Source organism: Maribacter aurantiacus (genome assembly GCF_005780245.1).
Classification (GTDB): Bacteria; Bacteroidota; Bacteroidia; order Flavobacteriales; family Flavobacteriaceae; genus Maribacter; species Maribacter flavus.
Genome location: NZ_VBUK01000015.1, coordinates 1 through 57,671, shown reverse-complemented (window position 1 = coordinate 57,671; position 57,671 = coordinate 1). Strand labels below are relative to the sequence as shown.

The following is a 57,671-nucleotide window of genomic DNA, read 5'->3' as shown; positions in this document are numbered from 1 at the left end:
GAAAAAGCAGCGAAAGCAGATTTTAAAGTGGTTCAAGGAAACCCCAAATGCCATATTGACTTCGGTAAGTATTCTGACCACCGGTTTTGATGAACCTACCATTGAGAGTATCATCCTGAACCGTGCCACAAAGTCCTTGACCTTGTACTACCAAATGATCGGTAGGGGTTCACGGGTACTGAACAACAAATCTAAATTCACGGTCATCGATTTGGGTAATAATTTATACCGATTTGGACCGTGGGGCGCCGATTTGGATTGGGAGGCTATTTTCAAGTCGCCCAATTATTACATGGACAGGATCCGTGATGATGAGGATATCGAGGCCGGTTTCAAGCACGACCTATCCGAGGACATAAAGGAGGAGTTCAAAAACTCCAATGAAACCTATTTCGATATCCGCGAAACCTATGAACAAGCTACATTGGCTGGCGAGTCCTCCAAGGTGGTTCTGGAGCGTTCCATAGAGCAGCATGCCTATATCTGTATAGAAAACAGCGAGGATGTCTATGATGCCCTGGCCTTAGCCAAATTGTTGAAGGAGGATATTGACAATCGTATCCATGTCTACGCCAAGTGTATCAGTAAAAGTACCCATAATTTCCTGAGTTGGTTGAAGGATGACTATCAAAAGAAATTGAATGCATATCTGCGGGAAAATTTTGATTCGGTCTACGAGAATATTAACGGGCATCCGCCGGAGGAGTAGTATTTAGGTTTATCTTATTATCTCCTTACTAAATCGCCCATTACTTTTCCTATTTTTACCATATGGAAAAGAAATCGACTAAAATCGCCATTATTGGCGCAGGGGTCAGTGGTTTGATTGCTGCCATTACCTTGGAAAAGGAAGGGTATTCCCCCACTATTTATGAATCCACGGAGCGTATTGGCGGACGTGTAAAAACGGACATCGTTGATGGATATCAATTGGACCATGGTTTTCAGGTTTTGTTGGATGCCTATCCCATGGCCCAGAAATACCTGGACTACGAAGCATTGGAACTCCAAAAATTCCTGCCGGGAGCCCAAGTGTTCCATAAAGGGAAAAGTGCCATCATAGGTGATCCACTTCGCAACCTTAGTCTATTGTTCCCTACACTGACTTCCGGTATCGGTACTTTTGGGGATAAATTCAAAGTGTTGAAATTAAATGCAATGTTGAAGGAAAAATCCCTGGAGGGAATTTTTGAGGAACCGGAAACTTCTACACTTGAGTATCTAAAATCGCTTCATTTTTCTGAAGAAATAATTGACCAATTTTTCAGGCCTTTTTTTTCCGGCATCTTTTTGGAACCTAATTTGGCTACTTCCTCAAGGATGTTTCAGTTCGTTTATAAAATGTTCGGTGCAGGGCTTGCCATATTGCCCAAGGCAGGTATCGGCGCCATACCTAATCAATTACAACAAAATTTGAAGGCAACTCAATTCATATTTAATTGTCCTGTAGAAAGTTGTACCGATGAAAAAATCACTTTATCCGATGGTAAAGCGGCATTTTTCGATTATAAGATTATCGCTACCGATGCGTCGCCGCTGGTGCCAAATTTGCGCAAGCAGCATTTGGATTGGCATACATCGGATACTTTGTATTTTACATCCAAAGAGCGCACTATAGATAAACCCCTGATCGGTCTGATCGCGGATGAAGAGGCATTGATCAATAATATTTTCTACCATACTTCCCTGGAAATGGCTCAAAAAGGGGCATCGGAATTGCTTTCGGTTACCGTTGTGAAAAATCATGATTTATCCGAATATCAACTCGTCCAAAAAGTGAAAGAGGATCTAAAGAAATTTTGTGGAATTACCACCGACCAATACCTGAAGCACTATCCGATAAAAAGGGCACTGCCACAATTGAAAGACATTAGGTACACCTTGATGCCTTCTGAAACCCGACTAACGGAAAACGTGTTTTTGGCCGGTGACTATTTGCTCAATGGATCTCTGAACGCCGCTATGCTTTCCGGAGAAATGGCTGCTAAAGGGGTATTGGAAGTTCTGGAAAAGAGAAACTGATCAATTGTTCAGCCAATAGGTAAACTTCAATGTCAAGCCCCAATTACGGGTTTCAAAAGGTGTAACGAAATAGTTGTTGGTATACACTAGGAACAAATCTGAAGCTGGACTATAACGCCACTGAAACCTGGAATTTAGGTTCATATTGCCCGTTTGCTCGTTGTATTGGACCAAATTGGCAAAAAATATTTTATTGGTAAAGGTAATATCCGCCTCCGCACCGATCAACCAAAATTCGTTGGTGTTCCACGGTGCTGGTAAATCGATGTGGTTGTAGTTTAAATTCGCGCTCAAGCTTACGTAGGGCTGAAATCGGTATCCCAGCTCCGTCGTCAGGCTTGTGCGGTTTCCATCCTGGTAATAGCCTCCCACACGGCCCCCTAAGGAATAGGTGAAAAGGCTTTGGGGCTTGGATTGGTATTCCCAACCAAAGGCGTTCCATTGGTGTTTCGTGCCCGTTGCCAATTCTGCAATGCCCAATCGGGTGGGGTCAAAGGGGTCCAACAGTTCCACATAATCATCGGATAGAAAGAAAAACGCATTGCTACGGTTCCTAAAATCAAAACGATAGAGCATATAGGCCAGGTGGTCCGTTTCACGGAATGCTTCGTTAAAAAACCACGTGACGTTCAATTCCGGTCCATGACTCACGATGGGACCCGTTTTCGGGAAGAACAGATGGCCCAATTTCCCCGTGAAATTGACATAGTTTCTTCTGGGTACAAAACCCACCTCTGCCGTATAATCGTTACTTACCCATTCCTGCTGTAAACGCCAGTTCCATTTTCTACTACTGTATTCCAAATGTGCCCCTTGGGCAATGCCGCGGCCAATTTCATCCGGGGCAAGCGACTTCAGTATAAAGACCTTTCCGTTCCAAATGTTGTTGGAGGAAGCCAAATTGTATTCCATACCTAGATTACGATTGTATTTTGCATATTGGGCGTTTATGGAATCGTTTTCCGAGGGATAGTTGATGGACTGCTTGTTCACGACCATAAGCCCGATGTTGCTTCGACCAAAGACCTTACGCTGTAAGGAAAGCACTCCAAAATTTTGACTGGGCAAGCCGGTTTCATCCACAGCGGCTGTTTGCATGTCCATAAGGCCCATGCGCCACTTTTCATTGAGGTTTCCACTAACACGGGCACCGGCCTGAATGGGCACCCCTAGTCCGATTCTTCTGGAAAAGAAGGGCCGTATGGTCTCATACCCAAAATTGGCAAAAAGATCTCCGTTCTCCAGGAAAAACTGTCGTCTTTCGGGGAAGAAAAGCTCAAATCTGTCCAAATTGGTAATTTGTCGGTCTACCTCCACTTGCGAAAAATCTGGATTTACGGTAAGGTCCAGATTCAGGGAAGAAGTGAGACTGAACTTTATATCACCCCCAATTTTTCCTATAGTTTTGGTATCCTCGTTGGCTTCCAAATCCCGATTCACCTCTCCCAATACATAGGGGATAATTGAAAAGTTGGTGCCTGGGGCCGGTGGGGGTGCATCCCAGACCAAGGTTCCCGTGTAGGCCAGTGCGGCCGTTGGAAACTGTCTGGGAATGGGGGTCCAACTGGATTTTTCACTGGATTTGAGGTCTAACCGACTAAAATTGATGCCCCATTCCGTTACACCGGCCTCATAGCGAATGGACTTAAAGGGAACGGCCATCTCAAAAACCCATTTGTCATCGTCACGGGTCACCTCAGAAATCCACTTGCTGTCCCAATTCAAGTCGATTCGAGAACCATCGAACATAGTACCGTCCCATTGTGCGCCAAAAGCATTGGAACCAAAGGAAAAGCCAGTGGTCTGATTATTGAAAGGGTCTAAAAACAGCAAAAAATTGTCGTTTCTACCAAAGGAGAAATCCCGGCGGAGCGATTCTACAAAGTAATTGGCTTCGGTGGCATTGTAAAAGGTGGCCAACAGATAGAGGTTTTTATCGTCATAGGTCATTTTTATGGCAGATTGTTCGGTGGCCAGTCCGTCGTCCATAGGAAGTACCCTAAAAAAGTCCGTAGCGACTTCGGCATCCTGCCACGCCCGGTCATCACCAATACCATCGATTTTTACAGGGTGGTTCGTCTTTTTAATGTGTAAACGATAGTCGGTGTTCTTTTTTTGTGCGGTTACTAAGTGGACGAAAAGAAATAGGCACACAATGGTGCATAGGTAATTCTTCATTGGTTAATTAGGTAATCGAGAAATCCTTCCGATAAATATCTCGAATTTTTAGGTTGTTTTTTATGAATCCCACGTTGGCTCATGCGGGGGATATTTCTATTGGCGGTGCAACTTACTCAAATTTTAGGAGTCTATTTTTTCCATACCGCAAAAAAGAAGCTAAAATTCATGTAAATCATCGGTTTGGATTCATAAAATGCATTTTCGACTATCGGTCTAACAAAGATTGAAAAGTCTTAAAAAGTGCTCCTTTGTAGTTTGTTATTATTTCCGATACTAATTTAGGTATTAGAGTTAATGATTATCCTTTGTTTGAAGGATATTTGAAGAAATCCATTATTTATTCAAAACTGATTATGAGCGAAAAAGCATTGTTAAAACCATATAACAAAGGAAATTTTACGTTAAGAAATAGGGTGGTCATGGCCCCCATGACCCGAAGTAGGGCCGCGAACGAGGCCAAAAAACCGGAAGAAGGCCTACATGATATTTATTATCAGCAAAGAGCTTCGGCCGGACTCATAATCACTGAGGGGTCACAAGTGTCCGAAGAAGCGGTTGGCTACATAAATACACCTGGAATACACACTGAAGAGCAGGTAGAGGGTTGGAAACAGGTAACCGAGGCAGTTCATGAAAAAAACGGTACCATCTTCATTCAGTTATGGCATGTGGGTAGAATGTCCCATCCAGATTTTCACGATGGGGATTTGCCTTTAGCTCCGTCCGCCATCAACCCAGAGGCAAAATCGTATACCCCAGAAGGTTTTAAGGATACGGTCATACCAAAGGCAATGACCAAAGAAGATATTGCCAGGACAATCGAGGATTTTAAAAATGCAGCCCAAAATGCGGTTAAGGCGGGATTTGATGGCGTTGAGATCCACTCTTCAAACGGGTATCTTTTTCATCAATTTTTTAATGCAACCTCGAACACAAGAACGGATGAATATGGCGGTAGCATCGAGAATAGGGCACGATTCTTTTTTGAAGTTTTGGATGAAGTCAAAAAGGTTATTCCCGAATCCAAGATTGGAGCTCGCTTTAATCCGTCTTTAAATGGAATGTTTGGAATGACCATGGATGAGGAAACCATTCCAACTTTTGAGTATATCATTAAAAAATTGGATCATGAATATGACCTTGCATATATACATCTTTCGGAACCTTTTAATGATGTCTCAGACATCCCATTTGCGGTTGAGAACATAGCGGAACATTTTAGACCCATGTATAATGGCACATTAATGATAAACGGTGGTTTTGACCAGGAATCTGGAAATAAAGTCATCGAAAGTGGAAATGCCGACTTAGTCTCTTTTGGGAAATTGTATGTATCCAACCCCGATTTAGTGGAACGGTTTAAAAATGATTGGGATATGGCCGACTGGGACGAAGACACTTTTTACACGCCAGGCAAAGAGGGTTATATAGACTATGAAACCCACAAGTAAGAAGAGTCGGTTCAGTAGAGATTGAATTAATTTTTAACAATAAAAAAAATACAATGAATTTTACACGAAATGCGAAAGCACAATGGAAAGGAAGTGGAAAAGAAGGACACGGAACATTAACGACGGATAGTACCGTTTTGGAAAATACCCAATACTCCTTCAATACGAGATTTGAGGATGGAAAAGGTACCAATCCCGAAGAGCTCATTGGAGCGGCACACTCGGGATGCTTTGCCATGCAACTGAGTTTTTTGCTTGGTGAGGCTGATTATACACCCAATACGCTTGACGTAAGCGCAAAGGTGTCCTTTAAGGACGGGGAGATTGTAAAAGTGACCTTAAATCTTAAAGGTGATGTACCGAAAATTGAAGCTTCGGAATTTAAAGAAATAGCTACAAAGGCAAAAAATGTGTGTCCCATTTCCAAATTATTGGATACGGAAATCGTACTAAATGTCAGTTTAGCATAGAAATAAAAACACATTGCAAAGAAAAAGCAGCCATCTAGGCTGCTTTTTTATATCGTTAATTCAAAAGTCTATCTGATATGGTCCTTGTTCCGTTCCAAATCCTCATTTCCTGAACCTCCCTGACTGTACAATTGATTTTCTTCGTCCTTAACCGTTTTCCTGGTTCTGTCTTTTGGTAAATCCCGACCCGGAACATCCAAATCAGAACCTGCAAAATCCACGTCTTTTTCCCTTTCCTGTAATTGTTGGTCATCTCCTTGATCGGTTCTCGAATTTTTTGTTTTTTCGCCCAAAGCGTTCAAATCCTCTTTTGTAATATCTGAATTGTAGGTTTTTTCTTTTTGATTACTCATATTCTCAAATTAAGATTAATAATGCTCCGATAAGGTAATAGTTTTATAATACTGGGATTGACTTAAATCCAAGATAAATATGCTGTTTTCAAACACTGGCTAGTTATTTTTTTATTCAGGATTTGAGCTAATAATTACACTATTTCGGGTAAGATTCATACTTCTTTCCTATTATCTTACCATAAATGAAAAAGACACACACTATGGAAAATATATTAGTTGCCGGTGCCAATGGTACTACTGGCAAAAAAGTAGTTCAACTACTAAAAAAGTCCCAATATTTTAATCCTGTTGCCATGGTTCGTAAGAAGGAACAATTGGCGCAATTTGAAAACGACGGGATAGATACGGTTTTAGGTGATCTGGAGGAAGATATCACACATACCGTTGCAAATATTGATAAAGTCATTTTTGCCGCGGGCTCAGGAGGTGAAAAAGTTGTAGCTGTAGACCAAGAAGGAGCTAAGAGATTAATCGATGCATCCAGAAACGCTAACGTAAAAAGATTTGTAATGTTAAGTTCTATGGGGGCTGATAATACAGAAACTACAGAAGATCTTAAAGAGTATTTACAAGCAAAACATAATGCGGACGAATACTTAAAATCTACGGATTTAAATTATATGATTGTTCGGCCCGGTTCATTGACGAATGATACGGGAACAGGAAAGATTAGTTTAAAAAGGCATTTTGAAAAGCATGGTTCCATTACCCGTGACGATGTGGCCCAAACCTTAGTTCATGCCTTACATGAAGATGCCGGTACGAACGAAACGTTTGAAATTTTGGAAGGTGATACCTTGATCGGAAAAGCGTTGGATTCGGTCTCCTAGATGATTTTTACACGATTAAAATTTTTTAAGTACTTGATAATTAATTATTTAAATTATTGAAAATCTTTAATTTACAAAAACAAATCCCTCGATGAGGGTCTCATTTATAGAACTAAAAAAATAGAGCAAATAGAAAAAGACAAAAGAAGATGGCACATAAAATAAATATTCAAGATATAGGATTTATAAGACATAACGTACTCCAAATACAGACGGACAGACCTTCGGGATATGATTTTACACCGGGTCAGGCTTGCGAAATGTCCATTGACCAACCCAAATGGAAAGAAGAAAAACGACCCTTTACTTTTACCAGTTTGCCGGATGATGGTTTCTTACAGTTTACCATCAAAGTGTATCCGGACCACGATGGAGTTACCGATCAATTACAGACATTGGAACAGGGAGATTCGCTGTTGATAAGTGATTCGTGGGGGGCAATTTCCTATCAAGGACCAGGAATTTTCTTGGCCGGTGGGGCAGGAGTTACCCCATTTATCGCAATTATCAAGGATTTGGCCATAAAAGGAAATTTAGAAGGCAACAAATTGATCTTTGGTAATCAAAGGGAGCGTGATATTATTCTTCAATCCGATTTTGAAAGGTGGCTGGGAAAAGATTTTATCAATATACTTTCCGATGAACATAGCAGCAAGTTTCCCCATGGTACCATTGACAAGGAATTTATTAAAAACCACACCGAGAATCTTGACAAAAAGTTTTACCTCTGCGGACCACCTCCAATGATGGATAGTGTGTATAATGCCTTGTTGGAATTGGATGTTCCAAAAAAGAATATTATTACAGAAGATTTTGATTGAACGCAGAATAATCGCATCGAAAAAGGAATTCACGTTTTAATAACAGCATGTGGAAACAGTAACCGGTGAGAAGAAATAGTTTTTTTTGAACTGGGCAATTTGAAGGATTGGTACTTTCAAAAAACCAAAATTAAAAGCTAAAAACCGAATAGGTTTTTAGCTTTTGATTTTTAAACCTTTCGGGAGGATAATCCCTTTTCTGAGCAATGGGAATGATTGAAAATTTTTCAATATGTAAGGATGCTTCAGTATCTTAGCGGCAAACTGAAATACAATGAAAAACAAAATATCGCTTTTAAAAATTTTCTGTGCCGCTGCACTGGCATTCAGCATATTTTCCTGTAAGGAAAACAAGAAGGAAGAAAGCGCTGATGTCAAGGAGGAAGTACCCATGGATAGTACGGACTTGGCATTATTGGATTTGAATTTACCCGATGGTTTTGAGATAAAGGTATATGCCAGGGGAGTGGATGGTGCACGTTCCATGGCCATGGGACCTGACGGGACACTGTTTGTCGGAACCAGAAACGAGAACACCGTATACGCTTTACAGGATAAAGATGGGGACTATAAAGCCGAAACGGTGATGGTCCTCGATACTATGGAGGTTCCCAACGGAATTGCCATGCGAAACGGCGACCTGTATGTTGCCCAGGTAGGCAGTCTATGGAAATACCCCAATATTGAAAGCCAGTTGGGCGGTACATTGAGCAAGGAATTGGTCTATGATGATTATCCAACGGAATTCCATCACGGTTGGAAATATATTGCCTTTGGACCTGATGATAAATTATACGTTCCTGTGGGTGCCCCCTGCAATATTTGTGATTCGACCGTGGTAGACGAACGTTTTGCCACCATCACCAGAATGGACCCTGACGGAAGTAACCGTGAAATTTACGCCCACGGCGTACGGAATTCCGTAGGCTTTACTTGGGATGATAAAGGTGAGATGTGGTTTACGGACAATGGCAGGGATATGTTGGGCGATGATGTTCCTCCTTGTGAACTGAACCATATTACCGAGGCCGGTCAGCATTTTGGTTATCCTTTCTGTCACGGAGGTACAGTAAAAGACCCGGAATTTGGTGATCAGCGTCCTTGTTCGGATTTTGTGCCACCTGCTAAAGCTTTGGGAGCACATGTAGCACCCTTGGCGGTGAAATTTAAATCAGGAACTATGTTTCCAGCATCTTACAATGGAAAAGCGTTTATCGCCGAACATGGTTCATGGAACAGAAGTAAAAAGGTAGGATATAGAATTATGCTGGCCGATATAGAAAATGGTGTAGTTAAGGGTACGGAGCCCTTCATCGATGGTTGGTTGAATGACGAGACCCAGAAAGTAACGGGCAGACCCGTTGATTTACTGTGGATGAAAGACGGGTCTTTGTTGATATCCGATGATTATGGAGACGCCATTTACAGGGTTACGTATTCCGATACCCAAGTAGCTTCCAACTAATCATGGCCCAGTTTCCTGAAAAAGTATATCTGAACGGAGAAATCATACCTTCTGAAAAAGCCCAAATATCGGTCTTTGACAGAGGGTTTATTTTTGGCGATGGCATCTATGAGGCCATGGCCCAGATCAATGGAGCTTTTTTTTACGAGGAGGCACATCTGGCTCGGCTTGCAGAGGGGCTTTCAAAAATCAATATTCGGTATGATGTCGGCCAAATACCCCAGGAAGTCAACAAATTGCTGGCAGCTACAAACCTTATTGGAAAGGACTGTTTTCTGTATATTCAAATTACTCGGGGTGTTGCCCCCAGACAGCATGCCTTTCCAAAAGACATAAAGCTTACGGTTTTTATTTATGCGCTGCCCAAGGTGTTGCCCGATATCAATACCCTGCATGCAAATGTGATTACCCGGGAAGATTTTAGGTGGTCCCGATGCGATATTAAAATGACCTCCCTTTTGGGCAACGTGATGCTCAACGAGGAGGCCATGCAGCACGAATGCTATGAAACGGTGTTATACCGAAGCGGCATGGTTACGGAAGCTTCGCATTGCAATGTTTTTTTCGTGAAAGATAGAGTTGTGTATACACATCCGGCCAATGAATTTATTTTAAATGGAATCACCCGATTGGTAGTCATTCAACTTTGCCAAGAATTGGGCTTGGAATTGCGTGAGCAGGCTGTTGCCATCGACAGTATTCGTGAGATGGACGAGGCCTTCCTTACAGGTACGAGCACACAGATAGCTTCCATACGGCAAATGGATGACCATGTATATTATCAGAGTAATAATGTCGGGCCCATTACAAAAATACTGCAGGAAGCCTTCCTTCGATTGAAAACTATTGAAAGGTAGCACTGTATTCCTGGGGAGGGTTTTGTGAAATCAAGGAAATCGTTTATTTTCAAAGTCTAAACCGACTGAAAATGAAACGCATCCATCAAATTCTTCTCGCATTTTTGATTTTTCCCCTTTTAACCATTTCGGCCCAAAGCGACATGCAGGGCACGTACACCTTACTAATTGATGCCTATGATTGGGGTCCGGCCGTTAACAAGATAATCGTACCCAAAGTTGAATCCGAAACACCCGCTGTTTTTGGAGATTATGAGGTGAAGGTTATACGAAGCAAGGAAAATGTAGAAATGCGGGAGGGGGAAGCCCAAGGAACCAGGAATGTGTTATATGCCTATCCATCCAATGCAGATGGGGACCGCAGTGAGACTGGAGAATTTACGACATTGGTTCTCATGGTAGCACCCAACGACCCATTAAGTTCCCCAATCAAATATTATCGAGGTGCCAATGGCAGGGCCAGTAACCAATGGATCGATTATGAATTGACCGTTACCCATGTACCTTCGGGAACAACGTGGGACAAGGAGGGCAAGAGGATGATTCCCGACCTTGATATTTTTGATTTAACGGGAACTTTTAGCCATAAGGATATCGACCTTACTTATGGAAGTTTTAAACCCAAAGGCACCGGAAGCTTTCCATTGATCATTTGGCTTCATGGTGGTGGGGAAGGTGGCACCGACCCTGGTATTCCCCTTATTGCCAACAAAGCTGTCAATTATGCTTCCGCAGAGATTCAGGAAATATTTAAAGGTGCCTATGTACTGGCACCCCAGACGCCCACCTTTTGGATGCAGAGTGTGTCCGGGGAATATACACGGGGGAACACCAATGATATTTACAACGAGGCCTTGATGGCCTTGATCAAGGATTACGTAGGTAAAAACCCGGGAATCGATACGGATAGAATCTATATCGGTGGCTGTTCCAATGGAGGATATATGAGTCTCAAACTCTTATTGAACCATCCTGATTATTTTGCAGCGGGCTACATTAGTGCGCTGGCCTATCACAATGAGTTCATCTCGGAGGCACAATTGAACAGCATCAAAAATATTCCTATATGGTTCGTGCATTCCAAGGACGATACCACAACCGTTCCCGAAAAAACTGTAGTACCCCTTTATGAAAGATTGGTGGCCGCTGGTGCACCCAACGTGCATTTATCCCTCTATGACCATGTAACCGATTTGAATGGTATGTATGGTGGGGAAGATTATCATTTTCCAGGGCATTGGTCGTGGATCTATTCCCATGCCAATGATGCCGATTTTGATTATGATGGTAGCCCGGTCCTTATCGACAGCAGGCCCGTTACGATTATGGAGTGGTTGGCACAACAGCACAAATAGAAATTTGAAGTATATCCCGATGGATTATCGGAATCTTTACATATCCTACCCCAAAGAATTTCGATAATCCTAAAAATCCATTTTGGAAATTGGTAAACTTGGAGTAATGTGTAACTTTAGGCGAAACCAACATTCAAATATCATTTTTCATGAAAAGGCTATTGCTATCCACTGTTTTCCTGTTCTTAGGACTTACCGTTTTTTCCCAAAACTTTGACGCTTTCCAATACCGCACGATCGGGCCCAACAGGGGAGGAAGGGTCACCACCGTGACGGGTACGCCCATGCTTCCGGGTACATTTTATTTGGGAGCTTCAGGTGCGGGTGTGTGGAAAACGGACGATTACGGGACCACTTGGAACAATGTTTCTGATGGATTTTTTAAGACACCGTCCATTGGGGCTATCGAAGTGGCCCAAAATGACCCCAATATCGTCTATGTGGGTACGGGTTCGGATGGCATTCGAAGTAATATTATCAACGGAAAAGGGGTCTATAAATCCATCGACGCTGGGAAAACCTGGACACATATCGGCTTGGAAAATGCCGGACAGATCGGTGCCGTTGAAATTGACCCGACCAATAGCAATATCGTTTGGGTAGCTGCCATAGGAAATGCCTTTAAACCCAATGAGGAACGGGGTATTTACAAAACTATGGATGGCGGAAATACCTGGGAAAAGGTGCTTTTCGTCTCCAATGAAACGGGCTTTGCCGATCTGGAATTGCTACCCGGTAACCCGAATGTGGTGTACGCCGCTGCTTGGAAGGCGCAAAGAACCCCTTGGACCATTATTTCGGGCGGAGAGAATTCTGAAGGGGGCATTTATAAATCCGTGAACGGCGGCAAGGACTGGGTAAAATTGGAAGATGGACTGCCAAAAGGCCTCATTGGAAAAATTGACTTGGCCGTTTCCCCTAACGACTCCAGTATTCTGTACGCTGTAATAGAAGCACCGGGAAAGGAAGGAGGGGTCTATAAATCCGTAGATCAAGGAAAGACCTTTACCCAAACCTCCAGCAATGAGGGACTTGTAAACCGACCTTTTTACTATACCAATATTGAATTGGACCCCACCAACCCGGATATCGTTTACTCCAATGCAAATCCGCTATTAAAATCGGTTGATGGCGGAAAGACCTGGAAACGTATGAGTGTACCTCACGGTGATAACCATGATATTTGGTTAAACCCCAACAATCCCGATCTGTTGATCCAATGTAATGATGGTGGGGCGAACGTTTCCCACAATGGGGGAAAGACGTGGTCCACACAATTCAATCAGCCCACGGCCGAAATCTATCAGGTGGCCGTGGACGACCAGTATCCCTATTGGGTCTATGGGGCGCAACAGGACAATACCACCATAGCTATTCCCAGTTCGGCACCGACAGCCAGTGGTCCGCAGGGTACACAGATCATGATGGATGTGGGCGGCTGTGAAACCGGTCCAGCCATCCCAAAACCTGGCGATCCTAATGTGGTGTACAACAACTGTAAAGGTCGGTTTAGCGTATTTAACAAGCTTACGGGTACGGACCGCGAATACTCCATTGGGGCCTCCAATATTTACGGACATAATCCAAAAGACTTAAAATACAGGTTCCAAAGGGTAGCACCCATTCATGTTTCTCCCCATGATCCGGATGTAGTGTATATGGGTTCTCAATATCTTCATAAAACGAGGAACAACGGTCAAATTTGGGAAACCATTTCCCCAGATTTAACGGCCAATGAGGACGATAAACAGGTCATTTCCGGTAGTCCCATCACAAGGGACATCACCGGGGAGGAGTATTACAGTACCCTCTATTCCATCAGGGAGTCAAAAATAAAGGAAGGGCTTATCTGGACAGGTTCCAATGACGGGGTTATTTCGGTAACCCAAGATGGGGGACAGACTTGGAGCGATGTCACCCCTAAGAAACTCCCTAAAGGAGGAAGGGTGGAGTCCGTTGAACCTTCCCAATACGACCCTGCCAAAGCCTATATTGCCGTAGACCGACATCTACTGGGCGATGAAAAACCTTATATATACAAAACGGAAGATTATGGAAAAACCTGGACGGTGTTGAGTACCGAGGCCAATGGCATTCCATCGGACCATACCACGAGGGTACTCAGAGAAGATCCTAAAACCCCTGGATTATTGTATTTGGGAACGGAATATGGGATGTTCATTTCATTCGATGACGGGAAAAGTTGGAAATCCTTTCAGCAAAACTTACCTATAACTCCCATTACCGATATTATCCTGCATCGCGGTGATTTGATATTGAGCACTATGGGACGCGGTTTTTGGATTTTGGACGACGTGAGTGCCATCAGGGATTCCAAAATAACAGCCTTAGGCGAGGAACCGGTAGTTTTCAAACCGGAAGATACCTATCGCTATAGATCGCCATGGGGTTCCGGTGATTTCCCCAACTATCCATCCACCAGCGTAAGCATCGATTATTACCTACCGCAAGATTACAAAAATGGGGTAAGCATTGAAATACTTGACTCGGACCGAAATACGGTGGCGACCATCGTGAGTGATTCCACCCAATTAAGATCTATTAAGGAATCCGTGGAGGATATGGGCTTGAGTATGATCTTTGAGTATGTGGACACCAAATTGGAAACCAAGAAGGGTATCAATCGTTTTGCATGGGACCTAAGGCAAAAAGGGGCCTGGAATTCCAACAAAAGCAGAAGTTATAAAAATGGCCCCATGGTTTTGCCAGGATCCTATACCGTCAAACTGACGGTGGACGGAAAATCTACCGAGCAAACCTTCGATATACTGATGGATCCCCGTTTGGAGCGGGAAGGGGTTTCCCAAGAAATGATACAGGAGCAGTTGGCCCTACAAAACAAGGTTAACGACCTTTTGTCCGAAGCTCGAAAATTCCAGGATTCCTTGGAAAAGAAAATCAAGGAAACCAAGGACAAAGCGGAGAAAGAAGCCTTGGAAAATGTATTAAAATCAATAAAAAACGATGACGGGGCCTATCCGCAACAGATGATGGTCGCCCAGATTTCCTATCTGTCCAACATCCTAGGTGGGTCCGATAAAAAACCGGGCAATGAAGAAGTACAAAGATTCAAGGATTTGCAGCAACAGTTTCAAGCCGTGAAACAAAAAGTGAATCTATAAACTGTTTGAATGTTCAAGTAAGCAACCTTTGCCATGTCGCACCGAAGAAAATTTCTAAAACAAGGGGCTTTGGCTTTGCTTTCGGCCCCATTGCTGTCCTTTGACCAAAAAAAGGAGTGGTCCTTAGGGGCTTTAAAAACGGATTCCTATGACGATGCGTATTGGAATTCCGTTCGGAAGCAATTCCCCCTAAAAGAAGGACAGACCTATTTTAACAATGGGACCATGGGCCCAACACCGGGGTACGTGTTAGACAAAATGATGCACCATATGTTGCATTACAATGTAGAGGCGGCCACCATCGACTATAAAAATAATTCAGGTCCCAAATTGTTGAGCGGCTATTTCTCGTACGAAGAACTTCGCACTAAGTTGGCGAACATTATCAATTGTGATTTTAGGGAAATCAGTCTTATCCAAAACGCGACGTTTGGGATGAACTATGTAGGAATGGGGCTGGACCTCAAGCCCGGGGACGAATTGCTGAACACAAATCAGGAACACGGTGGTGGCTTTGGGGCTTGGCAATTATTGGCAAAACGCAAGGGATGTGTGTACAAGCAGGCAATCTTACCAGAACCGGCCAACGACCCGCAGGAAATTGTGGACGCTATTTTTAAGCAGGTAACCAAAAAAACGAAGGTCATTGCCATACCCCATATCGTGTCAGGTTATGGAACGGTGATGCCGGTCAAGGAAATATGCCAAAAGGCCAAGAATATGGGTATCTTTACGGTATTGGACGGCGCCCAGTGTGTTGGGCAGATTCCGGTAGATGTACGGGACATAGGCTGCGATGCTTATTATTCCAGCCTGCACAAATGGCTTTTGGCGCCTGCCGGAAGTGGCCTTTTGTACATCAACAAGGATGTTGCTTCGGATATATGGTCCACCATCGCCAGTTACAATTGGGACAATCAGGAAGACCATGGATTCCGACTCATGCAAAATGGTACGGGGAATGCCGGACTTTTGGCCGGTTACGATGCCGCGGTGGATTTCTTCAATACGATTGGGGCGGAACAATGGCTGGGGAGGATCAAGGAATTGGGCATGTATTTGCGCAATGGTCTAAAACAGCTTCCGCATGTTACCATTTACTCCTCCACGAATGAGGAAATGGCCGCAGGGATCACGACCTATGGTGTTGCCGGTATTTCGGGACCCGATTTGCAAACAGCCATGTGGGAAAAGGAGCGATTGCAGCCTCGGTCCGTGGGCGATAAAATGATCCGTCATTCCGTTCATATCTATAATTCAAAGGAAGAAATAGACCGTGCCCTTCGTGTTATAGAAAGTCTAGGTTAATCTTTTAGCGTTCTTTTTTGACCCAAAAGATTCATTTTGTAATCAACAAGGTGTTAACGCTATCTAAATGCTTCTTAAACACTATTTTTGCTGCATGAATAGGTTTACATACAAAGGATTCACACTCCTTTTTCTGCTTTTCTGTCAGACCTTACTGATTGCTCAGGAAAAAGGTGAATATGAAGGACCGTTCCAAATTGGAAAATATACGGGCAATGCGCGTTATCAGTACTATACTTCGGCAACCGATACGGTGCTAGACGGCTCATTTTTGTTTCAAAAGTCCAATTTGGAGACCTTGTTGAAGGAACAGGACTCCTCCTTTACCATCAAGGGCAATTTTATCGACGCCTTGGCCAATGGTCCGTGGCAATTTCAATTTGGAAAATATACATCGGACAGTAAGAGCGAAGTCGTAGATTTCGAATATCGAATCTTGGTCAGCGGCACCCAGGAAATGGCGACCGGTGTTTTTTCTGAAGGCCTGCCTGATGGCGATTGGCATATTACGGTACAGGAGGTTGAAAACTCCGAAGTAACGAATATACTGTTCAAAAGTGAATTCAATTTTGAAAAGGGTGTTCCCCAGCAAAGTTTCAAAATAGAAAGTGATAGCAGTGCCCTCGTAGGTAGATTTCTTAGGAACGGCGTGGCGCACGATGCATGGACCAGTTACGGAAGCAATGCCTTGGAAGTGGACGAAACATGGTACTTCGAGGAAGGACTCCTACAAAAAATCGTTTTTGATGCTACAGGTGAGGAGGTCCCGGTTTTCGATATGGATGCACCACAGTACGAGACGATTTCCTTGGACGACCGATTCCTGTTGCTTTTACGATATAACTTGCGGGATAAGATAGGTCAGGGCAACACGTTGCAACTGTTGTCCAGGAACCGCGAAGCGTACCAAAAGATCAATTCGATACTTACACAATTGGGCTCCGTTCCCTTTGATACGAATATAAAGGTACAGGTTCCCGTGTATGCTTTGGACAGCCTTCAAAAGGAGACCTTGGAACGGATTTCCGATAATTTGACCCAAGCATCGGAACTGTCCAAGACTATCCTTTCCAATAGCCACCTCAATATTATCCGAAGAACGGATACCGATGCTCAGTATTGGTATTCGGTTACCGAAAAATTGGTATCGGAATTTCTGAGTCCCTTGGAATCCTATGTAGATCTTTACCAAAATCAAATTTTTGAATTTGTAAATCCATCCACTGTTGAAGAGCGTATCTTTCCGGTCGGAATTCCCGATAAGACTATCGAGGTACAGGTCGGGCAAGAGCCATTTCAACTGCCCGAAGCCGATGCTTTCAACTTTCAAGGTAGTGGTCTTCAAGCCATGGAGCAAATAAGTGTCTATGCCCAAATGAGCATGGAATATGTCATGGACCAACTGTCTAATAAACTATCGGACGATATTCAGATCCAATCCTTAAAAGAACTGGAGACCAACCTAATTTCCGTAAACAACGGTATTGAAAAGCAAATCGATTCCCTATTGCCCCAGCTTCCGGAAAATTATGCCAATGCCTTGAAAAATTTGGGCGATACGGCCAATCAAAAATTGGCAACCTATGCAAATATTTCCAACCCGGGCGAAAAATTGAGTTTTGGGGAAGACCTACAATCCTGTTTGGAGGATATCAGATCCCTGATCAAACTTCTTTCCAATTTTCCGGAAAAAATCAAAGAAATTAAGGCGCTCTATACGGACGATATCTGGAATCCCTTCATGGCAACTGTCATGGAGGAAGAGGTCAAAAAGCGTATCGTGGAGGCGTATAGGGATATTTTGGTGCCCCATTTTGTCCAAACTATTTCACAAACAGGGGAATGTGATTGGTTTGCCTTATTACGGGAACAGATTGTGTATGCCAATAACCGAATGGTGGATTTACGAAACGAGGAAACCCGAAAATTGGAACGAAAACTTAAAAGGGCACGAACGGCAGAAGAGATCTTGAAGTTGTTCCAACAGCAAATCCCAAAAGAAGACTAGGCATGAGAAAAGGTAAATTGAACTTTTTTGGGTGTATCCTTTCCCTTTTGGCGATTGTTTTCGTTGCCTACGGACAGGAATCCGAACCCATAGTTTTGCCGGAAAATTCAAAATATAAGGAGCCCGTATCCAAGGTGTGGTTCAATACCTACGGGAACATACGAATCGGCAAGCGTTTTTTCTGGGATGCCCAGACCCATTTCAGGTTCGAGGAAACGGAGAACACCCCGTTCATTGGGCAGATCGCTCAAATTTATAACCGACACGCCATTGGCTACATCTACGATAAAAAAACCAACTTTAGTTTGGGTGGGGTCGTGCGCGTCAATTTTAATACCGATGAAGAATCCACGGACAGAAATGTGGTTCCCGAGTGGCGTATTTGGCATCAATACCAGTTCGCCATGCCCTTATATTCCGCCATGTTGTATCATCGGATTCGTATCGAGCATCGGTGGACACAGGGGTTTGCGGAAAATAGTGAATATATTTTCAGGAATCGGTGGCGGTATATGTTCCGGGCCAAAATCCCCCTGAACGATACCCAATTAAAACCGAAAACCTATTACATTTCCCCCGAAGCGGAACTTATCATGCAGAGTGGCAAGGCCGTTGTGGCTAGCCCAATGGAAGATTTGCGATTGACCACTACCTTGGGTTACATCGCGACCCCACGGCTCACCTTTGCGGCAGGGATTATGTACTCCCAAGGACAGGACCGCGTCTTTGCGGGAGATTACAAACAAGGGTGGACCCTACGCTTCCATATGTATTTTTCTCCTGATTTTAGGCGTATAAAAAATAAACTTCCGGAAATCCATATGACGGATTAGACCGTACGTATTAGTGTACCAAACGAACCGACTATGAAGTCAAGAAAAGTGTTTTATTTTAGTGCTTTAGCTGTTGCCATTTTAGGGGTCATGTTATTGCTTTATAGATTCGTCCAGCAGCAGCATCAAATAAGCCAACTTAAGGAAGAAAAGGAAGTAATTCTGGACAATTTGAAGGATTTTGAGCGTTTGGCCCAAATGGATTCCCTATTGTTGCAGGGCGATTACGAATTGGCCATAAAATCATATAGTGATACCATCAACAGGAGCAAGGAAATCAAAATGGGCATTCCGCTTCGCATCGCGCTCGCGGAAAAATTGCTGAACCAAAATAGAAATCCCAATAATCCAAAGGACAGTAGCATCTTGAATGCCGACAGTCTACAAATCAAGTCCCTATCTGAAGAAGCTGCAGTACGGCAGTTCGACTCCCTAAGTTTTAATCTAGAAAAGACCAAGCTTCAATTGGAGCGAGTCAAAAAGCAACTAAAGCAAAAATCCTATGGAGAATATCTCACTTTTAAGAGTAGAAAGGGAAACCAATTGCATTATATAGGTCAGGTGAAGGATGGAAAGGCACAGGGCTATGGCATAGCGTTATTGGCAACCGGAAGCAGGTATGAGGGAAATTGGAAGAACAATCAACGCCATGGACAGGGAACTTTTTATTGGCCAGATGGCGAATATTACTCCGGGGAGTTCAAAGATGACCTTCGAAACGGTTTTGGCACCTATTTTTGGCCGAACGGAGAAAAATACGCAGGTCAGTGGAAGGAGGACAAACGAAGTGGTTCTGGTAAGTTTTTCGATTCAGAAGGTGATGTAGTGGCCAGCGGCGAATGGAACGAGGACAAGTTGGTGGAAATCAACGATAGATAAGTTGCAACCTATTTTTTAAAGATTTTCTTTATTCCTTTAACAAGCAGCAGTACTACAAAACCGACTGCAAGTCCTATGACGAACTCCAACAAAATGGATGGTATGCTGGGGAATATGTGATGAAGAAATGGTACATTGTGTACAAAGATTCCCCCGGATACCAAAAGTAAGGCTATGGTTCCAATAACGGCAAGTGACTTTATTACGATTGGAAGTGCATTTACAAAAAACCGGCCGACTTTATCCGAAAAACTATTGTTCTCCTCGTTCAAATTGATAAGGCGCAATCCAAATTCGTCCATCCGTACGATCAGGGCTACGATGCCGTAAACACCTACCGTGGCCAAAAGCGCCACTACCGTAACCACCCCAATCTGTGTAGTGAGTGGTTCGTTTATGACCGTGCCCAGGGCAATGATTACGATTTCAACGGATAAAATGAAATCCGTTAGTATGGCGGACTTTATCTTTTCCTTTTCCAATTCAAGGATATCCTTTTTACTGGGGGCTTCCTCCTTTATGGCTGGGGCCTCGTGGTGATGGGGGAAAAAGAACTCGTATATTTTTTCGGCACCCTCATAGGCCAGATAAAGTCCACCAAGAATAAGGATGATGGTTACGGCAACAGGAAGGAAGGCACTCAGCAAGAAGGCAATGGGAAGAATGATAAGCTTGTTGAGCAAGGAACCCTTGGTAATCGCCCAAAGCACGGGAATTTCGCGCTTGGAAACAAATCCGGATGCCTTTTCCGCGTTTACGGCCAAATCGTCCCCCAAGATTCCGGCGGTCTTTTTGGTGGCCACCTTGCTCATGGTAGCTACGTCGTCCAAAAGTGTTGCTACATCATCCAATACTGCAAAAAAACCTGATGCCATATCCTATATTTTTGGCAAAAGTAAATTATGATACTGACTTATGGGGACGCAAATGGCCAAAAAATGAACGGTCAAATTTTGACGTCCTTTTTTTTGGGCTTTCGTATCTATTGGGAAACCCGACTAATTCTTGTTCACCCTATAGGTAATGCGTCTGTTGGTAATGATGGTGTTTACCTGTATTTGTAGGCTGGCGGTGGCACTGGTGGTCTGTGCGCAGATATAGGCAACATCGGTCAAGACAACTCGGTACTGCTCCCCATCTTGCGAAGGAGTGGGATTGGTGATATTGAGGGTAGCCGAATTTGAACCGCTGAACATGGCATTGTCCGTAATATCCGTCCAAAGACCTCCTATAAACCGTTGCCATTGATAGGTGTCGGCATTCGTTGCCGAAACCGATAGACTACCACTACATCCAGGACAAATTATGGTATCCGAGGGCTGTGTGGTTATACTGGGCGGTGCTCCGGCCTGTCTAAAATCGAACGCGGCGTCCGCATCGGCATCGGCAGGCACCGTATAACCGTCCGATCCAGAGGTGACTACACCGTTGGCATCCGTGGTAACGGGGTTTGGGCCTAAGAGTCCGTCCGAATTGGTATCCGTAAATCCGGCTTCCAAAACATCGTTACACCCATCATTATCGGAATCCAGTTCTATGGAGTCCAAAATACCATCGCCATCGGTATCGGAGTAGGTGTAGTTGGTACTTCCGCCGTTAGGGTCGGTCTGAACCAAATTGGGAACCCCGTCCGTACCAACGGCCCCATTCACCACACCGTTTGTGTGCGCCTGTCCATGGCCTGCTTCCACGGCGTCATAGATGCCATCGTTATCGCTATCCAGGTCAAATCTGTTAAAGATCCCGTCGCCATCCGTATCGCATTCCCCACTGAACCTGATCTGCCCGTTCATGTTGGTTGGTCCGGTCACGAACTGCCCAATGGTGATCGTATTGGTTCCTGAAGGATTCCATGGCACCGTTACAGGTGGTGTATCCAAGGTTAATGGTAAAAGCGTGCCGCCTGGGGATTGCGCACCAAAAAGTTTCAGGTTTCCATCGGCGTCCACGATTACCCGTAGCATGGGGTTGGCCAGCGTTCCTGTCATGGACCAAAGTTGTGGAACCCCGCCCTGTCCATAGGTAAAGCCCGTACTGAACCGTGCAAAATTGCCGGGTGCCCCAGGCTGGAACTGAAACTCGGTGGCTATATCCGTTCCGTTGACGGTCAGGTTAAAGGAGTTGTCGATCGAGATAAAATCAATATACATAATACCACGCCCGGAGGTTGCGGTATTGGTGACCGAAGTACCCCCGGAAGTAGTGAAATTTTGTGTTGTGGTGGCCGTAAAGGTGCATTCGTCCCAGTCCAGAATACCGTCATTGTCATTATCAAGGTCGGCAACATCCTCGATGCCGTCACCGTCCGTATCCACAGGTATCACAGCACTGAGTAGCATATTGTCAATACTGGCGTTGTCATCGGAATTCCAGTTGGCGTTCGACTTTGCAAAGCGTATCGTGGTGTTTGCCGAAATATAGGCCGATATATCCTGGGAAAATGCGCCACTTCCGGAAAGTGTCCCTATTTGCGTATATGGGGCACCGCCCGTACTGGAAATATAAACACCCAGTTGCCTAGTTCCTCCCAAACTATTGGTGGTGTAATCAAAACTCAGGGTTGCCGAGGTTGCCCCGGATAGGTTTGCGGTTCTTCGAATTTCCTCAGACCATATATAATACATGTAAAGCTGCTGACTTTGGATGCGGATATATTGTGCCGTGGGGCCATTGTTGCTGTCCCCGGATTCAATCCAGTTGGTAGCCCAATTGGTATTTCCGTCATTCCTGGAGTAGGAAACCGTTGAAAAAGTATCGGCAAAGGTGGTTTGGGCCCTTAGTTGACCTAAAAACATAAGGAAACACCCAAAGAAATAATAGCGTCTTCGGTTACCCAGTTTTCGGTATTTCTTTTCAAATATGATTTTCAGCATGCAACTAATTCTCACCCTAAAGTTCCAAAAGGGTACAGTAATCGCAAAAATATTGTTGGTAACGAGGAAATAAGTAAGGTGACGAGGTAGATAGCTGTGGTTTGGTCTCTAGTTCTCAGTTGTTTTTTGGAAACCCCTGTCTTTTTCAAAAGAAGTTTGGTTCAAATGAAATAATGTTGATTTGATGCATAAGGTGCATACATCGAAAATCGTGATATTTATTTGTTCAAACCTATTAAATGTTATAATTTTTAACAACTAATTAAAACGAACATTAATAATGAAAAAAAACAGAATTAATTTGAATGTAGGCTTTTCAAAGCTTCTAGTATCTGGCGCCCTTTGTGGTGCTTTTTTATTTGTTTCATGTACGGAAGATTCCATGGATTCCCCGGAACCCGATATGGGGGATGCACAAAAAATGGAATTGGCATTAAAATCCAGTACGGTCGATCCCATAATCATCGATGATTTGGGCGAAGGAGCATTTAAAACAACAACAGCAGCGGGGGTGGACCGTGGACGATTCAACATTACGTTGAAGTATTTGTTACCTCCTACGGATAGGCAGGCTGAAGTCTTTGAGGCTGCCGCTGCCAGATGGGAACGGATAATCATAAAGGATGTTCCATCTTTTACGGGTACATTACCTTCCGCATTTGATGGGTTGCCACCTGTTGTAGAGGAAGGAACCGTGGATGATATTATAATCGAAGTAGCGTTGGCACCCATTGACGGTCCAGGGAATATTTTAGGTCAGGCAGGGCCAAGCTTTGTGAGAACTGATGATTTCCTGACACTTTCCGGAGTGATGTTTTTTGACGTGGCCGATTTGGATTTTCTCGAACAATTGGATTTGTTCGAAGAGGTCATCGTGCACGAAATGGGCCATGTTCTAGGAATAGGTACCTTATGGAACACAGCACCTTTTGGTTTTGATAGAACATTACGTGTCGGTACGCCCGATGCTCCCTATTTTGCAGGTAGAAAAGCAAATGTGTTCTGGAATGCGGAAGGTGGTACGAATGAGCTTCCCATCGAAGGCGACTTTGGTCCAGGTACGCGTTTTGGACATTGGGACGAAGGTGCACTCAACAACGAGTTGATGACAGGATTCTTAAATTTAGGAGAAAACCCGTTAAGCAGAATCACAGCAGGCTCTATGTCGGATTTAGGATATGGGGCTGCCAGCGTTGGGGAATCCTATGATCTGCCCAAAGGTACGCCAGGAATTGCGGCTAAAGGTACCGGTGAAGGACTGCACATTGCTAAAATGGAAACCTTATTGCAACCTATTGGTTTTGTGAATATGAAAAAATAATTCGGAAAATTAAGGTCCGATCCAAAAAGCCCGTTCCAAAAGTTTGGAATGGGCTTTTTTGTATGTAAATTTTTTGGGAGGTGTAATATATTTCTGAAGCTCTTAGGTCGGTCATTAATTATGTTTAATAAGAAAATATGGTATTCGTTGAGATACTAGTATCTGTAGCAAATACCTATATTGATTGGGTTACATGGATTCTAGCTCACCATAATTCTCTTAAACTGGTATGTGAAAGAATAAATACCAAAAAAGTGTAAGTTACTTAATGCGCAGCATGTCCAAAAAGGGAAGTAACACAGTAATATTTAAAGAAAGCCAATCTTCTAGTAAAATGGGATTGGGAAATAACTTTGACAAGGACCGAGGACCGATATTTGCCATAGCTTATATCGCTGGAATAGCATATTAAGGAATAACAAATACAAAACTGTTGCTTTATAGGGAGAGCTAATAAATTATTCAAAAAAAAATAAAAAGTCTCGGCATCGCACAACAGCTTTTTTTAAAGTTATTTCCAAATAAAATGTGGAATAAATAGTAAGTCTTGTAAGAAAATGCTTCTATATTCGTTACCTTCTTATTAAAAAGATTTGGGTCATGTTTTTTACATAGCCAAAATTATAAAACCAACCTTTTATGATTAGAAAACTATGCTATTCCATTTTATTCGTTGTTTTATTGCAATCATGTTCCACCGAAGAAGAGCAACAAAAAATTCCTGATACCGTAGCACCGGTAATAGAGGTTTCTATAGCAGGTATTTCCAATTTAAGCATGGGCCCAATAAAAGTGGGTAGTAGCGTAAATATAAGTATTGATGCTAAGGACGAAAGTGGAATAAAAAGAGTGGAAGCGTTTATTGATGATCAAAAAGTTGGTGAGGATTTAATCGCACCTTATGAATTGATTTTAGACTTGACTTCTTTCTCCTCAAAAAAACAGGTCATTAGTTCAAAAAATGCGGATTATAAATTGAGTATTCTAGTGACGGATATCGCTGATAATCAAACCCTTGAAGAATTTACAATAATAATAGACAATGATATGCCCTTAATAACGGAAGTTACCTTAGAAGAAGGTGAAATTTTACAGGGAATTGATAATGCAATTATGTTTTCCGCTACGGATAATGACGAAATTTCCTCAGTTTCTGTTCTTGTTAATGGACAATCGATACCGTATGCTCAAGAAAATAAGTACAATTTTAACCTAGACACATCAAACCTTCAAGATGGACCCAATGAATTGCAAATTCAGGTTTCTGACTTAGCAGGTAATACTGCCTCCTACATTGTTACTTTTCTTGTCGACAACTCAGGACCTGAGATAGTATTGGACGCGTTGGAACCGGATATGATAATCGATGAACAGATTACCCTAAATCCAGTTGTAACCGATTCCTTTTCAGAGGTAGATACACTTCAACTATACTTTAGGGATGAGTTGATTCATGAGTTTGATCTAACTACAGAAATTAGTTTTGATTTCAATCCTGACCTTTTTGAATTAGGAGAAGGAGAAATTAAATTTATTGCCACGGATAGTTTGGGTAATAAAACCATTTCTATTTGGAGTATATTATTACAGCGGCTCATATTTACTTTAAATATTCCGGATGATTATTTAAGCTATAATATCCCTGCTTCTCATTATGTCATAGCTTCGAATTTGGACGGTAGTTTGATTGATATTGAACAACTCACCCATGATTCTAGACAAGTAAAATTACATGCAGTTGAGAACTTTGCTATAGATCAAGAATTCACCATAACTTTTGCATCTTTGGGGTCAAATGGTGTTGCTTCTTATTTGTACAGTATAACCAATGTCAATCTAGAAAACCTAAATACACTTACCCTGGAGACCTCCACTCGTTACACCGGGGATGGCGGTAAGTATTATCCCATTAATGGAAAACCTCAGGATTTACAGCTCTCCTTTTTTGGAAGAGATTATTATTTTTCCTCTAATGAAGCAGGCGATCCCCTTATTACCAATTTTACAAGTTCAAACATGATGGATACTCAGGATCCTGCATATATGTATGGATTTAATCCCATTACCAATTTTTACAGTTACTTATTGATTGAGAGGCCTATAGCTTCCGGTTTCGAGATTAATTATTCAGATTTCGTTCAGGACAATTTAGTTGATAAACAAATAATTATGACACCTGCAGAATATATGACCGAAACAAAGAATTTAAGTATTTATGGTTTTTTTAATCAAACAGGTGAAGTCAATGATATCTACCATCAAATTTGGAGTTACGGATATGGAGCCAATGCCAGTTTTGGATACAATTATATTTTAAACACCCAGTTTTATTCCCATGCCTATACTTTTAATTCAGGCAATTATCAATCCAAAGGTTTAGGTATTCCCCGGGATAATATTAGCATTCCAGATTGGACCGTTAATTTTTCAATGACAAATAACGAAGTACAAATTTCGACCACTGGAACAGGGCATTCGATAGGTGAAATTTATATGGAAGGTGGCTATGATATAGGGGCGCCCTATCAATGGAATTTGTTTTTTGATAGCTCTAAAATCACATCCATATCATTACCCAAAATACCCGAACTGTTACAGAATTTTCCAATTTACGATGTCTACAAGAATAATCAGATTGAGATTGGTAGGGTATCCGTAGGTAGATATGAATCATTCAATGGTTATAACTCGTATCTAGAACAGATAATTAAAGGTAATAAGGCATTTAAAAAGGCAGCGCCAAGGTTCGAGAGTATTTTTACGGGTGAAACTACCCAAATATTTTCCAACAACGATTATTTTTGGAATTGGTGGTAGACGTGAATACTTGTCATAGTAGAAAACGACATTACTATCAGCACCTAAGTAAATTTTGGTTACTTTAGAAAACTTTTGGGTATGGCACCCAAATCAAGTTTATGAACGATAGTAAGTAATTCAAAATGATCAAATGACCATTTCATTAAATCGCATTTCCTTTAGTTTTCTATGTTTTTTGCTATTGATTTTTTCCTGTAAGCAGCAGGAAGAAAAAGCGAAATTCAAAATTGAACGCTCCAAGGAACTCGCCATTAAAAACAAGGTTCACAATCAATTGTTGGATATCGAAAAAGAGCAGGGGTGGAGGTTACTATTTGATGGTAAGACCCTGGACGGGTGGCATTTGTTTAATAAACCCGATTCTACAAGCTTTTCGGCTTGGGAAGTGAAAGATGGTGCCATTTATTGCAACGCTACAGATGAAAGCAGAGTATTTGGGGATTTGGTAACAAATACCGAATTCGAGAACTTCGAACTTCAATTCGAGTGGCAAATGGGCCTTCGCGGTAACGGCGGTGTCTTCATCAATGTTCAGGAAACCCCAGTTTATCGTGCGACCTATGAGACTGGTCCAGAATATCAACTATTGGACCCTGAACACTCTGATACAAACACTCCCATGAAAAGACCCGGTTGCCTTTGGGGCCTTTATCCACAGATGAACGAGGCAAAGGCCAATCCCACAGGACAATGGAACACAGCCAAAATCGTGCAACAAGATGGTCAAATACAATTCTACCTCAACGGAATTCTTACGGCAGAAGCGGATTTAACATCTCCAGAATGGTCAAAAACGGTCGCGGAGTCAAATTTTAGGGACCGACCCGCATTTGGAAGGGCCACCCAAGGAAAAATCGCCCTCCAGAACTGGTATTTTGAATCGTGGTTCCGTGATATTAAGATTCGGGAGTTGCGTTAAAAATTTTGGATAGCATTTTTAAAGTATTCAAAGAATAAACTTAAAGGCTATTGTTCCCTATTCACGACCACTTCAAAAAAAGGGAACATAAGGGTTTTGCGCTTTCTAGTATATCAATTTTTAGAAAAGTCACGAAATTCGAATGGACTATCCGTATATTTAAGGGTATAAGAGGGCCGTGCCTTTCCGGTCAAACGTTGCAGTCACTAAAAATATATGAAAATGAAATTTGCACCCTTATTTATTGCCTTATTTACGATAGGAAACCTATTGAATGCTCAAGATCGACTGACCGGTGAAACCTTTACGACCCGCTCCGAAATTCTGGCCCAAAACGGAATGGCCGCAACCAGTCAGCCCTTGGCCACCCAAGCTGCCTTGGACATCCTAAAAAAAGGAGGTAGTGCTATGGATGCGGCCATAGCTGCCAACGCTGTATTGGGATTGGTAGAACCGGCGAGTTGTGGTATTGGCGGAGATATCTTCGCCATCGTATGGTCTGCCAAGGAACAAAAACTGTACGGTTTCAATGGAAGTGGCAGGGCACCCAAATCCCTTTCCATTGACTACTTTATCGATAAGGGTATGAAATATGTACCATTTTATGGTCCTTTGCCTGTGTCGGTACCAGGTTGTGTGGATGGTTGGTTCACATTGCACGAAAAATTCGGGAAAATACCCATGAAGGATATCTTGAAACCCGCCATTGACTATGGAAACAACGGTTTTCCGGTATCGGAAGTCATCGCCTATGAAATGGTATCCAATTATGAATCGGTTCAAGACCAACCCGGTTTCGCCGACACCTATATGCCAAATGGCCGTCCGCCCATGAAAGGAGAGGTTTTCGTAAACAAGAACCTGGCTGCTACTTACGCACTGATCGCCAAGGATGGTCGGGATGCCTTTTACAAGGGTTCTATTGCCAAAACGATTGACAGCTACATGAAAAAGCACGGCGGATTCTTACATTATGAAGATTTGTCCAACCACACTTCCAATTGGGTGGAACCTGTGTCCGTGAACTATCGGGGTTACGATGTTTGGGAATTGCCGCCCAACGGACAAGGTACAGCAGCCCTGCAGATGTTGAACATTCTTGAAGGATTTGATATAGGTGAAATGGGTTTTGGTAGTACCGAATACCTGCATGTGCTCACGGAAGCAAAAAAACTAGCCTATGAAGATAGGGCGAAGTTCTATGCCGACCCGGAATTCAACAAAATTCCTTTGGAAACATTGCTATCGGATGAATACGCTGCGCAACGAAGAAAGCTTATAAACATGGACAAAGCGGCCGACACCTATCCCGCTGGGGATATGGAAATCGAAACGGGGAATACAACCTATTTGACCGTAGCCGATAAGGACGGCAACATGGTCTCTTTGATACAAAGTATTTATTCCGAATTCGCTTCCGGGATGGTGCCGGATGGATTGGGATTTGTCCTCCAGAACAGGGGGCAAATGTTCAATGTACAGGATAAAGACCATGCCAATGCCCTGGAACCGGGGAAGCGCCCCTTTCATACCATAATCCCTGCTTTCATTACCAAGGATGGTAAACCGTGGGTAAGTTTCGGACTCATGGGCGGGGCCGTTCAGCCCCAGGGCCATGCACAGATTGTAGTGAACGTTGTTGACTTTGGTATGAATTTGCAGGAAGCTGGGGATGCACCCAGAATGCGACACACAGGAAGTTCACAGCCTACAGGATCCGAAATGACCAACGGAGGCACCTTGAATCTTGAGTCCGGTTTTGCACCTGAAACCAGACGGGAATTACGAAAGAAAGGCCATCGCATCGGTTTTGGGGTAGGCATGTATGGAGGCTATCAGGCCATTGGTGTCGATTTGGAAAATAAAGTATACTCGGGTGCGTCGGAATCCCGCAAGGATGGTCAAGCGGCTGGATATTAAATCGGAATGATGAAAGCAAGAAGTATGGCAACCAGATTCTTTCTATGCATCGGTTTACTTATGGTTTGCTCGTGTAAGGGGCAGGCACAGGATGCCACTGGGGAGTATGTTTATAAGAAGGGCGACCCAAATGGAATCGGGAAATGGTATATGGGGCGGGAAATTGCCTATGTCATGGGATTTCAAGGCATGAACTGGTTGGAACGCCCGGAGCGTGAGGAAGAGGAGAACACCTCCAAATTGCTCCAGAACATGGATATTCAGCCCACGGATGTCATTGCCGATATCGGGGCGGGTTCCGGCTACCATGTATTTAAAATGGCTCCTAAGGCAAAACTAGGAACCGTGTATGCCGTGGACATCCAAAAGGAAATGCTTGCGGCCATCGGCTCAAAAAAAGAGTCCCAAAATGTACCGAATGTTCAAATTGTACTGGGAAGTGAAAGGAGTGTCAACCTTCCGGAAAATACAGTCGATAAGGTGCTGATGGTGGATGTCTATCACGAATTTGCCTATCCGAAAGAAATGATTGCATCCATAAAAAAAGCGCTGAAACCGGATGGAGCTGTATTTCTGATCGAGTATAGAGGAGAGGATAGGAGCGTTCCCATAAAGGAGCTCCATAAAATGACCGAGGCCCAAGCCACAAAGGAGTGGGAAGCTGGAGGGTTTACATTAAAGCAAAATGATGGCAACCTTCCTTGGCAACATTGTATGGTGTTTGTGAAAGAGTAGTAATTAGAACCGTTGGCTAAAAATGACCCGCATTTTGTTATCCAAAGGGCTTAGAAAGTTCTGTAAGTGGTTTATAGGTAATATTACTTTTGGATTTGTTTTGGTTGGTTGTGCTTCCAAACAAAATATCCAGCAAAGAATAACTCTAGCCGCACCAGAGGAGAAAGTTATGCTAGAACGGCCAAACAGCCATCGAACAAGGTCGAATACCTGGAGTTATGTATTTGATGACCATGATTACATTAACCTGCCTTTAAATATGACTCCTTTGAACGCAATTAGTACATTGGACTCGCTAGCACAAAGGGATAAGGCAGTATCTGTTGATGTAACTCCTAAAAGTTTGGTAGCGCAAAGAATCGTTGAGAACTATTTAAAAAGCGAGAATAAGGAACCCACGGGCCACTGTCTCACCGTGAGTAAAACCCGTTTTGAAAAAGCTTACAAAGAAATCCATGGCCACTCCGTTTATCAGGACTTACCGGAATATATGGGCACAAAGAGGTATACCCCAAAACAGGTCTATAATTTACTCTATGTGTCCGCTTCCGATACGAAAAGGGGTTGGCGAAGCCTTCCGGAAGCCTACAGAGGCAAGGGAAACGCGGGGGCTGTGGCGTATGCCGGTATGGGAACCTTAGTCGATACAAAGGGGGTTTGGGCAGGGGAGTTGCAACCCGGGGCGTTGATGCAGGTATGGCGATTTAAGGATGACTATGAAAAAGTGGTAAAAGGAGCTGATGTGAAGAAACTGGACCCCTACGGACATTCCTTCATTTTCATCGCTTACGTGCGAAATGAAAAAAATGAAATTGAAGGCCTTAAGATTGCCGATCAAGGATTTCAAAGTTACCGACCTTTGGTACCTAGGGATTACGAAGTTTGGTGGGGGGTTAACCTCAGTATTTAGGGAATAGGGGAAGTTAAGGTGCAGGATTTAACTTTTTATACATACTTAATTCGTAATGAATACGTTACTCTACTATAAGGAACACGAGCACTTGGAAAAATCATGTTTTATCTTTCGTTATTATTTTCCCTGATTTTTACACTTCCCTCCACGGTGAATGCCGGTAAAAATAGGGATGTATCCCATGCATCGGAAATGAAAGGGCCTCTTGAAGAATTAAAGGAGGATAACGAAAAGAAAACAGCACTTTTTGAGATGGATTCCGATAGTATCGCCATTTCCTATAAAAATACCAAAACGGCCGCCGAATCCCTACGAGTAAAATTACAGAAAGACCTTAGGACAGGCACTATTACCCTTGACCACGTTAAAAAGGCCTTCACCAATCAGTTGGTTAATGAAATCCTTCCGCACTGGTATGGCACACCTTGGAGTTTCGGGGGTCATACAGAAGTTCCCAATCAAGGAAAAATAGCATGTGGATATTTTATATCTACCACCTTACGTGATATGGGTGTAAAGCTAAATCGATATACCTTGGCCCAAAAATCGCCCTTAGATGAAGCAAAAATGATCAGTTGTGGGTCTGAAATTAAAAGTTTTGTACAAGAAACCCCGGAGAATGCCTTGGCGGAAATCGATCGTTTGACTCACGAAGGACTCTATTTTATAGGTTTTGATGAAGGCCACGTGGGCTATCTTTTAAAAAGGGACGGAGAGTTACTTTTAATTCATTCCAACTATTTTTCACCTGTTTCCGTCTGTATGGAAAAACTAAATGAATCACGGGTGCTTACAAAATTCAAAAAATTTCATCTTGTGGCGATTTCCCATAATGAACCGCTTTTGCAACGTTGGTTGGAAAATGGTACAGTTTTGTAATCACAATATCAAAGATTCAAAATACATTCATTGCGAACTTTTCCCTACTGGTATTCAAAACGAATAAAGCCATTGTATTTTCCCAATAGTTGGCTAGAAAAAGTTTAAACCCAATAGATTTAAATCGTAAACGTCAGTCCAAAGCTAACGTTGGAGGCACGGTCATTCTCCCTGATTGGCGAAAAACTACTGTAGAAGTAGTTATAGAGTGCAGAGAGGCTAATAACTTTACTAATAGGTAATTCCGCTTTCAGCTGACATAAAATTCGGTGGTTGTTGATGGCATCGTACAGGGGCTGAAAATATACCGTTCCGGTTATATCCAACTTGGTATTTTTAAACGCTTGGTTAACGGATAGATAACTACTGTTTCTGTGATTGAAGAATCGTTGGTCGGTTTCCGCCACTTCTTCAATTTCATACATATACGCATTCCCAAAATAAGCGGTGGTTCGCTCGGTGGATAAAAACTTTAACCGAATACCGGCACCGACCAAATTCCGACTCGTAATGGTCAACAAGGCATTGTTCTGGTTCTGGACAAAGGCTTCCAAGCGAAATAGCTTCGACAATTTCTGATTATACCGCACATGGAAAAACCAGGTGTTCTGAAAATCCTGGGCTTTACTTCGTATGAGCTTATAGTTACCGATGAAAAAGTAAATTTTCTTTAAATCCTTGGATTTTACCTGCGTGGTAAGGTTGGACGCCACTTGGAATATATAATCCCCATTGTTATCCGTGTAATCGAAAAGCACATCGCTTTTTAAGGCGAATCGGGTCGAATCTGTTTGCATGCGCTTGGACTCGATATTGACCAATTGACCCATAACCGAATTCGATACAAAGCATAAAATAAGAAAGGAGACTAGGGTTTTCAAGGGTTTCATTAAATAGGGTTGGCTCGTTTTTGTCAAAGGTACCCAAAACCAATCGATATAACTTTCCGCCCACCTCAGCTAGGTTTTTAAGTGTAGTGCCCAAATCTATGAAGGAGTAGCTTGCCTAGAATCAAAGGTCAACAGGCATCCCTTGAAATGTAATGTTTTTAAAATGTACATATTAAAACGGTCAAGAGCTACTTCCTTGGTACAATCAAAGGGAGGCTATTGTATCCCAACTTTTTGTTTCGTGCCGATCTTCAATGCCCGGTCTGGTGTTTGGTAGCGTTATAAAAAAGGTAGTTCCCTTTCCTTTTCCACTGGATTCTGCCCTAATGTCCCCACCATGCGACACAACAATTTGTTTTGTCATATAAAGGCCCAGACCACTTCCCTTAACATTTGGGTGAAATCGCTCAAACGGAGAAAATAATTTTCCTAAGGATTCTTTATCCATTCCCGATCCGTTATCTATGACCTGAAATTCTACTTCCTTTTCAGTTTTTTTAGCTTTAACAACAATCAATGGCTTGTTTTGGTTTCCCATATATTTTATGGCATTGTCCAAGAGGTTGCTAAAAACCTGAATCATTCTGTTTTTATCCGCGTAAATAGTGGGCAAGTTTTCATGAATTTCCAATGCAATGTGATTGACCTCCAATTTACCCCAAACTAAATTACGTGCCAGTTGGATGATTTCGTTTGAATTCAAAAATTCATTTTCGTTCTTTATTTTTCCAATTCTTGCCATTTTCCCCAAATCACCAATTAGGTCGCCCATGGTATCACAGGAGGTATGTATCATTTCCAGGTATTTTTCCATATCGGGGTTTTCGGCCAAATTTATATCCATTGGAATAAGGTTCGCAATTCCCTTTATTCCACTCAGGGGGCTCTTTAAATCGTGGGTTACCGAATACGTAAATCGTTGTATTTCCTCATTTTGAAGGGATAGCTCATCCGCGGCCTTTAGTAGCTTTTTTTGTTGGATTTGAAGCTCCTTGGTACGTTCGGAAATCTTTCTTTCCAGCTTTAATTGATTTGCTTTAAGGCTCCGGATGCGGATGTAGTGGATTAGATATATCAGTCCTAATATAAAACAGGTCAAGATCAAGCCAAACCACCATGTTTTCCAAAAGGGAGGAGTAATGCGTATGTGAAGCAGCCTTTCATTGGCATTCCAGATCCCATCTGAATTTGTGGATTTAACGTGTAGTACGTAATCTCCGGAATGTAAATTGGTGTAGGTGGCCGATGTTTTGTTTCCAACATAGTTCCATTTGTTTTCAAACCCTTCCAAATAATAGGCATAACGCACTTTCTCTGCCGCTTTTAGCGTCAGCGCTTTAAATTCAATATTGAAAACCGAGTGTTTGTGACTGAGGGTTATGGAATCCACTTGGTTGATGTCTTCCTGCAAAACCCCAAAACGATCATTTGGGCGAACGGATGTATTGAAGATCTTAAGGTCGGACAGCAAAACTACTGGGGCGTCCGTTTGTTTTGCCGCCTGTTTGGGATTGAAAATATTGAACCCATTTGGGCCGCCAAAAACGATATCAAAATTGAAAGTCCTGTAAAAGGCAGAGGAATTGTACTCATCGCCTTGTAGGCCATCATACATGTCATAATCCAAAAACTCGCCGGTCTCTTCCTCATATCTGGTAATGCCCTTATCCGTGCTGATCCATAAAAAGCCATTTACATCCTGTACCAATCCCCGTATCGCATCGCTTAGCAATCCATCGGCTTTGGTAATGGATGTAAAGGTGTTGTTTTCAGGGTCAAATTTATTGAGTCCCGCCTGCGTGCCCACCCAGATATTGCCATCATCATCTTGGGTTAGTACGTTCACAAAATTATCGCTCAGGAAATTGGTATCGCTCAAATTGTGATATTGATCATGGGACCAAGCACCGTTTTCCTCAATTAGCCTAAAGACGCCCATGGTTTCCGTACCTACCCATATAGTGCCTTCGTCGTCCTCCAATAAACGTGCTACCGAGGAAATTTTTTCACTATAGATTTCGGATTCCAGTTCTATATCTTCGAACAATTCCGTATCTGGGTGGTACACTTGCAGTCCTCCCCTAAAATTGGCAATCCATATCCTACCCTTGCTATCCTTTAAAAGATCAATGATATTATTGGAGGAAAGAGAGGAGTTCGTCGTATCCCACACTTCGTACGCTTTTGTAGCCGTATCAAAAATGGTAAAACCCGTACCCCAGGAACCGATCCATAATTTATCCTTATCAAAAGTCAGTGTGAGCACCACGTTGGTGTTCAAGTTGCCCACATCCAAGGAAAAATGTTCAAAACGGTTCGCCTTCCTATCCCAATAATTGAGACCGCCACCGTCCGTTCCAATCCATAAGCCCCCATTTTTGTCCTCTGCGAAGGACGTTACGATATTATTGCTCAGTGAATTACGGTCAAAAGGGTTTGCCGCTATTTTTTGAAATTTGTAGTAATTCCTGTCGTAAAAGCTGATTCCTTTCTTGTAGGTGCCCACGTACATGACCCCATTTCGTGTTTTATGTAGCGACCAAATGGAATTATTGGGTATGGAACTTGGATTTTTATAATCCAGTTTCGTATTGGATATTGTACCGTTGGCTAGCTGGTAGAGGGACAGTCCGCCATTCTCCGTACCCAACCAAACATTACCACAATCATCTTGTTCCATGGCCAATAGGGCATGGCCTTGACTGACCATAATCGGGTTCTCGGCGGTAAATGAGCCCTCTTTTAAGTTATAAATTAGGAGTTCCCCATTCCGCATACCAAGAAAAAATTGGGAGGCACCTATTTGTAGGGCACTGCTTGTGTTCTGTAGGTTATCGATTTCCTGCTTTATGGTCAACGCTTCATCGATAATGTAGCTTTTGCCCTCCGTTACGATGAAATAGTCCTGGTTGGCCAAGGGAAATATTTCAATAATTCGGTTGTTGTTCGGTTTGTCCTGTTCCGACTTCGGAAACTCCAAATGTCCAGTTTTTCCTGTTTTGGTATGATAACGATACAGACCATGCTCAGAGGTTCCTAACCATAGGGATTCCTGAATGTTTTTGATCACCATGATATGCTCGCTCTGTATTTTCCCGCCTTCCGTTTGGAATGGATAGGGCCGAATGACCGCTAGCTTCTCATCATACAAGTTAAGCCCTCTGCTGGTGCCGATCAACAACGTTCCCTTCAGATCCTCGTATATATATTCAATATGGCCATGAGTCAAGCCCAAAGTACTATCACGTGATTCTTCAAAAACTTTAAAATCGCTACCGTCGTACCTATTGATACCTTTGGTGGTCCCGACCCAGAGAAAACCGTGTTTATCCTCAAATATCTCGGTGACCGTATTTTGGGATATAGGTGCTTTGATCGGTATAAAAGTCAAGGAATCCAAATTGGATTGGGAGAATGAAAAGTAAGTCCCTAGTACTAGGAGTACGTTGGCCGTCACCAAGGAGAGGGCAGTTCTTTTCATTACTGAAATCTAAATTGTAGTATTTTACTTTCAAAGAAAAGGTTTAATTTCTTAGTATAAAAATTATGTTGCCAACCCTGGGTTATATGTTGTGAAATGATTGCTATTGACAAAATATAATTTGGGTATTCGTCATAAAATGAAGGTTTTAGCTTGTAACATGAAGCGTAAATACCACACTCTACCTTTATGTTGTTTTGTCTCTTTTAGAAGTGAAAAACCCCTCGAGGTATTTCCACTTTAGTTTACCTTGGGCATTGGGTGAAAATAAAACATGTTTTTTTGGACGCACCTTGCGCAGCAGAGCGAAAGGCTCGGTACGGGTCGCTGGGGGAGACATATCACATTTTTATTCCTGATTCCCCTTCGACTTACCTCGACTCCGCTCAGTACAAGCCGCTCAGGGGACAGGCAATTAAACTTTTACGATCATTTTTCCTTTTTTCTTGCCATCCATCATGTCCAAAAAGGCCTGTGGGGTATTTTCAAATCCTTTCACGATGGTTTCCCGATAGGTCAATTTTTCCTCGGCCAACCATTTGGACAACTGCTGCATGGCTTCGGGGAATTTATCGGCGTAATTGGAAACGATAAAGCCTTGCATTAAGGCACTGTTTTTGATCAAAAAAGGCTGTACGCTCACCCCGGTCGGTGTTTCGGTGTTGTTATAAACCGATATCGCCCCGCAATTGATGATTCTGGCGAACTTGTTGATGCTGAAGAGCACTGCATCGGAGATTTCCCCTCCCACATTGTCAAAATAGATATCCACACCGTTGGGTGCGGCCTCCTTAATGGCAGCTTTCATATCGTCCGTAGTTTTATAATTGATGCCCCGGTCAAAACCGAATTCGGATTTCAACAGTTCCACCTTTTCATCGGAACCGGCAATGCCAATGACCGTAAGGCCCAAGATTTTCCCGATCTGCCCCACCACACTACCCACGGCACCTGCGGCCCCGGAAACGATCAAGGTTTCTCCTTTTTTCGGTTTTCCGATTTCATGCAGCCCCAAGTAGGCCGTTAATCCCGTCATCCCTACAATACCCAAATAGGCACTTAAGGGCGCTTTGTCCGGGTCCACTTTTTGAAGGTTTTCGCCGTTGGATATTTGTAGCGTTTTCCAATCCAATCGGTCCCTCACAAAATCACCTTTTTTAAAGTTTTCATTCTTGGATTCGATTACTTCCGCGATGATGCCGGAATTGAGAGGTTGTCCCACTTCAAAAGGAGGGACATAGGATTTGGCATCGCTCATCCGTCCTCGTAAATAAGGGTCCACGGAAAGGTATTTCGTTTCCAAAAGCACTTCCCCATCGGTGATGGATAAATTGTTTTCGGATTCCGTAAGTTCAAAATTGTCCAGGGTAGGGGCCCCTACCGGACGTTTCTTTAAGTGTATCGTTTGTATCATTCGTATTGTCTTTATGTTTATAAATTTAGGAATCCTTGCCATTGTTTTCTTCCTTTCGAATGAATGCAATGGAGGTTATCCCTAGTTTGTAAAGTAAGGGCTATCTAAAAGGTCATTTCTGCTGTCAATTCGAGCGCAGTCGAGAATTATAACTTTTTGGTTTTTAAAGCATCTCGACTGGGCTCGATGTGACATATGAATAGAATGGTAACTTTTTAGACAGCCTCTTATTTAGGGTCTGATCAACTTCGAGGGACTACATATAAGGTACCCTAATCCTCACCAATCATAATGGACTTCGCATTTACGAATTCCTTCATCCCGAATCCACCATGTTCGCGTCCGTAACCCGAATTCTTGACCCCTCCGAAAGGCATATTTGGTTCGGCCAGGCCAAAGGAGTTGATAAACACCATGCCCGTATCAAAGTGTTTGCTGGCCATTTCCACGGCGGTGTCCACATCTTTGGAGAAAATGCCACCTCCGAGTCCGAATCGGCTATCGTTGGCAATGCGCATGGCATCTTCATTGTCCTTGGCCTTGATCAATGAGGCTACCGGGCCGAACAGTTCATCGTCATACGCCGGTTGTCCTTCGCTAACTTGGGCCAAAACGGTCGCCGGATAATAGTAGCCCTCACCCTCGGGCAGTTTCCCACCGCATAGGATTTCGGCGCCGTTCGCTACACTTTTTTGTACCTGTTCGTGCAATTTTTCCCGAAGATCTTTACGCGCCATAGGGCCTAAATCCGTTCCTGAATCGGTTGGGTCTCCCAATTTTAGGGCCTTCATCCCTTTTACGAACTTCTCGCGGAACTCGTCATACACCGCCTCTGTCGCAATAAAGCGTTTGGCGGCAATACAGGTTTCCCCATTGTTATAGATACGTCCTTGGATACATTTTTCCACGGCCAAATCAATATCGGCATCGTCCAAAATAAGGTAGGCATCGTTACTACCCAGCTCCAACACCATTTTCTTCAGTTCGCCACCGGCTTTTTCGCCAATTTTCTTTCCGGCTCCCGGACTTCCCGTCAGGGTAACGCCCCGCACCAATTCGTGCTCTATGATGGTGTCCGATTGATCGTGGGAAATTACCAAGACACTAAAGAGTCCCTCGGGCAATCCCGCCGTATCGAATATCGATTTTAGGAGTTTGGCCGTTCCGGTCACATTTTCGGCATGTTTCAGCAACACACTGTTCCCCGCCATTAAATTGGCAATGGTATAGCGAATGACCTGATAGGCCGGATAGTTCCAGGGTTGAATCCCATAAATAACGCCCAAAGGCGCGTAGGTGATGATGCCTCTGCCACCATCGGAAATTTCGCGTTCCTCGCTTTTGAGTGCGTCCGGTGCATTTTTGGCGGAAAAGCTGCAAATGGCACTACATAGGTCTACTTCCTGTTCGCTTTGCTTCAGGAGTTTCCCCATTTCGGACGTCATCATGTCCGCCAGTTCCTTTTTATAGTTCTGTAGTTCTTCCCCAATGGCGGAAATGATTTTGCCCCGTTCCTCCACGGATTTGAACCGCCATTTTTTAAAGGCCTCGTGGGATTTTTGAATGGTGTCTTCCACCTGTGCATCCGTCATGAGCGTATGCGTGGTGAGCGGTTTTCCGTTTGCGGGATTGATTGTTTTAAATGTTTTATCTGTTATTGTCGTTGACATATTTTTCTTTTTTTAGTGAATTACTGTTGTTCGCTGGGTACCAGGTACACATCGTTGATGTTTACACGCTCCGGTTGGGAGAGGGCGTAGTAGATGGCATCTGCAATATCCTCGGCTTCTAAGGTTTCCATTTGCTGCATCTCCTTCATTTTCTCCATGATGTCTTCATCGGTAATGGTATCCGTAAGATTGGTCGCTACCGCACCCGGTTCTATGGAGGTGACGTTGATACCGTATTTGGGGGCCAGTTCTTGGCGCAAGCCTTCGGAAAACATCTTTACCGCGGCCTTGGTAGCGCAATACACCGCTCCGCCCGGAAAGTACCGGTGTGCGGCCATGGACGAAATATTGATGATATGCCCGTCCTTATTGGCTTTTAGCTCCGGTAGTACCGCGGCCACGCCGTTCAATACGCCCTTAATGTTCACGTCCACCATTTTCTCCCATTCATCCGTCTTTAATTTTTCTACAAAGGAGAGGGGCATCAAACCTGCATTGTTGATCAGGGCGTTTACCGTCCCGAATTTCAATTTCGCTTTGGAAACCGCATTTTCAAAGTCCGTCATTTTGGTGACGTCCCCGGCCACGACCAAGGCCTCCCCACCTTTAGCTTCAATGGCCGATTTTAAATCGTTGAGTTCATCTTCGCTCCGGGCCATCAACACCACTTTAGCGCCGTGTTGTGCCAATTTATGGGCCGTCGCTTTACCTATACCGCTTGAGGCTCCCGTAACTAATATTACTTTGTTTTCTAAATTCATCGTGTTCTTTTTTTATTTCCATTCAATGTAAGCCTGATTGATGGATTTCCTTGACCATAAAGGATGAAGGATTGACGGGTTCGCTATGGAGCGCGCTTTATGGTTTTTAGGGTTAAGGCAGTGTCCTATTAAGGCGAATGGGCACCACAAAGAGACGAATCAATGTGGTCTTGCCATGTTACCTTTAACTCCCTTTAAATCGCCCTTTTCTAGGAATTTTAATTATTTTTAGAAAATAACTAATCCAGCACTACTTTATGAAAATTCCGTATTCGTATCTTTTCGTATTCCTCCTTCTCTTCAGTACCGTTTCCAAGGCCCAAGAGGACGATACTATTCTCAAAAAATTACAAGAAATCGCCATCATCGACCAAAAGGTCATGATGCCCATGCGGGATGGTATTCGCCTCGCAACGGACATCTATCGGCCCAAGACCAATGAAAAGGTACCCATCATTTTCTCCAGAACGCCCTATAATTTTAATTCCTGGGGCGATGGGGAGCGGAAGACCAGAACGGCGGAAAGGGCCTACGAGGCGGTAAAACGGGGCTATGCCTATGTGGTACAGAACGAGCGGGGCCGCTATTTTTCGGAAGGGGAGTGGGATATCCTGGGCGTTCCCCTTACGGATGGCTATGATGCCTTTAGCTGGATGAAGGACCAACCGTGGTCCAATGGGAAAATCGGTACCTATGGCTGTTCCAGTACGGCAGAATGGCAAATGGCCGTGGCCGCTTTGGACCATCCGGCGCATGCCGCCATGGTACCCCAAGGTTATGGTGCCGGGGTGGGTCGCGTGGGCGATATCCTAGAGCAGGGCAATTGGTACCGCGGCGGGGTAGAGCAGCTGTTGTTTTTTTCCTGGCTGTACGGGGTGGAACATGACAAGTTCAAACCCCGCATCCCGGAAGGCGCGACCCAAGAAGACCTGATTCGTATTTCGCGGTTTTACGACCTGGCACCCGAGAATCCGCCCGTGGATATGTCCGAAGCCTTAAAACACTTGCCCATTCAGGATATCCTAAAAAATATGTACGGGAAGAAGGAGATTTTCGATAAAATGGTACGCCGTAAGCCCAACCATCCGGATTGGTATACGGGCGGACTCTATCATGACGATATGGAAATAGGTACCCCTAGTTTTTGGTTCGCTTCTTGGTACGATGTGAGCATCACGCCCAATTTGGCGCTCTTCAATCATGTTCGGAACAATGCCAAAGACCCTGAAATACGGGACAATCAATATATGGTCATCGCCCCAACATTGCACTGCGCCTATACCCGCGCAACGGAAAATACCATCGTAGGGGAGCGTAGCGTTGGTGATGCCCGTCTGAACTATGACGAACAGATTTATGCCTGGTGGGACCTGTGGCTGAAAGGCGAAAACAACGATTTTAAGGAGATAACACCCAGGGTGCAATATTACACCATGGGGAAGAATATCTGGCAAACCGCCGAGCAATGGCCCCCTAAGGATAGTAAAATGACGACCTATTATCTAAATAGTGACGGGGCGGCCAATACCGGGAAGGGCAATGGAACGCTTTCCAGAAAAAAACCCTCCAAAGACCAACCGGATACTTTTGTGTACGACCCTATGAATCCCGTAACCTCCTATGGCGGCAACGTCTGTTGTACGGGCAATGCGGTCCAAGGAGGCGCCTTTGACCAGCAGGTGATGGAGGAGCGTGATGATATACTGGTCTACACCACCGATGTGTTGCAGGAAGGCGTAGAGGTGACCGGTTTTATCGAATCTACCCTTTATGTTTCTTCCGATGTCAAGGATACGGATTTTACGATCAAACTGATCGATGTCTATCCGGATGGCAGGGCCTATAACTTGGACGAGACCATTCAGCGTGCGCGTTTTCGCGAGGGGTACGACAAAGAGGTTTTTATGCAAGAGGGCGAAGTGTACAAAATCGACCTTTCACCAATGGCCACCAGCAACTATTTTGAGAAAGGACATCGCATTCGTATTGAAGTATCGAGCAGTAATTTCCCGCGTTTTGCCCGTAATTTGAATACCGGGGGCGACAATTACGATGAATCCGAAGGTGTGGTGGCTACCAACAAGATCCACCACTCCAAAGCCTATCCGTCGCAGATTCGCTTGCCCATACGTAAGTAGTCCCAAAAAAATGTATTCAAGAGCCTTGGAAGATGGGGAATTGCAGGACGTTTTGTAAGGAAATTTGCAGTAACCAAGTAAACTACCTTGGGGCAAGCCACGAGGCATTCGCAGGAAACAAATTTTTAATTTCGAGGCAAGCCTCGGAGGATTATACCCTTTGGTGCTGCCAATAAAAAAATATTCAATATAATAGAGACCATTAAATGACCGCTACCATGAGAACATCCCTTTTTTGTTTGAGTTTCCTCTTTACGAGCCTATGCTTTTCACAAATAGACCCATCCAATTACCAAGATTTGGAGTATCGAATGATCGGGCCTTTCAGGGGCGGGAGGACCGTGGGGGCGGTGGGCTTGCCTTCCCAACCCAATGTATTCTTTATTGGGGTGAACAATGGCGGGGTATGGAAAACGGATGATTATGGCCGTACCTGGAATCCCATTTTTGATGACGTGCCCACAGGTTCCGTGGGAGATTTGGCGGTTTCGCCCTCGGACCCCAATGTTATTTATGTCGGTACCGGCGAAGGGCTGCACCGGCCGGACCTGGCTGTAGGGGACGGGATGTTCAAATCCACCAATGGCGGTAAAAGCTGGGAACATATCGGGCTGGAAGATGTGCAGCAGGTGAGTCGGGTCATCGTACACCCCACCAATCCTGACGTGGTGTATGTGGCCGGTTTGGGCCATCCGTATGGGGCCAATGAAATGCGGGGCATATTTAAATCGGTAGATGGCGGAAAGACATGGAAAAAGACCTTGTATATCAACCAAAATACTGGAGCCATTCAGGTAGAAATGGACCCTAATAATCCCAACATCCTGTTCGCGGCCATGTGGGAACATCAGGAAGGACCGTGGGAGAACGCCAAATTCTCTGGCCCCAACAGCGGACTCTACAAATCCACCGATGGCGGGGACACTTGGCGACAACTCACCAACGGACTCCCCGGAGCGGAAGAGGGCTTGGGTAGAGTAGGGGTGGCGCTATCGGCCAGCAATTCCAAACGCCTATATGCCACGGTCGATGCCCGGGAAAAGGGTGGGGTCTATACCAGTTCCGATGCCGGTGAAAGCTGGAGCCTCGTCACCACGGAAAACCGATTGTGGGGCCGAGGCAGTGACTTTGCCGAAATCAAGGTACATCCCAAGGATGAAAATATCGTTTTTGTAGGGAATATCGCCTCGTATAAATCCGTAGATGGCGGTAAAACGTGGACCTCCATCAAAGGCGCCCCGGGCGGGGACGATTACCACCGGATATGGATTAATCCCCTGCATCCGGAAATCATGCTTTTTGCCGCGGATCAGGGAGCGGTCATTACCGTAAATGGTGGGGACACTTGGAGCTCGTGGTACAACCAGCCCACGTCACAATTGTACCATGTAAGTACGGACAACCAATTTCCGTATTGGGTATACGGGGGCCAACAGGAAAGTGGCGCCATTGGCATTGCCAGTAGGAGCAATGGGGGACAGATCTCGTTTCGGGAATTTATGGGTGTGGGTGCCGATGAATATGCCTATGTGGCCCCGGACCCTTTAGATAACAACATCGTTTATGGCGGTCGCGTCATTCGATTCAATAAGAAAACGGGGCAGTCGCAATTTGTCGGTCCCGAAGTATTGCGTTCCGGGGAGTTCCGCTATTTACGGACGATGCCCTTGTTGTTTCATCCGGCCGATGACAGCATGCTGTTGTTCGGTACGAATGTCATTTGGAAAACCCATGATGGGGGACAGCATTGGGAACAGATCAGTGGCAACCTCACCCGAGCCAGACCCGAAGTGCCGGCCAGTGTCGGCGATTACAAAACCGATGCCATGGAAAACATGCCGCAACGCGCGATTGTCTATGCGATTGGACCTTCTCCTTTGGACAAAGACATTATTTGGGCCGGAACGGACGATGGCCTCATTCAGGTGACGCGGGACGGTGGTAACACCTGGACCAACGTAACACCGACCTCGATTACGTCTTGGGACAAGATTTCACAGATCGATGCCGGGCATTTTGATGCGGGAACCGCCTACGTGGCTGTGAACGCTATTCGGAAGGACGATATGCAACCCCATATTTACAAGACCCATGACTTTGGGAAAACCTGGGAAGAAGTGGTTACAGGGATGAATCCCTCGGGTCCGGTAAACGTGGTACGGGAGGACCCGAAACAAAAAGGCTTGCTGTTTGCCGGAACGGAGCGTGAGGTCTATTTTTCGGCGGATGATGGGGCCACTTGGCAATCCCTAAGAATGAACATGCCCGCATCTTCCATTCGGGATTTGGTGGTGCATGAAAACGATATGGTCGTTGGTACCCACGGCCGCTCCATTTGGATCTTGGACAATTTTAGTCCGCTGCGGGAGTTGGTCGGCCTGTCCGGTCAAAACGCTTATTTATTTTCACCGAGCGATGCCTATCGGGTACGGTTCAATATGTTTAGCGACACGCCCTTGCCCCCGGAGGAACCTACGGGACAGAATCCGCCAGATGGGGCCCTTATCGATTATTATTTAGGGGCCGATGCCCAAAAGGTGGAACTCAATATATTGGATTCGGAAGGCGGGTTAGTCAACCATTTTTCCAGTAACGATAGGGCGGAAGTGTTGGATACGACTAAAATGCAGCATCCCACGTATTGGATACGTCCGTTTAAAGGATTGTCGGGCGAATCTGGCCACCACCGATTTGTGTGGAATCTACGGTATAAAGAACCTCAGGGCGCCAATCGTGCCTTTGCCATTGCGGCCGTGCAATACAATACGCCCAGCGGACCCGAAGGACCTTTTGTAGCTCCGGGAACGTATACCATCCAACTGAAGGTCGATGGGGAAACTTTGGAAAAAAACATCACCGTAAAACTGGACCCCCGTTCCGAAATGAGCGAGGAAGCCCTAGCCCTACAAACCGACCTGTCCCTGCAGACGTATAGCGATTATGGGAGATTGCAGGAGATTCGGGAGGCGATTGACGCTAGCTCGGCAAAAGGTAGGAAGAAGGAAAAGATGTTAGCCTTTCGAGGCAAGGGAGCCCCGGAAGATGGCGATTTGATCTATGGCAGTATCTATGCGTCGGAGCTGGAGGACGAAACGCTTGTCGGACTGCAATCCAAATTGCTCTTTCTCTTGAACGTGCTACAAAAAACCGATGCCCGACCGACCGTCGCCACACAGGAAGCCGCAAAACAGTTACATACACGTGTGGGGGAGATGGTAGTCCTTTGGGAATCGAAGTTTAAGTAAGTCGGCAAGGAAGCCATTAAACGTTAAAAATCATAAAAATCCTTGGCTTGATTTGGTGTTTTTTTACTTTGGCGAAAACCTTCAGATGTGCTAGCGAAAAGACGACAATTGCCCCAGGAATATCCCATGGATTCCGAAAAATTCATCTACTGCCTGGAAGCGGTGGCCGATGCGGAACTTGACCAAATCACCGAAGTACAAAAAAGCCTGGAACAAATGGCCATGCAATACGGCGTGGCGAGTATCTATAAGACCTGCGAAACCATTGAGGGGCTGGAAGACAGTCTCAATGCCTTGGTCCTAGACGACCATCATTTTAAAGACTATGAGATCATCTATCTGGTGATGACGGGCGAGGCCAATAGTATTTGCTTGAACGACTACTACTATAGCTTGCAGGAAATCGCGGAACTTTTTGAGGGTAGGTTACGGGGCAAGATCGTGCATTTTTCCAACGCCAAAGTGCTGGATCTGGACGAGGAGGAGGCCCAGTATTTTTTGGACATTACCAATGCCAAGGCCGTATCCGGCTATGGCCACCCCTCACAGGGCATCAGCAGTGCCATGCTGGACAAGGCCTTTTTCAACCTGTTCAAGGAAGAGGACGATATGTTCGAGGTGGTGGAAGAACTGCACCGCAGGCATTACGATGCCTGTAAGATATTGGATTTTAGATTATACTATTAAATCCTGCTCGCAATAGGATATCTATCGTTTGCTTGAAGGTCTAACCGTTTAATCTATTTTCCCTGCGCTCCCTACGATCGTCCCTGCGTTCGCGACGGTCTTCCCGTAATTCCCCTTTATCCTCCCGGATTTCTTCCTGGGTCTCCAAAAGGTCATTGTTCATGGTGGCGATAAACTTTTCAAGCAGGCCGTTTCCAAGCGTTTCATCGGCTTTGGCACTTTCGTAGAGGGCCTTTTGGTTTTCCAATCGGGCCTCCAATTCGGCACGGTCGGCTACATCGTCACGTTTGTCGCGGCGGTCGTCACGGGTATTCCTTCGGTCGCGACGCATATCCCTTCGGTCGTCTTGGGTGCCTTCAAATGTTCTGCGGTTGCTTCTTTTTTCCATACGGTTGGTCCCTTTTTCCACGGAACTTTGCACGACTTCCCGCTTTGCCCGGGCTACTTTTCCCTCGGTCTGTTGGATTTCCCGCTCCATGGCGGTCAGGATTCCCTTCCGATACTTTTGGGCCAATTTGGTATCGCCATTTTCAAGGGCCGACTGGAATTCGGATACATCGGCTTTAAAGCTTTCCAGTTCTTTGGTGTCCCGTTCCAATTGCGCGTTCCCGACCTTGATCTGTCGGTGGTCCTGAACGGCTTCCTTGGCATTCTGGGCCGAAGCAAAAAAGGCCGTCAATAGTATAAGGGTCGCAGTGAGATATTTATTTGTTGTCATTGTCTTTGATTTTATCGGTGTATAAAATTTTAAAATATAAGATCTAAAAAATAGAGTAGGGGGGTTAATTGATCACTGCATTGATTTTCTCCCAAAGGGCATTGTCAAATCCCGATACCGCAAAATTGGCATTCTGCGGGTCCGATGCATTGCCCATACGAATGACCACCATGTTTTTGCTAGGAACCACATAGATACGTTGGTCCTTGGCACCCATGGCCGCCACCATGTCGGCCGGGGCATTGGGAATCAAAGTCCCAGGATACACGGTTTGGTCGCTGGGAAGCATGTATTGGGACTTTCCGTTCAACCACCATAAGTATCCGTAGGAGGGATTGATGTCTTGGGATGTGGTCACGCATTCGGTAAAGAAAGATGCATCGATGACCTGCTCCCCGTCCCACGAACCGTTATTTAGGCTGAGTAGCCCGAAACGGGCCATGCTTCGGGTGGTGCTGTGAAAGATGGTGAAGATCGTTCCTTCGTTCCAAAAACCGTCCATACCGATCTTCGCCTTGAGGTTTGTGTTGAAGTAGCTTTCAAAATCGGTCGCACTGGATTCGGCCACCACATCCATCAATTTTTGAAACACGTTTCCGTAGGCCCATCGGGTGCCGGCATCGGCGATATAGGTGAGGTTGGATTTTACCACCAATTGTTTGGTATCGTCAATGCCAGAGGTCATCGTGAGCAAATTCCGAACCGTAATCAGGTTTTCCTTTTCCAAGTCCATATTGGTCCAGTTTTCCCCTAGATAGTCGGACACTTTGTTATCGATATCTATCAGTCCGTTTTGCTGTGCAATGCCCGTGGTGGCGGATGCCAAGGTTTTTCCGGCACTGTTCCATTCCCAAGGCTCTTGGGCCGTGTGTCCGTCAAAATACTCCTCTATCACGATCCTGCCATTGACGAGGATCATAAAGGATTTGGAATTGGTCTGGATGAGAAAATCTTTCAAGGGATCTAGTTGCGACTCGTCCCATTGTAGACTGCTGGGTGGAACGGTTTCCCACGTATTGCTTCCAATGGGTGGAAAATAGAGGGTTTGATCGGGTGGAGCTATTGGCCCGTCGTCTGATGAGGAGCAACTGACCGCCATACCAAGCACCAGTACCAAAAGCAAATACATATATTTCATCTGTATATTTTTATTGTTTTTCATAGGTCAGATGCAATTCGCCAATAACCATCCCGGTTTGTATCAAGACTTGTTATGGCTCATTTCATAGCTTTTATTTTTTAGACTTCTATTACGCCATTGACTCACTATTACATTTCTAGGTACGTTTTTCTCGTATGTCCCTGAAACTCCCGCTCTAAACAATGGCATTGAAGCATATCATATAACGTGCTGGTTTTTGGTTTGTTGTGTGGGGTATGGGCTGAATTATAAGGATACTTTTGCATGTATGTTCAATTTTGGATGATACGAAGGGATATTCTGTTAAAAACATGTCAAATTGTTTTTCAACTAGCGTGTTTCCTTAGGATCGGGGTATCTTCTGCCATATTTTTGAAGGGCCAGTAAGAAGAACCTCCAAAGGCTTTATATTCTTTTATTCATTTAAAATTAAACAACCATGAAAACAAAAACCCTTCTTTTATTTTTATTCCTGCCGATGTTATTGTTGAACGCACAGGGCGAATTGAAGTCGGTGGAAGGCTATTCGCCAAACATTGGCCGCATGGTCTATATGTTGGAAGATTTAAAGGATCGCATTACCGAACAGGTTAAGGACTTGGACCAATCCCAAACCGATTTCCAATATGATGCCCAAGCGAACAGCATTGGCGCCTTGATCATGCATTTGGTCTCTACGGAATCCTATTACCAAGTAGCGACCTTGGAGGGTAGGGAATGGACAGCAGCCGAACTTGAAAGCGTAGGTGTTGCCGGGGAACTGAATGCCAACGTAAATAGCATGCTGAAAGGGGAGCCTATTGGTCATTATCTGGATCTATGGGAGGAAGTACGGCAAAAAACCTTGGCCGCGCTCAAAACCAAGGATGATGCCTGGTTCGCCTCGAACATTGAGGAAGGACTGAATTATCACTATATCTGGTACCACGTTATGGAACACTCGGCCAACCATATGGGGCAAATTGGGACGATAAAGAACCGGTTGCCGGAGTAATATATTTGTTGTAATACACGATAACATATTTGCTCTTGGCTTGTTGTTGTTGAATGGCAATTTTACTTTTGTAAATGAATCAGAAGAATACTTTCTGCAAAATCTTTACTTTTTTCAGTTCGATAATACGCCGGAGTACTTATTGGGACCAAACTTTCTTTGAATTTTTATTTAACAAATTCTTATTCAAAATACACTAGAACATTTTTTATAGGATTGGAGGTAGTAGGGGAGTGAAAGCGATGCTTCTTACATTTATTAGTATAAGTAAAAAGCCATGAATTAATTTGTGTGGGATGGTCTTGTTGGCGTTGTTTTTGATTATTATACTTGGTCAATTTTTTTTGCGTTATCAATAGATGTTCCATGAATATTAGCCAAATTATTTTATGAAAAAAATATTTCACATCCTTCTATTATCTTTTTTTGTTATCTCATGTTCTTCAGACAATGATGAACCTAGCTTAGAAGGTGAACCAACAGAAGTGTTAGAAGGAAAGCAGATATTTCGAATTGATTTAAAAAGTTTAACAGCAAAAGGAATATCCGCTGACAAACAAAAAAATTTAGAGCCTGCCTTTGCTATTCTGAGTGTGAATGACAGTGATGGCGTTTCGATTCTTACAAGAGAAAAGATTTCACTGGTAAAAGTTGGTGACAGTTATGTAACAAATGAAATTACTTTAGAATCGGGTACGTATTCGGTCATAGAATTTATTGTGACCGACATTAATGATGTTGTGATTTCAATTGCTCCAAAAGAAAATTCCGTCTTTGCCCAATTCACGACAAAACCTTTACCCTTTGATTTTGTTGTATCAACTGATGAAACGAAAGAAACAGCTACCGAAAACATTAATGCTGCAGGTTATACCTCGGTTGATTTTGGGTATACAGAATTAAGCTTGACATTCCCTGAAAATACAGATTTCTTTAGTTTGACCGTAGATGATTCGTTTCTGCTCACAACAAAAACTCTAAATTTAAAATCAATTACCGGTTCAACCTATTTGGTAGACTGGGGAGATGGTACCGTAGAAGAATACGTATCTACCATCATTGATTCAGGTATAGAAAATGAGATATCACATACTTATGCAGAAAAGGGGGAATTTATTATAAATGTTAGCGGGCCAGTTGCTGCTATCGAAACACTTAGTTTTTTTGGGGAACTCCCAGATGATCTTTACCAATATCAAACCAATTTAGTAGCGATTGATATAAGTAAATTAAACTTATTGAGGAATCTTAGTATTTACACAGGTAAATTAACAAGCATTGACATTTCTAACAATATAGCTTTGGAGAACCTTTCCCTCCGCAGAAATGCGTTGTTAAGCATTGATCTAATAAACAACCCAAATTTAATAGAAGTTTTTGTGGACGATAATTCGTTAACCAGTATTGATGTATCCACAAATTTAAATTTGGAAAATCTAAATGTCACAGCGAATCAATTGACAAATCTTGATGTATCCAATAACAGCAAGCTTCGTATATTGAATGCGTGGGAAAATCAATTGAATTTTATAGACCTTTCCAATAATATAGACCTAAGCCTCCTTAATTTAAACCATAATGCCCTTGCAGCAATAGATATTTCAAAAAACTTGAACCTCCTTGAGATTATCGCCGGGGATAATCAAATTACCAGTGTGGATGTTTCCAATAATCCAGAATTAAGACGTATCGATTTGTTTCAAAACCAACTCACAAGTATAGATGTATCAAATAATTTGAATTTGAATGGTTTATATATTGATTATAACCAAATAAGTGAACTAAACCTGGCTCACAATACGAACCTGGAATACTTAACTGTCGAAAATAATATGCTAAGCGAGCTAAATTTGGTGACTAACCCCAAAGCTTTTGTTTTCCATATCGGGGCAAATCAATTTAGTGCCTCGGATTTGGATATAATACTGTCTCAAATCTATGACAATGCGGTTTTAAATTCGATCATGGACGGATACATTGATTATCAAAATACTCCCGGATTTTCGGAAATTGACCCTACAACTATAATAAAACTTAATAAACTAGCAGCGGATTATAACTGGACTTTCAATAATAATTAGTTTGCTTGCAAAACATCAAGCTTTATAGAAATCCTGTGCTGTTTTACACAAACAATAAATTTGTATCATAATTTATATTATGTAAAATAGAATATTTAAACCCGATAACAGTCCCTTCGTTTTTAGCCGCTTCCTCTTCTCTTTGGCTTTATAATTCACAACAACCAACTTTTAAAAACATTTCCATAGAAAAGTAATGTATATTTATTCCACCAATTACCAAACTATATGACATCCGATCCATTTCAACGATTCCTTCTAGGCATCGTATTGCTTTGTTGTGTTGCTGGTTTTTCACAAACTACACCAAAAAACCAACAATTTGACCGACCGTTTTATCAAGCGACTTTTTTGGAAACCGAGCTGCTTGTAGACGGTGAAATCCGCAACGAAGCCCTTTGGGAGTCGGTTCCCTTGGCCCCGGACCTCATTCAGATTAAACCTTCCTTTGGTGCCCCTGTTTCGGAAAAAACTGATATTCGGGTCGCGTACAGTGCTACCACCTTTTACGTGGCCGTGGTCTGTTACGATACGGAACCCGATAAAATTGTGGTCTCCGACTCCCGTCGGGATGCGGACCTCAACGACGAGGACAGCTTTCTCTTTATCATAGATACCTATAACGACCAGCAAAACGGCTTTCTCTTTGGTACCAATGCCCAAGGCATGGAATACGACGCTCAGATCAACAACGAAGGCAAGGGAAACAACAATGCCAACCGCCAACAGGGTGGCGTAATTGGGGGTACAAACCTCAATTGGGACGCCACCTGGTCCGTAAAGACCCAATTGGGCGATTACGGCTGGAGCGCCGAGTTTGCCATTCCCCTACGTTCCCTGCGTTTCGCTTCCGGGGAGGCTAAAACATGGGGGCTCAATTTTCAGCGGAACATTAGCAAAAACACGGAAATCGCCTATTGGACTTCCCTCCCACTGGGTTTCGACCTCAAACGGCTGGCCTTGGCCGGTAAATTGACCGGACTCAATCTGAAAAATCCAGGGAACCTAAAGTTGATTCCCTATGCCCTGGTTCAGGGTATCAACGACCAATCCGTCTCTCCCAGCGAACAGGACCTGAATGCGGAAGTAGGGATGGACGTCAAATACAGCATTACCCCCAGCGTGACCCTCGACCTTACCTATAATACGGACTTTGCCCAGGTAGAAGTGGACGACGAACAGGTGAACCTGGACCGATTCAACCTTTTCTTCCCCGAAAAAAGGGCCTTTTTCCTTGAAAATGCGGGTCAGTTTTCGGTCGGAAGTCCCGGGGAGGTCGATTTGTTCTTTAGTCGGCGTATCGGTTTGGGTCAGGATGGTAGTATTGTACCCATCATTGGTGGAGCGCGAGTTTCCGGGAAAGTCGGACAGACCAACGTGGGCTTGTTGAGCATGTTTACGGAGGATGTGGCATCGGCAGGTATTACGGAGAATAATTTCTCCGTGGCGCGTGTCAACCACAATTTTGGGAATTCCCGAAGTTCCTTAGGCGGTATTTTTGTCAACCGACAAGGGTTGGCGGGTCTCGACGATGATTTTAACCGCGTTTATGCGGTGGATGGGAAATGGGGCATTGGCAACAAAGCGGAAGTGAACGGCTTTTTTGCCAAGAGCGTCACCCCTTCCATCAACGGTCAGGACCATGCCTTTAAACTACTGGCCAACTACGAATGGGACGGTTGGAACCTGAACGCGGGCTACACCGAGGTGGCTCCGGGATTCAATCCGGAAGTCGGTTTCCTACAACGAACAGCCTTTAAAAAGCCGGAGTTGTTGATCTTTAAGGCGCATCGGGTGAATGGGAACGGAAGTTTCCTTGAAATGCGTCCCCATCTCTCCTACCGAGGTTATTGGAACTTTGACAATGAGCAGGTTACGGGCTTTCTGCATGTGGACAACCATTGGGTTTGGCGCAGCGGCTTTGAGATCCATACCGGTATCAATTTCACCCAGGAGCGGGTGTTCGCCCCCTTCAATATTTCCAATGTGACGGTGCCCATCGGCGAATACAAAAATGAGGAATTGCAGTTTGTGTTGATTACCAACCCGAATAATGCTTTTTCCGTCAGTACCCGTACCTTCATTGGTGGTTATTTCAACGGAATGCGCTATTCCAACAGTGGTACGGCCAATTTTAGGGTCGGGAACAAATTTGTGTCCTCCCTGACCATGAGCCACAACGATATTCAGTTGGAAACCGGAAATACCACGGCTTTGGTAGGCGGACTCCGATTGGCCTACAGTTTTACCCCACGTATCTTTTTACAAAGCTTGATACAGCGCAACAATGTTTCCGAGATAACCTCTGTAAATGCCCGCTTTGGTTGGCTCCAAAGTGCCAACACCGGACTCTTTGTGGTATTCAATATCGTACGGGACGACAACCCCTTGGATTTTTTGGACAACCAGACCCTGACCATAAAATACACGCATCGGTTTGATGTTTTGAAGTAGCTACCCATACATGAATGTGTACGCTACTCAAATAAAGAGTTGGTTATATAATAGGATTCTTGGGGTTTAGATGGACAAAAATTCAAGCCTAAAATTCCAAATTCCCTGATAATTCTTAAACCTAAAATATGCAATAGAAAATCTATTACGGCTTCAAACTACTTCAAACACACGCTATTTAGGCCTAGTGACCTCATAGCTGCGAAAAGTGTCAATATAGCTCGGAGGCATTGAAAACATTGGCTTTCCGCTTTGACATCGTCCCAAAATTGAACAAAATGCCCAATTAAATTACCTAATTTATTATAATACAATTTTTTACGGACGCTAGCCCGTTTCGGGATTACACTACCATTTCATGGCTTTTAAAACGACTTGGGCGCAAAACGGTTAATGGACTATCTTTACGGAAATAAACCGATTATGTTTCTTTCCATTTTCTTAAAAGGCTCAATGTTCTAAGTATTCACTTAAAACATTGAAATCGTGAAACATTCAAAGCGATTTATAAAAGCCTTTGGTCTTACCCAAGAGGGACACATTGATTTTCCTAAAAAGATATCCAATATCCGCATTTCAAGGATTGACAACTACCGTAAGATGGGTGGTTGTTGGTTCTGTTTCCCCCATGGAATAGAGACCACTAACTCAAAATTTTCAAAACGTACCCGTAACTGGAAAAAATATAGGAGAAACCAATATAAACTTTGATTTGGGAGTGAACGCATAGCGGCTGAAACCGCCCGATGACCACATAGCTGCATAAACGGAAAACTTTGCTCGGAAATACCGAAAACACTGGTGTTTATCGATTAATTAAATTCCCCAGTTTTATTTATTGGTCTATATGGATGTAATGTGCAATAGGGTTTATTGAACGTACTGCCCAAGTGTTCTATTTTATGTTTATGCGATTGAGATTCCTATTTTGTTTATTGGAACAACCACGGTAAGCTCTTTTCAGTGTTCTTGTCCGTGAAGGAGTTCCAAATGCAATTCAATGGCTTCCTTGATATTATTCTCGATTTCAGCTCTATCGGCACCAGCGGAAGTACACCCGGGAAGTTCCGGTACATAGGCACTCCAACCATCGCTGCTCTTCTCATAAATAATTTCGTATTCCATAAATCAAATTTAGGATATGTTATTTCAAAAACCTCAGATAGCTTTCCGGACTTTGTAAGAACGACCTGGTAATGGTATAGTGCTCCGTTTCCTCCAATGATACCTTGTTCATTCCTTTGTCCGTCACCTCATAAATATTTGCTCCGGGATACGCCATAAGCATGGGTGAATGCGTGGCAATGATAAATTGGGACATATGGGCCTTTAAGTGTGCTTGGATGAAATAGAGCAATGACAACTGTTTTGATGGGGACAATGCTGCTTCGGGTTCATCCAGCAGGAATATCCCACTTCCATTTATGGTATCGTCCATTATTTTCAGATAAGCTTCCCCATGTGAAAACCCCTGAAGGTCTTGGCCGTAGTTCTGCCGCATTTTATAAATCTGATAGTTTTGGTTATCCTTCATTTCCTGGATGATACGGTCCGGAACTTCACCATAGATATCCTTGAACGACTCGTGGAGCCTGGCATCCTCCCTATCGATACTGTTCAAGAGATCACCAAAGTCCTCTGCCCTGAAGAAAAATCCCCTTGGCCTCTCAATTTTCCAGTTCAATTGCAGATAAGGTGTCAGCGAACGGGCCGCCTTGAAACAATTCTTGCCATATCCGAACCCGTCCATATGTGGGAGTTGTAAACGAAGTGCCAATGTTTCAAGTAAAGTGGACTTCCCCGTTCCATTGTCCCCTATAATAAATGTGACTGGTGCGGACACATCGATATCCTTTGCAAACTTGATAGCACTGACATCGTAGGGAAACGGATGGGTCCGTTCCGCTATAACGCTAAGTGACGATAGGTACGGCATAGATCGGTTCAGGGTTTAACGGTTGAATCCGCCATTAGTGATTTTTCCACTCTATAGAAAGAGGTCTTTCCCAATTTTGCCCGCTTGCATGCATTATCGATTGAGACCCCTTGGTTCTCATAAAGATGTTTGGCGTAGTGGTACTTTTCAATTGTTTCCACTTTTGCACCCTTGGGCCTGCCCAAAAGCTTGTTTCGTTTTCTGGCATTGTCCAGTCCCACTTTGGTACGTTCACTGATTAGGTTTCTCTCGAATTCCGCAACCGCAGCAAAGATTTGTAGAAGAAATTTCCCATTTGCCGAAGTCGTATCGAATTCCGGTTCGCTCAGACTTTTGAAGTGTACCCCGGCCTCGTTGAAGCGGTCTATGAGTTCCACCATGTTTCTCAGGGAACGGAAAACACGATCGTTTTTGTAGGTAAGAATGGTGTCCCCCTTCCTCATGTATTTGAGCATCTCGTTCAGGCCCTTTCTATCATCTCTTGTACCGCTGGCGATATCGGTATAGATTTTCTCGCAACCCTCTTTTTCGAGCAAGGCAATCTGAGCTTCCAACTTTTGTTCGGGTGTGGACACCCTGGCATATCCGACCGTCATATTTGGTTCCGTAAAAGGTTATATAACGAAACTACTAAAAAGAACGACAAATGGAACTGTGAACGAATGTTTTTTGAAACGGATTCAACTGTGCCGTAAAACGGCCAATTTATGGAGCGGTTCAATCATCAAAAGGACTTGTCACATTCAACAAAGTAGGTTCAGTAACTTGGGTATAAATCATGGTCGTCTTAATGGAATTGTGCCCTAAAAGTTTTTGGATGATTCTAATATCGGTACCATTTTCCAATAGGTGCGTTGCGTAACTGTGCCTCAAGGTATGCGCGGTGATGTTTTTATTTATTCTCGCCCTTTTGGCAGCAGCCTGGAGAAGCTTGTTGAAACTTGACGAAGAATACCTGTCTCCCTTTTGGCCTTCAAATAGGTATCGTTTGGGCGTATATTCTTTATAGTACTCACGAAGCATTGACAAGGTTTTTTCAGATAAGGGTACTATCCTGTCCTTGTTGCCCTTTCCTGATTTAATATGTATCACCATTCTGGATGAATCTATATCCTTGATTTCAAGTGCAATCAACTCGCCTACCCTTAAGCCTGCACTGTAGACCACGGCTATCATGCTCTTATGCTTGATGTTGTTGGCTTTTTCAATGATTTTAAGAACTTCCTTTCTTGCGATGACTACGGGGAGCTTATTTGGCTTTCTACTCGGAAATAGATATTCCAAGTTAATGTTCTGACCGAAAATTTCTCTGTAATACAGCTTCAAGGCCATCGCTACCTGTTTCTGGTAGGAATAGGATACTTTCTTGGTGTGTACCATATGATAGAAGTACCTGTGAAGTTCGGTTTCATCAATCTTGTTCAGTGGCTTTTCAAAAAATTGAGTCGCCATCTTTACGATGGAAGAGTAACTCTCTATAGTGTTCCTGCTATACCGCTTAACCTCCAATATTTTCACAAAATCAGGCAATGACATAATAATATGAAGATATCGATTTATAGTGAAAAAGTACTATTTTTATCCAACATCAATATGGTTATGCGGAACTTTCCGGATATCCAGTAGTTAGCTTTAATGCGAGAAACGAACTCAGAATTCAAAATTGGATTTAAATTATGGAATTTGAAATCAATACAATAGA

The 57,671-nt window shown here is 43.7% G+C and carries 42 protein-coding genes (1 of these 42 running past the window's edge); 27 read left to right on the top strand and 15 right to left on the bottom strand.

Annotated features, from left to right (window positions below):
• Positions 1 to 709, top strand: the 3' end of a protein-coding gene (locus FEK29_RS17165; RefSeq protein ID WP_138259663.1) for a DEAD/DEAH box helicase. Its footprint begins 845 nt before the window's first position; the window shows 709 of its 1,554 coding nt (coding positions 846-1,554); its start codon lies beyond the left edge, outside the window; its stop codon occupies positions 707 to 709.
• 62 nt (positions 710 to 771) lie between these two features.
• Positions 772 to 2,022, top strand: a complete 1,251-nt coding sequence (locus FEK29_RS17160; protein WP_138259662.1) for an NAD(P)/FAD-dependent oxidoreductase — start codon at positions 772 to 774, stop codon at positions 2,020 to 2,022.
• Here FEK29_RS17160 and FEK29_RS17155 read toward each other — a convergent pair whose 3' ends face one another.
• Complete coding sequence (locus FEK29_RS17155) at positions 2,023 to 4,200, bottom strand: carbohydrate binding family 9 domain-containing protein (protein ID WP_138259661.1); 2,178 nt, start codon at positions 4,198 to 4,200, stop codon at positions 2,023 to 2,025.
• A 356-nt stretch (positions 4,201 to 4,556) separates the two neighbouring features.
• On the opposite strand from FEK29_RS17155, the gene FEK29_RS17150 reads away from it, so the two are divergent.
• Complete coding sequence (locus tag FEK29_RS17150) at positions 4,557 to 5,654, top strand: alkene reductase (RefSeq protein WP_138259660.1); 1,098 nt, start codon at positions 4,557 to 4,559, stop codon at positions 5,652 to 5,654.
• A gap of 53 nt (positions 5,655 to 5,707) precedes the next feature.
• A complete protein-coding gene (locus FEK29_RS17145; RefSeq protein WP_138259659.1) occupies positions 5,708 to 6,124 on the top strand; it encodes an OsmC family protein in 417 nt (138 codons plus the stop codon).
• 68 nt (positions 6,125 to 6,192) lie between these two features.
• On the opposite strand, the gene FEK29_RS17140 is transcribed toward FEK29_RS17145, so the two are convergent.
• Entirely contained in the window at positions 6,193 to 6,477 is a 285-nt protein-coding gene (locus FEK29_RS17140) for a hypothetical protein (protein WP_138259658.1), read from the bottom strand.
• Positions 6,478 to 6,680: 203 nt separating this feature from the next.
• On the opposite strand from FEK29_RS17140, the gene FEK29_RS17135 reads away from it, so the two are divergent.
• The 10 genes from FEK29_RS17135 to FEK29_RS17090 all read left to right on the top strand — a co-directional run bounded on the left by FEK29_RS17135 (position 6,681) and on the right by FEK29_RS17090 (position 19,979).
• Positions 6,681 to 7,310, top strand: a complete 630-nt coding sequence (locus FEK29_RS17135) for an SDR family oxidoreductase (protein ID WP_138259657.1) — start codon at positions 6,681 to 6,683, stop codon at positions 7,308 to 7,310.
• Positions 7,311 to 7,459: 149 nt separating this feature from the next.
• Positions 7,460 to 8,131, top strand: a complete 672-nt coding sequence (locus FEK29_RS17130) for a ferredoxin reductase domain-containing protein (protein WP_138259656.1) — start codon at positions 7,460 to 7,462, stop codon at positions 8,129 to 8,131.
• Between the two features lie 274 nt (positions 8,132 to 8,405).
• A complete protein-coding gene (locus FEK29_RS17125; protein WP_138259655.1) occupies positions 8,406 to 9,596 on the top strand; it encodes a PQQ-dependent sugar dehydrogenase in 1,191 nt (396 codons plus the stop codon).
• A 2-nt stretch (positions 9,597 to 9,598) separates the two neighbouring features.
• The gene (locus tag FEK29_RS17120) at positions 9,599 to 10,453 is read left to right on the top strand and encodes an aminotransferase class IV (protein WP_138259654.1); all 855 of its coding nucleotides are present in this window, start codon (positions 9,599 to 9,601) and stop codon (positions 10,451 to 10,453) included.
• Positions 10,454 to 10,524: 71 nt separating this feature from the next.
• Complete coding sequence (locus FEK29_RS17115) at positions 10,525 to 11,808, top strand: prolyl oligopeptidase family serine peptidase (protein WP_138259653.1); 1,284 nt, start codon at positions 10,525 to 10,527, stop codon at positions 11,806 to 11,808.
• Positions 11,809 to 11,957: 149 nt separating this feature from the next.
• Positions 11,958 to 14,951 (top strand): VPS10 domain-containing protein, encoded by a 2,994-nt coding sequence (locus FEK29_RS17110; RefSeq protein ID WP_138259652.1) that lies wholly within the window; start codon positions 11,958 to 11,960, stop codon positions 14,949 to 14,951.
• Between the two features lie 33 nt (positions 14,952 to 14,984).
• Complete coding sequence (locus FEK29_RS17105; RefSeq protein ID WP_138259651.1) at positions 14,985 to 16,259, top strand: aminotransferase class V-fold PLP-dependent enzyme; 1,275 nt, start codon at positions 14,985 to 14,987, stop codon at positions 16,257 to 16,259.
• A gap of 94 nt (positions 16,260 to 16,353) precedes the next feature.
• The gene (locus FEK29_RS17100; RefSeq protein WP_138259650.1) at positions 16,354 to 18,267 is read left to right on the top strand and encodes a hypothetical protein; all 1,914 of its coding nucleotides are present in this window, start codon (positions 16,354 to 16,356) and stop codon (positions 18,265 to 18,267) included.
• A 2-nt stretch (positions 18,268 to 18,269) separates the two neighbouring features.
• Complete coding sequence (locus FEK29_RS17095) at positions 18,270 to 19,100, top strand: DUF2490 domain-containing protein (RefSeq protein WP_138259649.1); 831 nt, start codon at positions 18,270 to 18,272, stop codon at positions 19,098 to 19,100.
• A 33-nt stretch (positions 19,101 to 19,133) separates the two neighbouring features.
• Positions 19,134 to 19,979 (top strand): MORN repeat-containing protein, encoded by an 846-nt coding sequence (locus tag FEK29_RS17090; protein ID WP_138259648.1) that lies wholly within the window; start codon positions 19,134 to 19,136, stop codon positions 19,977 to 19,979.
• Between the two features lie 8 nt (positions 19,980 to 19,987).
• Here the strand turns inward: FEK29_RS17090 and FEK29_RS17085 are convergent, their stop codons facing one another.
• Together FEK29_RS17085 and FEK29_RS17080 are read right to left on the bottom strand one after the other, a co-directional pair.
• Positions 19,988 to 20,854, bottom strand: a complete 867-nt coding sequence (locus FEK29_RS17085; protein ID WP_138259647.1) for a DUF808 domain-containing protein — start codon at positions 20,852 to 20,854, stop codon at positions 19,988 to 19,990.
• A 123-nt stretch (positions 20,855 to 20,977) separates the two neighbouring features.
• On the bottom strand, positions 20,978 to 22,852 hold the full coding sequence (locus FEK29_RS17080; protein ID WP_138259646.1) for an immunoglobulin domain-containing protein: 1,875 nt from the start codon (positions 22,850 to 22,852) through the stop codon (positions 20,978 to 20,980).
• A gap of 280 nt (positions 22,853 to 23,132) precedes the next feature.
• Here FEK29_RS17080 and FEK29_RS17075 point away from each other — a divergent pair, with 280 nt between their 5' ends.
• The 7 genes from FEK29_RS17075 (at position 23,133) to FEK29_RS17045 (ending at position 32,359) form a co-directional block, all read left to right on the top strand.
• A complete protein-coding gene (locus tag FEK29_RS17075; protein WP_138259645.1) occupies positions 23,133 to 24,173 on the top strand; it encodes a leishmanolysin-related zinc metalloendopeptidase in 1,041 nt (346 codons plus the stop codon).
• 639 nt (positions 24,174 to 24,812) lie between these two features.
• Complete coding sequence (locus FEK29_RS17070) at positions 24,813 to 26,990, top strand: Ig-like domain-containing protein (protein ID WP_138259644.1); 2,178 nt, start codon at positions 24,813 to 24,815, stop codon at positions 26,988 to 26,990.
• 133 nt (positions 26,991 to 27,123) lie between these two features.
• Positions 27,124 to 27,912, top strand: coding sequence for a 3-keto-disaccharide hydrolase (locus tag FEK29_RS17065; protein WP_138259643.1), 789 nt, complete (start codon positions 27,124 to 27,126; stop codon positions 27,910 to 27,912).
• 222 nt (positions 27,913 to 28,134) lie between these two features.
• On the top strand, positions 28,135 to 29,832 hold the full coding sequence (gene ggt / locus FEK29_RS17060) for a gamma-glutamyltransferase (RefSeq protein ID WP_205123426.1): 1,698 nt from the start codon (positions 28,135 to 28,137) through the stop codon (positions 29,830 to 29,832).
• A gap of 24 nt (positions 29,833 to 29,856) precedes the next feature.
• Entirely contained in the window at positions 29,857 to 30,567 is a 711-nt protein-coding gene (locus FEK29_RS17055) for a class I SAM-dependent methyltransferase (RefSeq protein WP_317129192.1), read from the top strand.
• Positions 30,568 to 30,589: 22 nt separating this feature from the next.
• Complete coding sequence (locus FEK29_RS17050; protein WP_138259641.1) at positions 30,590 to 31,477, top strand: hypothetical protein; 888 nt, start codon at positions 30,590 to 30,592, stop codon at positions 31,475 to 31,477.
• A 102-nt stretch (positions 31,478 to 31,579) separates the two neighbouring features.
• Positions 31,580 to 32,359, top strand: coding sequence for a hypothetical protein (locus FEK29_RS17045; RefSeq protein ID WP_138259640.1), 780 nt, complete (start codon positions 31,580 to 31,582; stop codon positions 32,357 to 32,359).
• A gap of 119 nt (positions 32,360 to 32,478) precedes the next feature.
• Here FEK29_RS17045 and FEK29_RS17040 read toward each other — a convergent pair whose 3' ends face one another.
• The 5 genes from FEK29_RS17040 to FEK29_RS17020 all read right to left on the bottom strand — a co-directional run bounded on the left by FEK29_RS17040 (position 32,479) and on the right by FEK29_RS17020 (position 40,575).
• Positions 32,479 to 33,249 carry a DUF481 domain-containing protein gene (locus FEK29_RS17040; RefSeq protein WP_138259639.1) on the bottom strand — a complete coding sequence of 257 codons (771 nt, stop codon included), beginning with the start codon at positions 33,247 to 33,249 and terminating at the stop codon, positions 32,479 to 32,481.
• A 205-nt stretch (positions 33,250 to 33,454) separates the two neighbouring features.
• Entirely contained in the window at positions 33,455 to 36,730 is a 3,276-nt protein-coding gene (locus tag FEK29_RS17035; protein WP_138259638.1) for a ligand-binding sensor domain-containing protein, read from the bottom strand.
• Between the two features lie 415 nt (positions 36,731 to 37,145).
• Positions 37,146 to 38,144 (bottom strand): NADP-dependent oxidoreductase, encoded by a 999-nt coding sequence (locus FEK29_RS17030; protein ID WP_138259637.1) that lies wholly within the window; start codon positions 38,142 to 38,144, stop codon positions 37,146 to 37,148.
• A gap of 272 nt (positions 38,145 to 38,416) precedes the next feature.
• Positions 38,417 to 39,814, bottom strand: a complete 1,398-nt coding sequence (locus tag FEK29_RS17025) for an NAD-dependent succinate-semialdehyde dehydrogenase (protein WP_138259636.1) — start codon at positions 39,812 to 39,814, stop codon at positions 38,417 to 38,419.
• Positions 39,815 to 39,834: 20 nt separating this feature from the next.
• Positions 39,835 to 40,575, bottom strand: coding sequence for an SDR family oxidoreductase (locus tag FEK29_RS17020; protein WP_138259635.1), 741 nt, complete (start codon positions 40,573 to 40,575; stop codon positions 39,835 to 39,837).
• A 257-nt stretch (positions 40,576 to 40,832) separates the two neighbouring features.
• Between FEK29_RS17020 and FEK29_RS17015 the strand changes: the two genes are divergently transcribed.
• The 3 genes from FEK29_RS17015 (at position 40,833) to FEK29_RS17005 (ending at position 46,645) form a co-directional block, all read left to right on the top strand.
• Positions 40,833 to 42,713 (top strand): CocE/NonD family hydrolase, encoded by a 1,881-nt coding sequence (locus FEK29_RS17015; protein ID WP_138259634.1) that lies wholly within the window; start codon positions 40,833 to 40,835, stop codon positions 42,711 to 42,713.
• Positions 42,714 to 42,931: 218 nt separating this feature from the next.
• The gene (locus FEK29_RS17010; protein ID WP_240042781.1) at positions 42,932 to 45,958 is read left to right on the top strand and encodes a WD40/YVTN/BNR-like repeat-containing protein; all 3,027 of its coding nucleotides are present in this window, start codon (positions 42,932 to 42,934) and stop codon (positions 45,956 to 45,958) included.
• An 87-nt stretch (positions 45,959 to 46,045) separates the two neighbouring features.
• Positions 46,046 to 46,645 (top strand): DUF6642 family protein, encoded by a 600-nt coding sequence (locus FEK29_RS17005; protein WP_138259633.1) that lies wholly within the window; start codon positions 46,046 to 46,048, stop codon positions 46,643 to 46,645.
• Between the two features lie 40 nt (positions 46,646 to 46,685).
• Here FEK29_RS17005 and FEK29_RS17000 read toward each other — a convergent pair whose 3' ends face one another.
• Together FEK29_RS17000 and FEK29_RS16995 are read right to left on the bottom strand one after the other, a co-directional pair.
• Positions 46,686 to 47,363 carry a hypothetical protein gene (locus FEK29_RS17000; RefSeq protein ID WP_138259632.1) on the bottom strand — a complete coding sequence of 226 codons (678 nt, stop codon included), beginning with the start codon at positions 47,361 to 47,363 and terminating at the stop codon, positions 46,686 to 46,688.
• 64 nt (positions 47,364 to 47,427) lie between these two features.
• Complete coding sequence (locus tag FEK29_RS16995) at positions 47,428 to 48,501, bottom strand: serine hydrolase domain-containing protein (RefSeq protein WP_138259631.1); 1,074 nt, start codon at positions 48,499 to 48,501, stop codon at positions 47,428 to 47,430.
• 442 nt (positions 48,502 to 48,943) lie between these two features.
• On the opposite strand from FEK29_RS16995, the gene FEK29_RS16990 reads away from it, so the two are divergent.
• From FEK29_RS16990 to FEK29_RS16980, 3 genes are all read left to right on the top strand, one after another.
• The gene (locus tag FEK29_RS16990; RefSeq protein WP_138259630.1) at positions 48,944 to 49,498 is read left to right on the top strand and encodes a DinB family protein; all 555 of its coding nucleotides are present in this window, start codon (positions 48,944 to 48,946) and stop codon (positions 49,496 to 49,498) included.
• Positions 49,499 to 49,887: 389 nt separating this feature from the next.
• Positions 49,888 to 51,579 carry a leucine-rich repeat domain-containing protein gene (locus FEK29_RS16985; protein ID WP_138259629.1) on the top strand — a complete coding sequence of 564 codons (1,692 nt, stop codon included), beginning with the start codon at positions 49,888 to 49,890 and terminating at the stop codon, positions 51,577 to 51,579.
• Positions 51,580 to 51,807: 228 nt separating this feature from the next.
• Positions 51,808 to 54,033 (top strand): carbohydrate binding family 9 domain-containing protein, encoded by a 2,226-nt coding sequence (locus FEK29_RS16980; protein WP_240042780.1) that lies wholly within the window; start codon positions 51,808 to 51,810, stop codon positions 54,031 to 54,033.
• A gap of 960 nt (positions 54,034 to 54,993) precedes the next feature.
• Here the strand turns inward: FEK29_RS16980 and FEK29_RS16970 are convergent.
• The 4 genes from FEK29_RS16970 to xerA form a co-directional block, all read right to left on the bottom strand.
• The gene (locus FEK29_RS16970) at positions 54,994 to 55,158 is read right to left on the bottom strand and encodes a type II toxin-antitoxin system HicB family antitoxin (RefSeq protein ID WP_093980789.1); all 165 of its coding nucleotides are present in this window, start codon (positions 55,156 to 55,158) and stop codon (positions 54,994 to 54,996) included.
• 19 nt (positions 55,159 to 55,177) lie between these two features.
• Positions 55,178 to 55,969 (bottom strand): AAA family ATPase, encoded by a 792-nt coding sequence (locus FEK29_RS16965; protein WP_093980790.1) that lies wholly within the window; start codon positions 55,967 to 55,969, stop codon positions 55,178 to 55,180.
• An 8-nt stretch (positions 55,970 to 55,977) separates the two neighbouring features.
• On the bottom strand, positions 55,978 to 56,565 hold the full coding sequence (locus FEK29_RS16960) for a recombinase family protein (protein ID WP_093980791.1): 588 nt from the start codon (positions 56,563 to 56,565) through the stop codon (positions 55,978 to 55,980).
• 121 nt (positions 56,566 to 56,686) lie between these two features.
• The gene (xerA, locus tag FEK29_RS16955) at positions 56,687 to 57,505 is read right to left on the bottom strand and encodes a site-specific tyrosine recombinase/integron integrase (RefSeq protein WP_136567480.1); all 819 of its coding nucleotides are present in this window, start codon (positions 57,503 to 57,505) and stop codon (positions 56,687 to 56,689) included.
• Positions 57,506 to 57,671 lie beyond the last annotated feature (166 nt).

Coding starts and splice junctions, on each gene's coding strand:
- FEK29_RS17105 (WP_138259651.1), top strand. CDS start 14,985: ATGTCGCACCGAAGAAAATTTCTAAAACAAGGGGCTTTGGCTTTGCTT.
- FEK29_RS16990 (WP_138259630.1), top strand. CDS start 48,944: ATGAAAACAAAAACCCTTCTTTTATTTTTATTCCTGCCGATGTTATTG.
- FEK29_RS17030 (WP_138259637.1), bottom strand. CDS start 38,144: ATGATACAAACGATACACTTAAAGAAACGTCCGGTAGGGGCCCCTACC.
- FEK29_RS17065 (WP_138259643.1), top strand. CDS start 27,124: ATGACCATTTCATTAAATCGCATTTCCTTTAGTTTTCTATGTTTTTTG.
- FEK29_RS16980 (WP_240042780.1), top strand. CDS start 51,808: ATGACATCCGATCCATTTCAACGATTCCTTCTAGGCATCGTATTGCTT.
- FEK29_RS17010 (WP_240042781.1), top strand. CDS start 42,932: ATGAGAACATCCCTTTTTTGTTTGAGTTTCCTCTTTACGAGCCTATGC.
- FEK29_RS17025 (WP_138259636.1), bottom strand. CDS start 39,814: ATGTCAACGACAATAACAGATAAAACATTTAAAACAATCAATCCCGCA.
- ggt (WP_205123426.1), top strand. CDS start 28,135: ATGAAATTTGCACCCTTATTTATTGCCTTATTTACGATAGGAAACCTA.
- FEK29_RS17115 (WP_138259653.1), top strand. CDS start 10,525: ATGAAACGCATCCATCAAATTCTTCTCGCATTTTTGATTTTTCCCCTT.
- FEK29_RS17125 (WP_138259655.1), top strand. CDS start 8,406: ATGAAAAACAAAATATCGCTTTTAAAAATTTTCTGTGCCGCTGCACTG.
- FEK29_RS16985 (WP_138259629.1), top strand. CDS start 49,888: ATGAAAAAAATATTTCACATCCTTCTATTATCTTTTTTTGTTATCTCA.
- FEK29_RS17050 (WP_138259641.1), top strand. CDS start 30,590: ATGACCCGCATTTTGTTATCCAAAGGGCTTAGAAAGTTCTGTAAGTGG.
- FEK29_RS17085 (WP_138259647.1), bottom strand. CDS start 20,854: ATGGCATCAGGTTTTTTTGCAGTATTGGATGATGTAGCAACACTTTTG.
- FEK29_RS17120 (WP_138259654.1), top strand. CDS start 9,599: ATGGCCCAGTTTCCTGAAAAAGTATATCTGAACGGAGAAATCATACCT.
- FEK29_RS17055 (WP_317129192.1), top strand. CDS start 29,857: ATGGCAACCAGATTCTTTCTATGCATCGGTTTACTTATGGTTTGCTCG.
- FEK29_RS17000 (WP_138259632.1), bottom strand. CDS start 47,363: ATGACAACAAATAAATATCTCACTGCGACCCTTATACTATTGACGGCC.
- FEK29_RS17160 (WP_138259662.1), top strand. CDS start 772: ATGGAAAAGAAATCGACTAAAATCGCCATTATTGGCGCAGGGGTCAGT.
- FEK29_RS17095 (WP_138259649.1), top strand. CDS start 18,270: ATGAGAAAAGGTAAATTGAACTTTTTTGGGTGTATCCTTTCCCTTTTG.
- FEK29_RS17135 (WP_138259657.1), top strand. CDS start 6,681: ATGGAAAATATATTAGTTGCCGGTGCCAATGGTACTACTGGCAAAAAA.
- FEK29_RS17070 (WP_138259644.1), top strand. CDS start 24,813: ATGATTAGAAAACTATGCTATTCCATTTTATTCGTTGTTTTATTGCAA.
- FEK29_RS16995 (WP_138259631.1), bottom strand. CDS start 48,501: ATGAAATATATGTATTTGCTTTTGGTACTGGTGCTTGGTATGGCGGTC.
- FEK29_RS17020 (WP_138259635.1), bottom strand. CDS start 40,575: ATGAATTTAGAAAACAAAGTAATATTAGTTACGGGAGCCTCAAGCGGT.
- FEK29_RS17155 (WP_138259661.1), bottom strand. CDS start 4,200: ATGAAGAATTACCTATGCACCATTGTGTGCCTATTTCTTTTCGTCCAC.
- FEK29_RS17075 (WP_138259645.1), top strand. CDS start 23,133: ATGAAAAAAAACAGAATTAATTTGAATGTAGGCTTTTCAAAGCTTCTA.
- FEK29_RS16970 (WP_093980789.1), bottom strand. CDS start 55,158: ATGGAATACGAAATTATTTATGAGAAGAGCAGCGATGGTTGGAGTGCC.
- xerA (WP_136567480.1), bottom strand. CDS start 57,505: ATGTCATTGCCTGATTTTGTGAAAATATTGGAGGTTAAGCGGTATAGC.
- FEK29_RS17100 (WP_138259650.1), top strand. CDS start 16,354: ATGAATAGGTTTACATACAAAGGATTCACACTCCTTTTTCTGCTTTTC.
- FEK29_RS17090 (WP_138259648.1), top strand. CDS start 19,134: ATGAAGTCAAGAAAAGTGTTTTATTTTAGTGCTTTAGCTGTTGCCATT.
- FEK29_RS17150 (WP_138259660.1), top strand. CDS start 4,557: ATGAGCGAAAAAGCATTGTTAAAACCATATAACAAAGGAAATTTTACG.
- FEK29_RS17140 (WP_138259658.1), bottom strand. CDS start 6,477: ATGAGTAATCAAAAAGAAAAAACCTACAATTCAGATATTACAAAAGAG.
- FEK29_RS17080 (WP_138259646.1), bottom strand. CDS start 22,852: ATGCTGAAAATCATATTTGAAAAGAAATACCGAAAACTGGGTAACCGA.
- FEK29_RS17040 (WP_138259639.1), bottom strand. CDS start 33,249: ATGAAACCCTTGAAAACCCTAGTCTCCTTTCTTATTTTATGCTTTGTA.
- FEK29_RS17110 (WP_138259652.1), top strand. CDS start 11,958: ATGAAAAGGCTATTGCTATCCACTGTTTTCCTGTTCTTAGGACTTACC.
- FEK29_RS17130 (WP_138259656.1), top strand. CDS start 7,460: ATGGCACATAAAATAAATATTCAAGATATAGGATTTATAAGACATAAC.
- FEK29_RS16960 (WP_093980791.1), bottom strand. CDS start 56,565: ATGACGGTCGGATATGCCAGGGTGTCCACACCCGAACAAAAGTTGGAA.
- FEK29_RS17145 (WP_138259659.1), top strand. CDS start 5,708: ATGAATTTTACACGAAATGCGAAAGCACAATGGAAAGGAAGTGGAAAA.
- FEK29_RS17035 (WP_138259638.1), bottom strand. CDS start 36,730: ATGAAAAGAACTGCCCTCTCCTTGGTGACGGCCAACGTACTCCTAGTA.
- FEK29_RS17015 (WP_138259634.1), top strand. CDS start 40,833: ATGAAAATTCCGTATTCGTATCTTTTCGTATTCCTCCTTCTCTTCAGT.
- FEK29_RS17045 (WP_138259640.1), top strand. CDS start 31,580: ATGTTTTATCTTTCGTTATTATTTTCCCTGATTTTTACACTTCCCTCC.
- FEK29_RS16965 (WP_093980790.1), bottom strand. CDS start 55,969: ATGCCGTACCTATCGTCACTTAGCGTTATAGCGGAACGGACCCATCCG.